The following is a 56,606-nucleotide window of genomic DNA, read 5'->3' as shown; positions in this document are numbered from 1 at the left end:
GCACCGACGCCACCCTCCACGCGCCGCCCGCCGACCTCGGCCTCCCCTGCAGCATCCGGACCCGAGCTCGCCCCCACGCCGGCAGCCGACGCCGCACCGACGCCACCCTCCACGCGCGGCCCGCCGGCCTCGGCCTCCCCCGCAGTATCCGGACCCGAGCTCGCCCCCACGCCGGCGACCGAGGCCGCACCGACGCCATCCTCCACGCACAGCCCGCCGACCTCGGCCTCCTCCCCGGTATCCGCCCCGATGACGACGCGTTCCGGCTCCCGGCCCAGTTCGCGGCAGACTCGGGTCGCCGTGGCCGGGTGGTCTCCGGTCAGGACGCGTACCGTCACGCCCTGGGCGATCAGTCCGCGCAGGGTCTCGGCGGCCTCCGGGGCGAGGGTGTCGCGGAAGGTGATCAGGCCGCGGAAGGTGAGGCCGCGTTCGTCGGCGGGGGTGTAGGGGCGGGTGCGCGCGGGGCGCCGGGCGGTGGCGACGGCGAGCAGGCGCAGGCCGATGTCCGCCTCGCGCCGGACGAGCGCGTCCAGGCGGTCCCGCTCCCCGTCCGCCAGGGAGCACCGGTCCAGGACGTCCTCCACCGCGCCCTTGACGACCAGCATGTGAGTGCCGGGGCGCGGACCGCGCACCACGGCGGTGGCCAGTCGCCGTACGGGGTCGTAGGGGACGGCGTCCACCGCGTCGTACGCCTCCGGGTCGTACGCGCCCAGGGGCTCGGCCGCCTCCAGAAGCGCCTCGTCGAGCGAGTCCGGCTCGGGGAGTTCGGCGAGTTGGAGGGTCCACCAGGCGTTGACGGCGGCCCAGTGCAGGGCGGTGGGGTCGTCGTGGCCGTCCGGGCCGAGGGAGCGGTCGACGACCGGGCGGTCCTGGGTGAGGGTGCCCGTCTTGTCCACGCAGAGGACGTCGATCGCGCCGAGGTCGTGCAGGGCGGGCAGCCGTTTGACGATCACGCCGTGGGTACGGGCGAGCAGCGCCGCGCCCCGGGCCAGACACGTGGTGACGATCACCGGGAGCATCTCGGGCGTGAGGCCGACGGCCACCGCGACCGCGAAGGGCAGGGTCTCCAGGCCCCGGCCGCGCAGAGCGGCGTTCGCCATCAGCACGAGCGGCGGGGTGAGCAGCATGAAGCGGATCAGCACCCACGAGATGCCGTGCACGGACCGGTCGAACGCGCTCGCCTCCCGCCGCCCGGGCCCGTCGAGGGCGGCGGCGACCCGGGTGCGTGCCCCGGTGGCGAGGACCACGGCGGTGGCGCTGCCGGAGGCGACGTCGCTGCCCTGGAAACAGAGGTGGGACTCGGCGCCGGGGTCCGGTGTCTGCGCGGCCGACTTCGCGACCGGCGCCGACTCGCCCGTCAGCGCGGCCTGGTGCACGGTGAGGCCGCGGGCGCGCAGCAGTCGTACGTCCGCCGGGACGAGGTCCCCGGGGCCGAGCCGGATCACATCGCCCGGCACGAGGTCGGCGACCGGCAGTTCGCGGGGGCGGGGCGGCTCCCCGTCGGACGGGCGGCGCAGCACGGTGGCCGTGCCCGCGACCAGCTGACGCAGTGCGGCCAGGGACCGGTCGGCGCGGTGCTCGCCGCTCGCCCGGAGCGCGACGCTGAGCGCGACGAGCGCGAGGATCACGGCGGCGGTGCCCCAGGAGGCGACGAGCGCGGACACCAGGCCGAGGACGAGCAGTACGGCGGTGAAGGGGTCCCGGGTGCCGCGCAGCAGCAGCCGGGGCCAGGAGGCGGGGCGGGCCGCGGGCGGCGTGTTGTCGCCGGTGTCGGCGAGCCGGGCGGCGGCCTCGGCGTCGGTCAGCCCGCGCGGCCCGCTCTCCAGACGACGCAGCACCTGCAGGGCGGTACCGTCGGCGCCGACGGCGCCTTCGGCGGGTGCGGGTGCGGGTGCCTCAGAGGCCACGGAGACGGGCGACCGGATGCACGGCCCCGGCGACGCTGTCGGCGCCGACAGCACGGTCGGATCGGTCGGCGCGGTCGGATCGGTCGGCTCGATCGGCGAGGCGGTCCATGGCCAGGCGGACGACGTCGACGACGTCCGGGGCGTCCACGAAGTAGACCTGGCGGCGGCCCTCGCGGCGGGAGCGGACGAGGCCGGCCAGCTTCAGCTTGGTCAGGTGCTGGCTGACGGCCGGCAGCGCGCCGCCGACCCGCTCGGCGAGCCCGGTCACATCGCTCTCGCCGTGGGCCAGTGCCCACACGATGTGCAGCCGGGCCGGGGAGGCGAGCAGCCCGAAGGTCTCGGCCGCGTGCGCGAGCACCTCGGCGCCGGGATCCTCGTACGCCACGGTGGTCGACCTCCTCGGCTGGGCGTGAACCGGTTCAGTGTAGGGGGCGGTCGGTTACGGGCCCGTACGCCTGTTCAACTGTCCTACGGGAGTGGGAGGTTGGACGCATGAGCCCTGAAGAGATCGGCACCGGGACGGCGCACTCCGCGCGGATCTACGACTACATCATCGGCGGCGAGGACCACTTCCCGGCGGACCGCGAGGCGGGCGACGCCATGGTCCGGGAGTGGCCCGCGCTCCCCGTGCACATGCGGGCCAACCGCGACTTCATGAACCGCGCGGTCGGCCATCTGGCCCGGGAGGCGGGCATCCGCCAGTTCCTCGACATCGGCAGCGGCATCCCCACCTCCCCCAACCTCCACGAGATCGTCCAGGCCGAGGCCCCGGACGCGCGGGTGGTGTACGTCGACCACGACCCGCTCGTCCTCACCCTCTCCCGCAACCTGCTGGGCGGCACGGACAAGGGGCGCACCGCCTACCTCGAGGCCGACATGCGCGACCCGGCGGGGATCCTGGCCTCACCGGAGTTCCGCGCGACGCTGGACCCGGGGCAGCCCGTCGCCCTCACCGTGATCGCGATCGTGCACTTCCTGCTCGACGAGCACGACGCCGTCGGGATCGTGCGCCGACTGCTCGACCCGCTGCCCTCGGGCAGTTACCTCGCGATGTCCGTCGGCACCGCGGACTTCGCGCCCGACGAGGTGGGCCGGGTGGCCCGGGAGTACGCGGCCCGCGGCATGCCGATGCGGCTGCGCACCCGCGCGGAGGCCGCCGCGTTCTTCACCGGGCTCAACCTCGTCGACCCCGGCATCGTCCAGGTGCACCGCTGGCGCCCCGACGGCACGGGCACCGAGGTGCTGCGCGACGAGGACATCGCGATGTACGGGGCGGTGGCACGCAAACCCTGAGCCCGCCACGGCCCGGCGCACTGCGTGACCCGGTGCACTCCGCAATTTTGACGATCATTCAATCCACCTGCGGCTATGCTCCCTTTCGCCCCCTCCGGTCCCGTCCCACATCACGATGCGGCAGCAGCACCTCACCCCAAGTGGTTGTTTACTTGACTACCAGCGGTCACACACGGTTGGCTCCGAGCCAGCGATAGCGTCTCGCCGGCGCCCACCCCGTCGCTCCGGCGGCGCACGCCCCGTCCTCATGCTCTGCCGCACAGCGAGGTGCAGCCCCCCATGAACAGTCCTCTCCCCTCCTCCCCGCCCCCAAGACCCTCCGGCCCCACCGGAACCGTGCGTCTGACCGTCCTCGCGGTCAGCTGCGCCCTCTTCCTCGCCGGCTGCTCCGGCGACGGCTCGTCCGGCTCGGACGGGGCGCGCGGCTCCGGCGACCGGATGAAGGTCGCGCTGGTCACCCACGGCGCCAAGGGCGACGCCTTCTGGGAGCTGGTGCGCAAGGGCGCGGAGGCGGCGGCCGCCAAGGACAACGTCGATCTGAGCTATACGAGCGACGCCGACGGGGCCGGACAGGCCGCTCTGGTGCGGGACGCGGTCCGCGACAAGGTGGACGGCATCGCGGTGACGCTGGCCAAGCCGCAGGCGATGAGGAGCCCGGTGGCCGCGGCGAAGGCGGCCGGGATACCCGTGGTCGGTCTCAACTCCGGTATAGACGCCTGGCAGTCGACGGGACTGCTGGAGTACTTCGGCCAGGACGAGAGCGTCGCGGGCCGCGCGGTCGGCGCCAAGCTCGACGGCCTCGGCGCGAAGCACGCCCTGTGCGTCATCCACGAGCGCGGCAACATCTCGCTGGAGGCCCGCTGCGCCGGGGTGAAGAAGACGTTCACCGGAGAGACCGAGATGCTCTACGTCGACGGGACCGACATGGACGCGATGTCCGCCGCCGTGGAGGCACACCTCCAGCAGGATCCCGGCATCGACGAAGTGATCGCCAACGGGGCGCAGTTCGCGCTCGCCTCGGTCGACGCGGCGAAGAAGGCGGGCAGCAAGGCGAAGGTCGCCACCTTCGACCTCAACAAGGACCTGGTCGGAGCGGTCCGCGACGGCAGTGTCCAGTTCGCGGTGGACCAACAGCCGTATCTCCAGGGTTATCTGGCCGTGGACGCGCTCTGGCTGTACCGGACGAACGGCAACATCAGCGGAGGCGGTGTGTCCCCCGTCCTGACGGGGCCGGCCTTCGTCACGAAGAGCAATGTCTCCGACGTGGCGCGGTTCGCCGCCGACGGAACGCGCTGACCCGGCGGTTCCCGCCGGTCCCCCGACCCCCTTCCCCGCATCCCGCTCCCCGCTGATCACCCTAGGACGACCATGTCTCCACGGACAGGTGCCCGGCGCCGGCGTCTCGGCTCCATACGTCTCTCCCTGATCCTCCTGGCGCTGGTGCCCAGTGTCACCCTCGCCGCCATGTGGGGTGTGACGACGATCCAGATGTTCTCGGAGGGACTGCGGCTGCGCACGCAGACCGAACTGAGCCGCTCCACCGGCGCGATGGGCACCGAGGCGACCCTCGCGCTGCAGCAGGAGCGCAGTCTGTCGGCCGTGTGGCTGGCCTCGGGGGGCGGCAGCGCCCGGGCCGCCCTGGACGCGCAGCGCGGGAGGACGGACACGGCGGTCGCCAAGCTGGTCTCCCGGGCCGACGACATCCAGCAGGCGCCCGAGCGGGTCAAGGACCAGTTGTACTCGGTCGTCGCCTCGGTGAGCAGCCTGGAGTACTACCGTGGCCAAGTGGACCGTCCCACCGGCATCACCGCCGCGCAGGCCCTGGACCAGTACACCTCGATCATCGACGTGCAGATCCACGCCTTCCAGGAGCTGTCGCAGGTCGACGACGGCGACCTCACCTCGCAGGCCGGCCCGCTCGTCGCCCTGGAGCACGCGGCGGAACTGGTCTCGGAGGAGGACCTCCGGCTGACCCTGGCCGGGCCCCAGGGGCGGATGGACCAGAAGACGTGGTCGCAGTTCGCCCAGCTGGTGAACACCCGGCGCTGGCTGGTGGAGGACCAGATCGTCCCCTCCCTCACCGGTGCCGCGAAGACCGAGACCGAGAAGATCCTCACCAGCTACCAGTGGCAGATCCTGCAGTCCATCGAGGACAAGGTGCTCGCGGCCGGGGCCGACCGGGACAAGAAGGGCCTGGTCGTCCTGCCGGATGTGCAGAAGCAGTGGCGGGCCGCGCTCATCGAGGTCTCCGAGCAGTACTCGGCGCTCATCCAGCGGCAGACCACGACACTGCTCCAGCACAGCGCGGACAACGCGCGCGGACTGCTCATCAAGGCCGCCTCGCTGAGCGCCGGCGGTCTCGTCGCGCTGCTGCTGTGCGTCGGCATGTCCTGGCGGATCACCCGGTCGCTGTCCCGGCGGCTGCGCGGCCTGCGGATGGCGACGCTCAGCCTGGCACAGGAACGGCTCCCGGACGTGGTGGCGCGGCTGGACCGGGGAGAGACTGTCGACGTGGACTCGGCGACCCCGCCGCTGGACTACGGCGGCGACGAACTCGGCCAGGTGGCCAAGGCGTTCAACACGGCGCAGCGCACCGCCGTGCACACCGCGGTCGAACTCGCCGACACCCGGCGGGGGTTCCAGAAGGTCATCCTCGGCATCGCCCGGCAGAGCCAGAACCTGGTCAACCTGCAGCTCAGCAAGCTCGACGCGCTGGAGCGCACCCACCAGGACCCGGAGGTCCTCAAGGGGCTGTACGAACTCGACTCCACGGCCAGCCAGTTGCGCCGGTACGAGGAGAACCTCGTCATCATCAGCGGGGGCCGGCCCGGGCGCAGCTGGTCGGAGCCGGTGGCGCTGATCGACATCCTGCGCAGCGCGGTCGGTGAGGTCGCCCAGTACCAGCGGGTGGAGGTGCACACCGAGGAGGACCTCTACATCGCCCCGCCCGCGGTGGCCGACGTGATCCATCTACTGGCCGAGCTGATCGACAACGCGACCTCGTACTCGCCGGCGCCGAGTCCGGTCGGGGTGCGGGCGGCGATGGTGGCCAGGGGGCTGGCGATCGAGGTCGAGGACCGCGGTCTCGGGCTGTCCGAGGAGGACTACGACTCCTTCAACGCGCAGTTGGCGGTGGCCCCGCAGTTCGACGTGGTGGCGCTCGCCGACGACCTGCGGCTCGGCATGTTCGTGATCGCCCGGCTGGCCACCCGGCACGGCATCGCCGTGACCCTGCGCCCCTCGCCGTACGGCGGTGTCACGGCGATCGTCCTGGTCCCGCACGACATCGTGGTCCGCGAGATCACCGAGCCGCTCCCCCCGGCCGCGCCGGAGGCGGTCGACACGATACGCAGGCTGTCGGAGGCGCTGCGGGAACTGCCGGACGAGGAGCAGCCGGCGCAGTCCACGCCGGCCCGGGAGCCGTCGACCCCGGAACCGGCCGACGCCATGCCCGAGCACTCCGATACGACGCCGAAGCCAACCGCCACGACGAGCGCAGGTCCCGGCCCGAGCGGGGACCCGGCCGACACGACGGGCGCACAGCCCGGCACGACCCCGGAACCGGCCGGTGCGGCAGGGGCCTCGGCCGGGCCCGAGCCCGAGCACGGCAGGGCCCAGGGCAAGCGGGCCGTGCCGCTGCCGAGGCGTGACAAGGCCGCCGCGATCCAGGAGGCCTCCGCACCACCCGGCGGCCCGAGGAACACGACCCGCACCTCACCGTCCCCCGCTCCGGCCTCCCCGGCCCCGGCAAACGCCTCGCCGTCCCCGGCGCCAACCTCCGGGGCTCCGGCCTCCCCCGCCTCACCGTCCCCCGCAAGCACCTCGGCGTCCCCAGCCGCCGCCTCACCCTCCCCGGCGCCCGCCTCCGAGGCTCCGGCCTCACCGGCCCCCGCAAGCACCTCGACGTCCCCAGCAGCCGCCTCACCCTCCCCGGCGCCAAACTCCGTGACTCCGGCCTCCCCCGCCACACCGTCCCCCGCAAGCACCTCGGCGTCCCCAGCAGCCCCCTCGCCCTCCCCGGCGCCCGCCTCCGGGACCCCGGCCCCCGCCTCGGCCTCCCCAGCCCCCGCCTCGGCGGCTGCCTCTCCAGTCGGCCCCGAGACCGGCCAGGGTCGGCTCTCACCCGCAAGCGCCTCGGCCTCCCCGGCCGGTGCCGTTGGCGGTGCGCGGGTGGGTGGGCTCAGGCCGTTGCCACGGCGGGTTCCGCAGACGAGTCTTGCCGCCGAGTTGCGGGAGGAGGCGCCGCCCTGTGAGGAGGACGGGTTCCCCGAGGACTTCACGGCGGAGCGCGCGGCCTCTTCCCTCGCCGGTTTCCAGCGCGGCACGCTCCAGGCACGCGACCACGCCGACGCCGACCCCGAGGTGCCGCCGCCCGGTCCGGCTGAGCCGGCGGTCACCGCCGCAGGCGCCCCCCAGACCCCGACCCCGCCCGCCGACCGCTCATGAAGGACACCGCGATGACACACTCCATCCCCGCCACGAACACCCAGCTCGACCAGTTGCTCACCGGCCTCGTGGACCGGGTGGCCGATGTGAACCAGGCCGTCGTGCTCTCCGAGGACGGGCTGGTGGTCAGCAAGTCCACCGGGTTCCTGCGGGAGGACGCCGAGCGGCTGGCGGCCACCGCCTCGGGCCTGATGAGCCTGAGCAAGGGCGTCAGCATGGACTTCCGCGGCGGCCCGGTGCGGCAGGCGCTCATCGAGATGGCCAACAGCTATCTGATCCTCACCTCGGCGGGCCCCGGCGCCCATCTCGTGGTGCTGGCCGGCTCGCACGCGGACGTCGGCGTGGTCGCGTACCAGATGAACATGCTGGTGAAGAAGATCGGCGAGCACCTGAGCGCGGCACCGCGGACCGGTATCGGTCCCGCCGTCCGCGGCAACGGCGGGTGAGGTGAGCCAAGGCGACGAAGCGGGCCGACTCGTCAGGCCGTTCACCCTCACCGGTGGCCGGACCCGGCCCAGCCGAGCCGACTTCACCCTCATCACGACGGTGACGGCGGTGGACCCGCCGCCCGAGCGGGCCGCGCGGCCGCAGCCGGAACACCTCCGGATCCTGCGGCTGAGCGCCCGTCCGGTGGCCGTGGCGGAGCTCGCGGCCCATCTCGACCTGCCGGTGAGCGTGGTCGTCATCATGCTCTGCGATCTGCTGGAGGAGGGCCTGATCACGGCCCGGCCGCCCCGTTCCGTCTCCGGCGCCGCGGATCTGGACCTGCTGCAGAAAGTGAGGGACGGCCTTGGCCGGATCTGAGCCCACCGCGGGCGCGGTCGCGGCACCCGACACGGTGAAGATCCTCATCGCCGGCGGCTTCGGCGTCGGCAAGACCACCATGGTCGGGTCGGTCAGCGAGATCGCTCCGCTGCGTACGGAGGAGCCGCTGACCGTCGCCGGTCTGGAGGTCGACGATCTGAAGGGCATCGAGGAGAAACGGTCCACCACCGTGGCCCTCGACTTCGGGCGGATCACCATCGGGGACGACCTGGTGCTGTATCTCTTCGGCACCCCGGGTCAGCAGCGGTTCTGGTTCATGTGGAACGACCTGGCCGTCGGCGCGCTGGGCGCGGTGGTGCTGGTCGATGTGCGCAGGCCGGAGTCGAGTTTCGCGGCGATCGACTTCTTCGAGCGCCGGCACATCCCCTTCGTGGTCGCGGTGAACGGCTTCCACGGGGAGCACCCGTATCCGGCGGAGGAGATCAGGGAGTCCCTGGCGCTGCCGGAGGGCGTCCCGGTGCTGCTGTGCGACGCGCGGGAGCGGGAGTCGTGCCGGGATGTGCTGATCGCCCTGATCGACCGGGTGATCGCCGATGTCACCCTGGGGTCGGGCCCGGCCCGCTGACCTACCCGCCCACCTACCCGCCGACCGGTCCGCCGGCCGGTGCTTCGGTCTCCCGGCGGGCGATCGCGGCCCGCAGCAGGTCGGCGGTCTCCGGGTGCGGGCCGTGCTGCGCCCAGCGCAGGGGCGTCCAGCCGGTGCCGTGGTCCTCGCGGAGCGTGGGGTCGGCGCCATGGGCGAGCAGGACACGGACGGTGTCGGTGTGGCCCCAACAGGCCGCGGCACACAGGGGGGTTCCCTCGGCCCCCGGCCCCGCGCTCTCCGCGTCGGGCGGCGCACCGGCCGCCAGCAGGCTGCGGGCGATGCCGGCCGAGCCCTGAACACATGCCGCGTACAGGGGAGTCGTCCCATCGGGGTCGGGTGCCGCGGGGTCGGCTCCGGACTTCAGCAGCCGGTCGACGCGCGCGCCCTCGTCGCACAGGACCGCCCCGGCGAGGGACTTCGTGAGTTTCTTGCGCCGTCTTCTGTTCACGGCCGCCGAGGGTAGCCCGGCACGGGCCGCGCGATCACGGGTTTTCTCACGGGCGGCTCACAGCAGGACGGCGGAAACCCGCCAAGCCTGTCTCGATGATTGACCTGTTCCTCTCCCGCCCCTACGTTCTGACCGGCTCACCGAACCTCGTTCGATATACCGACCCTGAGGCTGTCAGACCTCAAGGGCGTCCGCACCCCCGTGGAGAGCACATGACCCCCAATCCCTCCCGCCGCCTCTTCCTCGGCGCGGCGGCCTCCGTGCCCCTCGCCCTCACGCTCGGCACCCCGGCGGCCCACGCGGCCGACTCGGCGTACGTGATGTGCTACTTCACCGAGTCGACGAACCTCGGTGACGGCACCGACTACGGCCTGCACCTGGCCGTCAGCACGGACGGGCTGCGCTGGACGCCGCTGAACCAGAACAACCCGGTGGTCACGCCGACCGAGGGTTCGCTCGGACTGCGCGACCCGTTCATCCTGAAGAAGCAGGACGGCACCTTCGTGGTGCTCGCCACCGACCTCAAGGGCACCGACTGGAGTTACGTCAGCCAGTACGTGCACGTGTGGAACTCCACGGACCTGCGCACCTTCACCGGCTACCACCGGCTGAAGCTGCACGACATGAACACCCACAGCTGGGCGCCGGAGGCGTTCTGGGACGCGAGCCGGGGGCAGTACGGGCTGATCTACTCCGCGGTCAACAGCAGCGGCCACAACGTGATCATGGTGAACTACACCAGCGACTTCGTCACGGCCTCCGCCCCGCAGGTCTTCTTCGACCCGGGCTACGACGTGATCGACGGTGACATGGCCGTGGGCGTGAACGGCTACAACTACCTCTACTTCAAGAAGAACCAGACGCTGGTCGGCGCGCGGTCCACCACCCTGGACCCGGGCAGCTTCACGGAGTTCTCCACGGGCGCCGCGCACGGCGGCACCGAGGCGCCGACCCTGGTCAAGTCCCTCTCCTCCGGCACCTGGTGGCTCTGGGGCGACACCTACACCCCCAACGGCGTCTTCTACGCCTGGCAGTCCAGCGACCTGTCGGCGGGCAGCTGGACCGCGCTGGACCAGAAGACGTACACCCAGCCGGTCAACTCCAAGCACTGCGGCATCTCGACGATCACCACGGCCCAGTACAACGCCCTGCTGTCCTACTGGGGCGCCCCCGCCTGGAACCGCCTCAAGTCCTACAACTACCCGGCGCGTTACGTCCGGCACTCCAACTACGTCGGCCGCATCGACGAGTACCCGGTCGAGCCGTACAAGGACTCGCTGTGGACGATCGTCCCGGGCCTCGCGGACAGCTCGGGCGTCTCCTTCCGGTCGGTCAACTACCCGACCCGCTATCTGCGGCACTACAACTACGCGCTCCAACTGGACGTCAACGACGGTACGTCGACGTTCGCGGCGGACGCGACCTTCTACCGTACGGCCGGCCTCGCGGACTCGACCTGGTCGTCGTTCCGCTCGTACAACAACCCCACCCGCTACATCCGGCACTCCAACTACGTCCTGCGGATCGACCCGATCTCGACCTCGACCGAGCAGCAGGACGCGACGTTCTACGTGGGCTACTGATCCCTCGGCGGGTCACAACTGCGCCAGCCGCGGCAGCAGTTCGGCCGCCGCGGCCAGGTCTGCGGTCAGGGGGCGGTCGTCCGTGCCGAGGGGCAGGGCGGCCGTCGCCAGGGTGAACGCGGGGACCGGCGGCGGCACCGGACGCATCCGCAACGCCCTTACGGCGGTGACGAGTTCGCAGGCAAGGACGGTGCCGTAGGCCTGCGCCGCCCGGAGGGTCTGCCGGGCGGCCTGGCCGGCGAAGCTGGCGGCCTCCTCCAGCCCGTGCGAGAGGACGGTGTGTCCGGCCGAGGCGGGCGCGGCGCACGAACGCACCTCGGCGAGCGCGGAGTTGGCGGTGTACTCCAGGATCATCGTGCCCGAGCTGCCGGCGGGTCCGGCGGCGAGGAAGCCGGGCAGACCGGTGAGGTCCGGGTCGCCGAGCGCGGACAGCCGGGCCACGGAGAGCTGGGCGGTCTGCAGCAGGGCCAGGTCGGCCGCGTCCAGGGCGAGGCCCAGGGGCGCGGCGAAGAAACCGCCGTGGTGGTGGGCGGTGGTGCCGTCGGCGGCCACGAGGGGGTTCTCGGAGGGGCAGTTGATCTCCACCTCGACGACCGTGCGCAGCCGTCGCGAGGCGTCCAGGGCGCAGCCGTGCACCTGCGGGAAGGCCCGGAACCCGAAGGGGTCCTGGATCCGGCGGCCGGGCAGCCCCTCCCCGTTCTCCCCGATCCCGAGCAGTCGCCGCACCTCCCCGGCGGCCCGGGCCGCACCCTCGTACGGCCTGAGCGCGTGCACGGCGGCCACGTACGCCTCCCCCGAACCGCCCACCGCCGCCAGCGAGAGCGCGGCCACGGCATGCGTGGCCCGCAGCAGCACCTCGAGCCCGTACTGCGCCAACGCGGCCTGCCCCAGCGCGAGCGCGTTGCTGCTGAGCAGCGCAAGCGCATCACCGGGCCGCAGGGCGACGGGGGCGGGGAGGGCAACGGGGGCGGGGAGCGCCTCCGGGGCGGAGACGGTGAGCGGCGCGGCCGGCTCATCCGGGTCGGTCGAGACGCCGGGCTCGACGGGCACGGTGCGCATCGCTGCCGGGGAAGCGGACGCCGCGGCCGATCCGACCGGTGTGCCCGACGGGGACGGCACGACGGCAGCCGCGGGTGCGTCGTCCCCGGGCCGACCGCTCTGCGGGTCCGGACCGAGGTCCCGCCAGGAGGTGTTGGGCCAGCCGACCATACCGGCGTCGGGACCGGCGACACGGCCGGGGCCACGCCAGGCGGCGCCCGCCGAGTCGAACAGGTCGCCGTCCGGGGAGCCGTCCGGCACGGCACTCCAGGTGTCGGCCTCTGGGCGGCCGACGGGGACCGGGTAGCCGGCGGTGGCGGGATGCAGGCCGGCCCCCGGGTGCACGGCTGCACCCGAGTTCAGGGCCTCGCCCTGATGCGGGGCGCCTCCCGAGAGCGGGGCGGCCCCTGGATGCGCGGCGGCACCCGACTTCAAAGCCTCACCCGCATGCGCGGCGGCACCCGAGAGCGGGCCGGCACCCGAATGCGGGGCGGCACCCGGAAGCGGGCCGGCACCCGAATGCGGGGCCGCGCCCGGGATCAGGGCCTCGCCCGAATGCGGGGCCGCGCCCGGGATCAGGGCCTCGCCCGAATGCGGGGCGGTACTCGCAGGCAGGGTGGTGCCCGGGTGCTCCGTGGCTTGCGAGTGCGGGGCGGTGTTCGGGGGTGTGGGGCCTGTCCAGGGGCGTTCGCCGATCAGGGTCAGGCCTGTTTGGGCGAGGGCCGTGAGGTCGCCGGTGCCGATGGCGCCGTACTCGTTGATGGCGGGGTGGACGCCCAGGCGCAGGGCCTCGGTGAGGGCGTCGACGAAGGCGGGCTGGATGCCGGAGCCGCCGGCCAGGAGCTGGTTGGCGCGGACGGCGAGCATCGCCCGGACCTGACGGGCGGGCAGCAGCGCACCGGCGCCGCCCGCGTGGCTGCGCAGCAGCCGCAGCCCGTGGTCGGTCTCGTCGCCCTCGTCGACGGTCACCGAGCGGTGCGCGCCGACGCCGGTGCCCCGGCCGTAGAGCCGGCCCTCGGCGGCGAGGCGCTGGGCGGCCCGCCAGGAACGTACGGCCCGGTCGCGGGCCTCGGGGGCCACCGCGGGCACGGCCTCACCGTCGGCGAGCGCGATGAGCTCGCCGACGGTGAGGCCGGTGCCGGTCAGGACGACCGGCGGGGGGTCGAGAGGCGTCGCCAAGGAAGGAACGTCAGTCGAGGCCCGCGGACTTCAGCCAGGTCTTCGCGACGTCGAGCGGGTCCTTGCTCTCCAGCTGCACCTGCGAGTCCAGGTCCAGCAGGGTCTTGGTGTCCAGCTTGGCGGAGACGGCGTTGAGCGCGTCGACGCCCTCGTCCGAGAGCCCGCTCTTGTAGACCAGGGGCGTCACGTTCGCGAAGCCGAACAGGTTCTCCGGGTCCTGGAGGACGACGAACCCTTCCTTGGTGATGGTCGGGTCGGTGGTGAAGATGTCCGCGGCCTGCACGGTGTTCTTCTTCAGCGCGGCCTGGGTGAGCGGGCCGCCGGCGTCGAGCGCCTTGAACGACTTGAACTTCAGGCCGTACACCGACTCCAGGCCCACCATGCCCTGCTGCCGGGTCTGGAACTCGGGCGAGCCGCCGAGGATCAGGTCGGGTGCGGCGGCCTTGAGGTCGGCGAGGGTGGAGTCGGCGGTGAGCTTGTACTGGGCCGCGGTCTCCTTGTTGACCGTGACGGAGTCCTTGTCCTCGGCCGGGGAGGACTCCAGCAGCGTCAGCTTGGAGTCGAGCTTGGCCTTGACGGCGGCGTTCACGGTCGCGAGGGACTTCTGCTCGGCCTTCGCGTCGAGGTAGGCGAGCAGCGAGCCGTTGTACTCCGGCAGAACGGTGATGGAGCCGTTCTTGAGCAGGCCGTACGTCGTCTCGCGGCTGCCGATGTTGGGCTTGTAGGACACCTTGATGCCCTTGGCCTTCAGGGCCTCGCCGTAGATGTCGGCGATCAGGATGCTCTCGGCGAAGTTGTTGGAGCCGACGACGACGGTCCCGTTGTCCGCCTTGTCCCCGGCCAGCGGGTCGGACTTGTCGTCGGAGGAGCCGCATCCTGCGAGCAGGGCCGTCGCCGCGGCGAGCGCGACGGCCGCCGCGCCGGTGTTCCTGAGGGACCTGGACCTGCTGCTGTGGGCGTTGGAAGTCACGGTTCCGTTCCGAGCTCTGGGGGGCGATGAGGAACTGACGAGGCATGGAGCCTGGCCTGATCCAATCCACCCCGTTCTTCATCAGTCAAGAGCGGTCCTGTTACCGATTCGGTTCGGTTCGTGGTTAGTTGCGTAGTGTTTGAAAGCTCTTCCTGGAGGTTTAGGGGGCTCTTCGTAATGGATTCTTGACGTAGGGCGACGTGCTCGATCGATCAGAGAAGCGATATCGTCGCCGGAGTCGGCACCGGCCACGGCGGTATGCGGGGGCCACTCGAATACCGTTGCGTTCTCGTTCGTTCACATTCGGCCACCCGCGTGGCCCGGCACGCCCGCAACACCCCTTCGAAGGAGGCCCGGTGTCCACGAAAGAGGTGGACGCGCCCGCCCGGTCAGCGACTTCGGCACCGTCGTCCGTGCGCCGGGGTCTGCGGAACTTCGCCGACCGGTGGCCCTTCCAGCGCAAGCTCAACCTGCTCGTCGGCATCCCGCTCGGCGTCATCGCCCTGATGCTGGCGTACCTCTTCACCGAGCTGGTGCAGGAGTCCAACCAGGCCGAGGACGCCGCCGAGCTGGTGCGGAACAGCACCCAGGTGGCACGGCTCGTCTCGGACCTCCAGAACGAGCACCAGCAGGCGATCCTGCTCTCGGTGCGGCACCAGGCGTCCTTCGACGGCGGCACGCCCTCCACGGCCCCGTACCGCAAGGCCCAGCTCGCCGTGGACGCCCAGGTGCGCAAGGTGGCCGACTCCTTCGGCGACCGGCTGCCGGACAGCGAGGCGCAGGCGCTGCGCGGGATCGAGGGCCTGGCGGGTCTGCGGAGCACGATCGAGCAGGGCTATCTGCCCGCCGACAACATCGACCCGGCGTACTCCGGCGCCTCGGACGCCGTCATCGACGGGCTGGGCCTGGACCGCGACTCCAACCTGGCCAGCACCTTCACCGGCAACCTGCTCGACTCGCTGCTGCGCGCCGACTCCGCCCACGGCGCCTACGAGACCGGGGTGTTCTCCGCGCGCACCGGCGACAGCAACGCGCTCATCGAGTACACCGGCGCGGTCGGCTCGTACGAGCTGTACACCTACCAGGCCGATCGCTTCGGCCGGTTCGCCTCCCAGGCGCAGACCGACGAGCTCGGCGGCATCGAGCACAACTCCGCACAGGCCTCCATCAGCCAGCACTTCGCCGAACTGGCCGTCGACCCGAGCGCCTTGCAGGCCGAGTCCCGGGCGGACATCCGCGAGGCGTTCCGGACGGCCATCGCCTCGTACCCGGACTACAGCGAGCAGGCCGCGACCCGGCTGAAGATCACCACCTCGCTGATCGACCAGATCGCCGACCGCGCCGACGACGCCTCCGTCGACGCCCAGTGGCGGGCCGGTCTGCTGCTCAACCTCGCGCTGATCTGCTTCGCCCTGTGGATCGCGTTCTCCATCCTCGTACGGCGCTCCGTGGTGCGCCCGGTGCTGGCCCTGACCGGTGCCGCGCAGGAGGTCGCCGACGTCGCCGGGCGCGAGCTCGCCCGGGTCGCCGACGACGACGCCGAGGAGAGCGGCTCGCCGCGGCTGCGCGAGCTGCCGGTCACGGCGGACGACGAGATCGGTGAGCTCGCCGAGGCCTTCAACAACGTGCAGACGACAGCGGCGGCGCTGCTGGAGCGCCAGGTGCTCAGCCGGCGCAACGTCGCCGAGATGTTCGGCAACGTCGGCCGCCGTGTCTCCAATCTGACGACCCGCCAGCTCGCCCTGATCGACTGGGTGGAGCGCGGGGAGACCGACCCGGCGCTGCTGGAGCGGCTCTACTCCATCGACCACATCGCGGTGCGTCTGCGCCGCAACGCCGACAGTCTGATGCTGCTGGCCGGCATCCGCGAGACCGTCCTCGACTCCGGGCCGACCGAGCTGACCAACGTGGTGCGCGCCGCGCTCGGCCAGATCGAGGGCTACCAGCGGGTGCAGCTGTACGCCCGCGGCGAGGCCGTCGTGGAGCCCGACATCGTCGGCGACCTCACGCTGATGATCGCCGAACTCCTGGAGAACGCGGTGTCGTTCTCGCCGGAGGGCAGCCCCGTCGAGGTGCGGGTCGGCTCCGACCAGGGCGGCGCGTCGATCACCGTCTCCGACCACGGCCTCGGTATGAGCGCCGAGCGGCTCGCCGAGGAGAACGCCCGGCTGGTGCGCCGTGAGCGGCTCGACCTCGTCCCGACGAAGGTGCTCGGTCTGTTCGTGGTCGGTGCGCTCGCCCGCCGCTGGGACGTCGACGTCACCCTGTCCCGTACCCCGGGCGGTGGTGTGACGGCCGAGGTCCGCATCCCGGCCACGCTGCTGCTGACGCTCAGCGAGGTCGGCGTGCCCACCGCCGCGGCCCAGCCCCTCCCGGCCCCGTCGGCCCCCTCCGCCGGACCCTCCCCGGCCGCCGCGGCCTCCCTCACGGGCGACGAGGCGACCTCGCTCCCCCGCCGGGTCCCGCGCCGCGAACAGCCCTCCTGGGCCGAGCGCGACCCCGAGCCGGCAACGGCGACGGCGGCCAACGGCACGGCCCCGGACACGGCGGCGCACCGCCGTACCGCCGAGGAGCCCGGCACACAAGCCCCGGCACTGCCCCGCCGCACCGGCAAGTCGACCGGCCCGGCGGACACCGCCACCGCCGCCTCGGCCACCGCGTCGAACGGCACCTCGGCGGCCGACGGACGGACGACGACCTGGGCATCCGTGCCCAAGTCCGCGTCTCCGTCCGAGTCCGTGTCCGTGTCCGCGTCCACGTCCGCGTCCGCGTCCACGGACGGACTTACGGCGCCCCGCGTGAACGCGTCGGCGCACGACGGCCGTACGGCGGCCCCGACGACGGCGTCGGCATCGGCATCGGCCGCCGACGGCCGGTCGGCGACCCCGACGACCGGCGCCCCGGCCGCCGCCGCCCCCGCGACGGGCGGCGCCACGACGCCCTCCGCGACCCACACCCGTACCCCCGACCCCGCCGTCACCGCGGCCGTGCCCGCGCCCGCCCGTGGCGAGGAGCGTGCGGCCGCCGCCGAGGGGGCCCGGCCGCTGCGGCGGCGGGTGCGGGGGGCCACCCTGCGGACCACCGTGGACGCCTCCGCCGCAATGGCGCGGCAGGCGGCGCGGCCCGCCGACGCGGACGCCGTGCGCAGCGCGCTGGAGGAGTTCGAGGCGGCCGTGGAACGCGCCCACCGCGACACCGACACGGGGCGGCATCCGCTCCCCGACGCCGACAGCCCGCACGACCGACGGGTCCCGGACGAGCACCGGAACCCCCAGCACCACCAGAACCACCTTCCGGAAGGAGCCGAGCAGTGAGCACGTCGACAGGTGGAACTCCCACCGGAGACACCACGCCGACCGATCTGCGGGCTGCCGCAGCCGACTTCACCTGGCTGCTCAACCGTTTCGCCACTGAGACCGCAGGGGTCGTGGACGCCATCGCGGTGTCCTCCGACGGCCTGCTGATCGCGGTGTCGGAGCTGCGCGAGCACGCCGACTCCGAGCGCCTCGCGGCGATCGTCTCCGGCATCACCAGCCTCGCCGCGGGCGCCTCCGGCAACTACGGTCTGGGCGGCCTGAACAAGGTCATCATCGACCTGGAGGGCGGCCACGTCCTGGTCTCCGCGATCGGCAGCGGCGCCGTCCTCGGCGTGGTCACCGACAAGGAGGCCAAGCTCGGCAACATCGCCTACGAGATGACCGTGTTCGCCAACCGCGCCGGCGCCGCGCTGAGCCCGCAGCTCGTCCTGGAGCTGAAGAACAGCGTCGGCGCCACCCGGACCCGCTGACCGCGGGCCACCGGCAGAGGAAGCGAACACCGATGGCGGACGGCCAGAGCCCGCGCGGCGCCGGCGAGGACCCGCTCGTGCCTCCCGGCCCGGTCGGCCCCGCGCCCGCCGTACGGCCCTTCCTGGTCACCGCGGGAAGGGTCGCGGGCGCGGGCGAGGCCGCGTCCGGCCGGGCGATGCCCGTGGAGACCCAGCTGGTGGCCACCACCGAGGGGATCGACGCGCTCGACCGGCTCTCCTTCGAACAGCACGACATCGTCGCCGCCTGCCGGGTGCCGCAGTCCATCGCGGAGATCGCGGCACGGCTGCGGCTGCACCTGAACGTGGTGCGGGTCCTCGCCGAGGACCTGCGCTCGGTGGGGCAGCTGTCGGTGCACGTGCCCGACTCCGGCGTCACCCATGACGCATCCGTCCTGCGCAGGGTTATCGATGGCCTCCGGGCCATCCCCGACTCCCGGGGGGTACTCCGTGACTCCGACTGAACCGCTCGCCCGGCCGGCCGCCGGCCAGGCCGCCGTACGGCCGCCGCTGCCGGTGAAGCTGGTGATCGCGGGCGGCTTCGGGGTGGGCAAGACCACCGCCGTCGGCTCCATCTCCGAGATCGAGCCGCTCACCACCGAGGCGGCCATCACCGAGGTCGCGGCGGGGGTGGACGACCTCAGCCACACCCCGCGCAAGACCACGACCACCGTGGCGATGGACTTCGGCTGCATCACCATCGACCCGACGCTGAAGCTGTATCTGTTCGGCACGCCCGGCCAGGAACGCTTCGGCTTCATGTGGGACGACATCGTGGAGGGCGCGGTCGGCGGTCTGGTCATCGTCGACACCCGCCGGCTCGACGACTGCTATGCCGCGGTGGACTACTTCGAGCACCGGCAGATCCCGTTCGCGGTGGCCGTCAACGCCTTCGACGGCAAGGTCGAGCACTCGCTCGACGAGGTGCGCTGGGCTCTCGACGTCTCCGAGGGCGTTCCGGTGCTGGTGTTCGACGCCCGTGAGCGCGGCTCGGTGCGGGACGCTCTGCTGGTGGTGCTGGAGCAGGCGCTCGCCCGGAGCGGCGGGTAGGTACAGGTACTGCTGTTGTGGGGAACTGCGGGCCGGTTGTGGCCGGTCGCGCAGTTCCCCGCGCCCCTTCAGGGCGCTTGCCTCAGCGCCCCTTCAACGGCTCAGCCCGCTCGTCGCACGCCCGGCGACACCGCCGCGCGGCCCAGCGCCCAGAAGATGCCCAGCGTGGCGAGGGCCATGGCCGCGACCAGGGCCGCGCCGCCGACGACCTTCTCGTAGTCGTGCTGGTAGAGACCGTCGACGATGTAGCGGCCCAGGCCGCCGAGGCCGACGTACGCGGCGATGGTGGCCGTGGAGACGATCTGGATGGCCGCCGAGCGCAGCCCGCCGAGGATCAGCGGGAGGGCGACCGGGAGTTCCACCTGGAGGAGGATCCGGGTCTCCGACAGACCGATGCCGCGCGCGGCGTCCACCGGGGAGCGGTCGACGGAGCGCACCGCCTCGTACGTGGTGACGAGGATCGGCGGGACGGCGAGGACGACCAGCGGGATCATCACGGGCAGCATGCCGAAGCCGGCGATGATGACGATGAGCACCAGCAGACCGAAGGTGGGCAGGGCCCGCGCGGCGGTGGCGATCAGGGTGAGGGCGTTGCCGCCCTTGCCGTAGTGCCCGGTGACCAGGCCGACGGGCAGTCCGATCAGAGCGGCGAGGCCGAGCGCCTCCAGGGAGTACTGGAGGTGCTCCAGCAGGCGGGTGGGGATGCCGTCGTAGCCCGACCAGTGGGCGCCGTCGGTGAAGAAGGAGCTGATGAAGTTCAGGACGTTCACCGGGCCGCGGCCTCCTTCCGGGTGCGGGTGGCACCCGATCCGCTCGGCATCCAGGGCGTGAGCAGGACCCGTACGCCGACCAGCAGGGCGTCCACCAGGACCGCGAGGGCCGCCGTGGTGAGCACGGAGTTCCAGGCGAGTTCGGGCCGGTTGTAGATCTGCGCGTCGTGCAGCAGGTTGCCGAGCGCGCCCTGGTTGCCGATCAGCATGCCGACGCTGACCAGGCTGATGCTGGACACCGTCGCGACCCGCAGCCCGGCGACGATCGCGGGCGTGGCGATGGGCAACTGGACCTGGATGTACCGGCGTACGGGCCCGAAGCCCATCGCGGTCGCGGCGGCGAGGGTCTCCTGCGGCACCGAGCGGACGCCGTCGACGATCGCCGGGACCAGCACGACCAGGGTGTAGACGGTGAGCGGGATCATCACCGTCAGTTCGGTCTGGCCGGTGTAGTCGATGAGGACGACGAAGAAGGCGAGCGACGGGATGGCGTAGAGCACGGTCGTCACCCACAGCACGGGCGGGTACAACCAGCGCAGCCGCACGCACAGTTGGGCGATCGGGAGGGCCAGCAGCAGGCCGCCGAGGACCGGCAGCAGGGCCTCGCGCAGATGGAGTCCGACGAGGCCGATCCAGTCGTGCTGGAGGTCGCTGGGGATGTCGAAGAAGCGGTTCATCGCAGGGCCTTCGGCTCGCCCGCGCCGGTGGTGCCGCCGGCGCCGTCGCCGGCCTCGTGCGCGCCGCGGATCGCCTCGGCGATGGCGGTCTGGGAGACGACCCCGGTGGCACGGCCCTCGCCGTCCACGGCGACCGCCCAGCCGGTGGGCGAGAGCACGGCGCAGTCGAGGGCGGAGCGCAGCGAGTCCTCTCCGGCGACGAACGGCCGTCCGTACGACAGGAGCCGGCCGGTGTCGATGCTCCCCGCGGTCAGCGCGCCCGGCTCGCTCCAGCCGAGCGGCTTGCCGTCGATGCCGGTGACGAGGAGGTACGGGGCGCCCTGGGCGGCGCGGGCGATCTGCTCGGCGGTGGCGTCGACGGCGACGATCGGCGCGGTGAGCAGATCGAGTCCGGCGGCGGAGAAGAAGGACAGCCGGCGGATGCCGCGGTCGGCGCCGAGGAAGTCCTCGACGAACGCCTCGGCCGGGTTCGACAGCAGTTCGGCGGGCGGCGCGTACTGGGCGAGCCGGCCGCCGGTGCGCAGCACCGCGACCATGGTGCCGAGCTTGACCGCCTCGTCGATGTCATGGGTGACGAAGACGATGGTCTTGCCCAACTCGTCCTGGATCCGCAGGAGTTCGTCCTGGAGTCCCTTGCGGACGACGGGGTCGACGGCGGAGAACGGCTCATCCATCAGCAGCACCGGCGGGTCGGCGGCGAGCGCCCTGGCCACGCCGACGCGCTGCTGCTGGCCGCCGGAGAGCTGGTACGGGTAGCGCTTGGCCAGGGACGCGTCGAGTCCGACGCGCTCCATCAGCTCGCGGGCCCGGGAGCGGGCCCGGTCCTTGCTCCAGCCGAGCAGCCGGGGCACGGTGGCGATGTTGTCGACGATCGTGCGGTGCTGGAAGAGCCCGGCGTTCTGGATGACGTACCCCATGGACCGGCGCAGGGTGTTGACGGGCTGCTGCCGGCTGTCCTTGCCGTCGATCCAGATGGTGCCCTCGCTGGGCTCGACCATCCGGTTGATCATCCGCAGGGTCGTCGTCTTGCCGCATCCGGAAGGGCCGACGAGGACGGTGATCGCGCGGTCCGGTATCTCGAGGGAGAGCCCGTCGACCGCCACCGTGCCGTCCGGGTACCGCTTGGTGACTGAATCTATCCGTATCAAAACGCCGAACACCCTTCGGGTCTGGCCGTTCCCGCCCGCTCTCGACCACCCGAGTTCGGACTGTTGCGGAGAGAGTCTAGACGGGTTGTGTTTCAGACGGTCAGCGGGTGTATGGCGCGCTTCAGTCACCTTTCGATCACCCTTCGATCGCCCCTCCTGTGCCCAGCCTGTGAGTCCCCTGATTCTCACTCTCCCCTCAGAAGGGGCTCAGGGATTGCCCAGAGACGGCCCCCATCGTCAAGGCCATGAACGCAACGAACGCGGGAGGCGTCCGGCGCCGGTCGGTCGAGATCGTGGTGCCGGTGTACAACGAGGCACACGTCCTCGCCGACAGCATCGGCCGTCTCCACGCACACCTCGAAGAGTCCTTCCCGTTCCCGTTCCGCATCACGATCGCGGACAACGCCAGCACGGACGCCACCTGGAGCGTGGCGACCGATCTGACCCTGCGGCTGCCCCATGTCCACGCCCGGCGGCTGGAGGAGAAGGGCCGGGGGCGCGCCCTGAAGCACGTGTGGTCGCGGTCCACGGCGGACGTCGTCGCCTACATGGACGTGGATCTGTCGACCGGCCTGGAGGCCTTCCTCCCCCTGGTCGCGCCGCTGCTGTCCGGCCACAGCGACCTCGCGATCGGCAGCCGGCTGCACCGGCAGTCGGAGGTGGTCCGGGGCGCCAAGCGGGAGTTCGTCTCGCGTTCCTACAACCTCCTGCTCAAGGCCGGTCTCGGCGCCCGCTTCTCGGACGCGCAGTGCGGCTTCAAGGCCGTGCGCGCCGAGGTGTTCCGCGCGCTGGCCCCGCACATCGAGGACACCGCCTGGTTCTTCGACACCGAACTGCTGGTCCTGGCCCAGCGCAACGGGCTGCGCATCCACGAGGTGCCGGTCGACTGGACCGACGACCCCGACAGCCGCGTCGACATCGTCCGCACGGCCGTCGACGACCTCAAGGGCATGGGCCGGATGCTCCGCTCCACCCTCACCGGCCGCACCCGCGTCCCCGTCCCCCGCCGCACGAGCACCCCGCAGGTGCCGGCCGCGCGGATGCCTTCCTCCCCCTCCGCTCTGTCCACCGGGGCGAACAGCCACCTGGAGTACGCGTCATGACGACCCTCGCCCCGCCGCCCGCCCCCGTCCGGGAGGACGGATCCCGTCACCGGGCCGCACCGCCCGCCAGAAGCGACCTCGTCCGGCAGCTGTTCACCGGCGCCCCCGACGACCCGCGCTGGGCCCGCCCGGCCCTGTGGGCGATCCTCGTCCTCGCGACGGCCCTGTACGCCTGGAACCTGTCCTCCATCAGCGGCAACACCTTCTACAACGCGGCCGTCTACTCCGGCACCAAGAGCTGGAAGGCGTTCTTCTTCGGCGCCCTGGACGCCGGCAGCTTCATCACGGTCGACAAACCCCCCTTCGCCCTGTGGGTGATGGGCCTGTCCGCCCGCGTCTTCGGCTACGGCACCTGGCAGTTGATGCTGCCGATGGTCGCGGTCGGCGTCGGGTCGGTCGCCCTCCTGTACCGCCTGGTGAAGCGTGACTTCGGCCCGGTCGCGGCGACCATCGCCGCAGTCACCCTCGCCCTCACCCCCATCACGGTCGCCATCACCCGCGACACCAACCCCGACCCGATCCTCGTCTTCCTGATGCTGCTGGGCGCGGCGGCCCTGCTGAAGGCCGTGCGGACCGGCCGGATGATGCCGCTGGTGTGGTCCGGCGTCGCGATCGGCTTCGCGTTCAACACCAAGATGATGCAGGCGTACGTCGTCCTGCCCGCGTTCTTCCTGGTCTACCTGTGGGCCGCCCGGGGCAGCCTCGGCCGCAGGATCCGCAACCTGGCCGCCGGCACGGTCGCGCTGGTCGTCTCCAGCGCCTGGTGGATGGTGGTCGTCGACCTGATCCCCGCCTCCTCCCGCCCCTACATCGGCGGCTCCACCGACAACACGGTCTGGGACCTGGTCATCGGCTACAACGGCTTCGGCCGGATCTTCGGGGCGAGTTCGTCGGTGGGCTCGCAGGGCAACGGCGCCGGCTTCGGCGGCGAGGCCGGTCCGTACCGGCTGTTCAACGAGATCATGGGCGGCCAGATCTCCTGGCTGATCCCCTTCGCGGCGATCGCCCTGGTGGCCGGTCTGGTCCTGCGCGGCCGGGCCCCCCGCACCGACGCCCAGCGTGCGGCCCTCCTCCTCTGGGGCGGCTGGTTCGGCCTCCACTACCTGACCTTCGCCCTCGCCGAGGGCACCTTCCACCCGTACTACGTCACCGCCATGGCGCCCGGGATCGCCGCTCTGGCCGGTGCGGGCGGGGTCATGCTGTACAAGGCCTTCCGTGAGGACTCGGCGGCCAAGTGGGGCTGGGTGCTCCCGGCCGCGATCGCGGCGAGCACGGTCTGGGCGGTCGTCCTGCTCCAGCGGGTCTCCGGCTCCGGCACGCTGTACACGGTCGCGGAGATCGCGGTGGCCGCCCTGGGCACCCTGTCCGTCCTCGGCCTGCTGGCCGGCCGGTTCACCAAGCGGCACCGGCTGATGGGCGTCGCGGCCCTCGCGGCGGTCGTGGCCCTGCTCGCCGGTCCGGCGGCCTACTCGGTCTCGGCGGCGACCTCCAGCACCAACGGCACCAACCCGACGGCCGGGCCCAGCACCGGGGGCGGCATGGGCGGCGGTGGCGGCATGGGCGGCGGCCAGCGGCCGAGCGGCAACGGCGGACCGGGCGGTTCGAGCAACTCGACGAGCGGTTCGAGCGGCTCCAGCTCCAGCAGCGCCAACAGCTCCAGCGGTCAGTCGATGGGCCAGCCCCCGTCGGGCAGTGGCTCCTCCGCCGCCGAGTCCGGCACGGAATCCGCCGAGTCCGGCACGGACGGCACCGGCGACGGCGGCGGTGGCGGTGGCGGCATGGGCGGCGGCACCCAGGTCAGCTCGGCGATGATCAGCTACCTGAAGAAGAACCAGGACGGCGCCACCTGGCTGGTCGCGGTCGCCACCGACCAGACGGCCTCCTCGATCATCCTGGAGTCCGGTCAGCCGGTCATCTCGATGGGCGGCTGGTCCGGCAGCGACAACGCGATGACCCTCGCCAAGCTCAAGTCCCTGGTGAAGTCCGGCAAGCTGCACTACATCGTCGTCAGCGACAGCGGCCAGGGCTCGTCGAACTCCGAGATCTCGACCTGGGTCAAGAAGAACGGCACGGCGGTCTCCGACTACAGCGGTCTGTACCGCCTGGACGCCTCCGACGTCGGCTGACCCCTCCCGCACGACAGGGGGCGGGCCCCGGAATCCTTTCCGGGGCCCGCCCCCTGTCGTTCAGGGATCAGTCGCCTCCCCCACCGCCCCCACCACAACCACCGCCACCACCACAGGACGAACCGCCCCCGCAGGACGAGCCGTCGCTGCAGCCGCCGCCCCCGCCGCCGTCTCCCCAGCCGCCCCTGCGCCGACGGCGCGACGACCCGGTCCCGCGCAGGGCCCCGACCACGAACATCACGACGATCCCGAACCCCACGATCACCAGGAACTCCATCTCTGCTGCCCCCCGTTGCCTCTCGCTACGGATCTGTGTGGCAGGGGGATGCCCCGCACCGACCGCACGCCAAGCACGACTTGAGGAAGTCGAGAGCTTCGGTCCGAAGAGCGGCTAGGCGGCGGCCCGCTCCCCCGTGGTCGGGAACCCCGGAGTACGCAGCACACCGCCCCCGGACACCACCGCGAACACCTCGCACCCCGCACGCGCGGCCGCCCACTCCACGCCCTGCGCGCCCAGCGCGAACGCGGCCGTGGCGACGGTGTCCGCGAGGGTGAGGGTCGGGGCGACGACGGTGAGGCTGTCGAGGCCGGTGGCGGGCCGGCCGGTGCGGCCGTCGAGGATGTGGTCGCCGCGCTCGTAGCGGGCGGAGGTGGCGACCGCCGCGTCCGTGAGATCGAAGACGGCGCACAGCTTGTCGGCGAACTCGGGGTGCCGTACGCCGACCCGCCACGGCCCGCCCGAAACGACCACGTCACCCCCGGCGTTGAGGCAGAAGCGGGTGAGGCCGGCGCCGGTCAGCAGGTCCGCCGCCCGCTGCACCGACCAGCCCTTGACCACCGCACAGGGGTCGAGGCCCCGGCCGGGCAGCCGTACGTCGAAGGCGCCGCCGGTGGCGACCCGGTACTCCTCGCACAGGCCGAGCACCTCGGCGAGATCGGCGCTCACCTCGTCGGAGGACAACTCGCCCCGGTCCAGCCGGGACACCTCGCTGCCCTCCTTGAAGGGGCTGAACCGCTCGTCGACCTCCCGCAGCCAGGCGAAGACGGCGTCCGCGGCGCCCTCGGGCACCCGCTCGTCGTCGACGCGCAGGGAGACGGGGAAGCCCATGACGTGCTCGACCCGATGCATGTCAGGCGCCCTTCGCGTCGATCGCGGCCTGGAGGGACTCCTTGTAACCGTCGCTCGTCAGGGTCGCGCCGGAGACCGTGTCGATGTCCGCGCTCTGCGCCTCCAACGTCTCCGAGATCAGCTTCGGCACCGCCGCGGTCGTCTGCGGGTGATTGGGCTGCTTCAGCATCTTCACAGCCGTGATCTTGTCGCCGTCGTAGGTCACCTGGACCTGGACGTCACCCTTCTCGGTGGTCACGGTCGTACCGGTGAAGGTGGTGCCCGAGGCGGAGGTGGAGGGGGTCGTCGACTCCGCCGCGGACGAGGCGGAGGAGGACGAGGCCGCGGTGGACGGCTCGTAGCGCCAGACGGGGATCAGGCCCGCCACGCTCAGGACCAGGACGGGTATGGCTCGCTTCACTGTATGTTCCTCATCCCGCCAGGCTGAAGCGTTCGAAGTGGATCTGCGTCCTGGGCACGTCCAGCTCGCGCAGGGAGCCCAGCACCGCGTTCATCATCGGCGGCGGTCCGCACAGGAAGACGTCCCGCTCGGCGATGTCCGGTACCAGGGCGGCCAGTTCGCGCGGGGCGAGCCGGTCCGGCACCGGCGGTCCGGTGACCAGGTGCAGCTCGGCGCCCTTGGCGACGGCCAGCTCGCGCAGTTCGTCGTAGAGGACGGCGTCGCGTTCGCCGCCGACGCGGTAGACGACGATCGCGTGGCCCTCGATCTCCTCCAGCAGCGCCCGGATGGGCGTGACGCCGACGCCGCCGGCGATGAGGAGGGACTCGGGGCGGGTGCGGTGCAGGGCGGTGAAGGCGCCGTAGGGGCCCTCGGCGAACACGCGCGTGCCGGGCTTGAGATGGCGCAGGCCCGCGGAGCCGTCACCGGCGGCCTTGGCGGTCAGCCGCAGTCGGGTGCCGTCGGGGGCGGCGGAGAGGGAGAAGGGGTTCGCCTGCCACCAGCGGTCCTTCGTCAGGAAGCGCCACAGGAAGAACTGGCCGGCCCGCGCGGGCAGCCGGTCCAGGTCACGGCCGGTGATGTAGACCGACACGACGTTGTCCGACTCGGGGACGACCTTCTCGACGCGCAGCTGGTGCCGCCAGTTGCGCCACAGCGGCAGGACCGCCCGGCCGAGGGCCACCGAGCCGAGGGCGACGCCCCACACCCCGTACCAGTACGCCGTGGCGGCGGAGGACGCGGTGAACGTCGTACCCACCGCGACCTGGTGGGTGAAGGCCAGCACCACGGCGACGTACGTGTACAGGTGGACGAAGTGCCAGGTCTCGTAGGCGAGGCGGCGGCGGGCCCAGCGGGCGGAGACGCCGCCGACGACCAGGATCAGCACCATGGCGACCGTGGCGCGCAGCACGCCCTCGACGGTCTCGGCGAGGTCGACGAGCTGGCTGACCGGGTCCATGGAGGAGGATTCGGCGTAGCCGAGGGTGATGAACACCACATGCCCGACCAGCGTCCAGAGCAGGCCGAAGCCGGTCCAGCGGTGCCAGTTGGTCAGCCGGTCCATGCCGATCCGGCGGTCGAGCCAGGGCAGCCGGGCCACCAGGAGCAGCTGGAACGCCATCAGCAGCGCGCCGTACAGACCGGCGAACCGGCCGATGACGACGAGCGCGTTGGCGGCGAAGCCGGCCTGGACGGCGAAGAGGGTCACGACGGCCGCGTTCGCGGCCAGCACGGCGTACAGGCCGGTGCGGGCCACTACTTTGGGACGTATCGCCGTGGGGGGAACGGGAGGCGACTGGACGGTCGTCACGGACGGAAACTCCTTGATCGGGTCCTCAGAACACAGAGCTTGTCCGTGCTGTGCTGTCGATTTCCTGTCGTACAACTTTCAAGAGTTTATCGATTCGCGCGCGTGCCGGACGCGGGTCTGGCGCCGGGGCGCGGGTGGCGCACTATGAGCGGGTGGAAAAAGTACGCCTCCTCGTCGTGGACGACGACCCGCCGATCGCCGATCTCGTGGCGACGGTCGCCCGCTACGAGGGCTGGGACGCGGTCACCGCGAACTCCGGTGAGGAGGCGCTGCGCCGCGCCGCCGAGTTCCATCCGGACATCGTGGTGCTCGACCTGATGCTGCCCGACCTCGACGGCTTCGGCGTCCTGGACCGGCTGCGGCAGTCGGGGACCATGGTGCCGGTGGTGTTCCTCACGGCCCGGGACGGGGTCGCGGACCGGGTCGCCGGGCTGACCCGGGGCGGGGACGACTACCTGGTGAAACCGTTCGCCGTGGAGGAGCTGATGGCCCGGCTGCGGACCGTGCTGCGGCGCAGCGCCGGGCCCGGCTTCCAGCGCTCGGTGCTGCGGGTCTCGGACCTGACGATGGACGAGGACACCCGCGAGGTCCGCCGCGCCGGGAAGCTGCTGACGCTCACCCCGACCGAGTACGAGGTGCTGCGCTATCTGATGCGCAAGTCGCCCACCGTGCTGACCAAGGCGCAGATCCTCGACCACGTCTGGGAGTACGGCTTCGGCGGCCGCTCCAACGTGGTGGAGCTGGTGGTGAGCCGGCTGCGCCGCAAGCTGGACGTGACGGGCGACGATCCGCTGATCCAGACGGTACGGGGCTTCGGTTACGTCATCCGGCAGGCGGCGGCCGAGTGAGCCGAGCGATCGGCAGGCTGCGGCGGACGTACCGCGGGATGCGGCTCGGCACCCGGCTGGCGCTGGGGCTCGGCGCGCTGGCCCTGGTGGTCTTCGCCGTCGTCGGCACGGCCCTGACCACCTATATGCGGGACTATCTGTCGGCCCAGCTCAACGAGCAGCTCGCGATCGCCCAGGTCGCCCAGACCAAGAGCATCGTCGACTCCGGCGGCCTGACCGGGAAGAAGTACTGGGGCTGGTACTACGCCGTGTACGACGTGCGCGACGGCACGCCCGTGCTGCGCAAGCCGGAGGACCCCGGCGACGTGCCCGAGGACGTCGCCGACCTCACCACGCTGGCCCGGGCGCGGGCCGTCGCCGACCACGAGGTGGTGGGCACCGAGCACCTGCGGGGCGACGGCGTGTACCGGCTGCGCGCCTGCGAGGTGGAGCCGGGGGTGATCCTGGTCAGCGGGGCGCCGATGGAGGACATCGACAACACCGTCCAGCACCTGATCACCATCCAGGTCGTCACGTTCGTGCTCGCGCTGGGGGCCCTGGTGGTGTTCGGACGGGCCATGCTGCGGCGCGGGCTGCAGCCGCTCAGCGACATGGCGCACACCGCGCACGGCATCGCCTCCCACGACCTGACCGAGTCGGCGTCCCGGCTGCCCCTGCGGGCCGACCGCGCGGGCGGCGGCCCGGAGGTGGAGGAGCTGCGCACCGCGTTCAACACCATGCTGGAGCACATCGACGACTCCCTCGCCGTACGGGCGAAGGCCGAGCAGCGGCTGCGCCGGTTCGTCGCGGACGCCTCGCACGAACTGCGCACCCCGCTGATGTCGGTACGCGGTTACGCGGACCTCTTCCAGTACGCGGCCGCCAACGCCCCCGAGGAGCGCGACAAGCACCTGGCCCGGCTGCGGGCGGAGGCGGCCCGGATGGGCGTCCTCCTCGACGACCTGTTGCTGCTCGCCCGCCTCGACGCGGCGGAGGTGGAGACCCCGCTCAGGATGGAGGACGCCGACCTGGTGGAGCTGGTCGGGCAGGCCGCCGACGCGTTCCGCGCGAGCCACCCCGGCCACCCGCTGACCCTCGCCCCCGGCCCCGCCGCCGTCCCGCTGCGCATGGACCCGCACCGCATCCGCCAGGTCCTGGACAACCTCCTCACCAACGCGGCCGTGCACACCCCGCCCGGCACGCCGGTGACCATCGAGGTCTCCACCTCCCCCGGCACGGCCCGCGTCCGGGTCGCCGACCGGGGCCCGGGCATCCCGCCCGGCGACCGCGACCGGGTCTTCGACCGCTTCTACCGCGTCGACAAGGCCCGCAGCCGCGACCGCGGCGGCAGTGGCCTCGGCCTCTCCGTGGCCCGCTCCCTGGTCCGCGCCCACGGCGGCACGCTGGAGCTCGCCGAGCCCCCGGAGCCCACCGCGTTCCTGCTGTCGCTGCCCCTGGGACGCCCCTGAACCCCGGCGCCGACGGGATGACCCGTACCCGGTCAGGGCAGAACTCCCCCAACCGCACCGCACCCCGGTCGCCCCTCCGCCCGCACCTCGTCGGCTCCCGGACACCGCGCCGTCACACCGGAGGGGAAACTTCTCCCCCGTCCCCTCCCCACCCCAGGGCCTGTACGGCGCCACCGCGGCGCCGCGGAAGGACGACGTGCGCCGTGACCCTGCTGCCGCTCCCCACCCCCGCCACCACACCCCAGCTCCCCGCCACCACGCCCCAACTCCCCGCCCTCCTCGCGACCGCTCCCCCGTGCCCCGCCGCCACCACGCCCCCGACGGCGATCGCGGTCCCCCGCCGCTTCCGCCCCTCCGCCCGCCACGCCGTGAGTCTGCTGCCCGTGCTGTATCTGGGCGTGTGGGCGGCCGTCGACTGGCACGCCGTACGCGACGGCACCGCCCGGCTGGCCGGTGCCGACCCGTGGTGGCTGCTGGCGGGCCTGGTCTTCACCTACCTCGGCGCGGTCGCCGCCGCCTGTGTCCGCCAGGGCGCGGTCGTCGACCGGCTGCCGCCGGGCCCGCTGGTGGCCTCCCAGATCGCCGCGGGCGCCGCGAACCACGTCCTGCCCGCGAGCATCGGCGCCCACGCGGTGACCGTCCGCTTCCTCCAGCGCCAGGGCGTGCCGCTCCCCCGGGCCACCGCCTCCATCGCCCTGTACTCCCTGGTCAGAGCGGTGGCGAAGACCCCGGTGGTGCTCGCCTTCCTGCTGCTCGCCCCGACCGCCGTCCGCCCGGCCGCGCTCGTCCCGGACGGCCGGACCCTGCTGGGCGCGGTGGCCGGACTGCTGCTGGTCCCGGCCGGGGCCGCGGTGGTCCTGGCCCTGGTGCGGGCGGTGCGCGGCCCGGTCATGGAATTCGTCCGCACGGCGCTGACGGACGCGCGCAGCCTGCACACCCGTCCGAGCCGCTTCCTGCCCCTGTGGGGCGGGGCCGCCGCCGCCCCGCTGATCCAGGCGAGCGTGGTCGCCTCGGTGGGCAAGGCGCTCGACCTTCCCCTGTCCTGGCCCCAGTTGCTGTTCGCGTTCCTCGCCGCGAGCACCGCGGCGGGCGCCGTCCCGGCCCCGGGCGGGATCGGCCCGGTGGACGCGGCCCTGATCCTCACCCTGGCCGGCTACGGCACCCCCCTCGCCCTGGCCACCGCCACCGTCATCGGCTACCGCACGCTCACGGTCTGGCTGCCGCTGCTGCCGGGGATGCTGGTGCTGTCGGCGATGGTGCAGCGGAAGATGCTGTGACCGGCGTCAGCCCGCGTCCGGTGCCAGGCGCAGCGAGATGCTGTTGATGCAGTAACGCTGGTCGGTGGGCGTGGCATAGCCCTCACCCTCGAACACGTGCCCGAGGTGGGAGCCGCAGCGGGCGCAGCGCACCTCGGTGCGGAGCATTCCGTGCGAGCGGTCCTCGATCAGCTCGACCGCGTCGGTGTCCTTCGGGTCGAAGAAGGACGGCCAGCCGCAGTGCGAGTCGAACTTGGTGCCGGAGGTGAACAGTTCGGCGCCGCAGGCCCGACAGGAGTAGACGCCCTCGGTCTTGGTGTCGGTGTACTCACCGGTGAACGCGGGCTCCGTCGCGGCCTGGCGCAGCACGGTGTACTCGGCCGGCGTCAGCTCCGCCCGCCACTGCTCGTCCGGCTTCTCGACGTCGTACGACACGATTCTCAGCCCCTCAACTCGACAGACGGTCCAGAATGCGCGGGCCCAGGTCGGTCACGTCGCCCGCGCCCATGGTGAGAACGAGATCACCGGGCTTCGCCATTCCCGCGATCACGGAGGGCACCTCGTCCTTGTCGTGCACGGCCGTCACGTCCGCGCCGGCCACCCGGGCGGCGTCGATGATCAGCGCGCTCGTCACGCCGGGGACCGGGTCCTCACGGGCCGGGTAGATGTCGAGGACGACGGAGGCGTCGGCCAGCGCCAGGGACTGGCCCATCTCGGTGCCGAGCTCCTGCGTCCGGGAGAACAGGTGCGGCTGGAAGACGACCAGGATGCGGGCGTCCCCGGCCGCGGCGCGCATCGCCTCCAGGTCGGCGGTCATCTCGGTGGGGTGGTGGGCGTAGGAGTCGATGACCTGGACGCCGGCCGCCTCGCCCTTGAGCTGGAGGCGCCGCTTCACGCCGGTGTACGCGGCGATGGCGGGGGCCAGTTCGGCCGCCGGGACGCCCAGCGCGGTCCCGGCGGTCAGCGCGGCGACGGCGTTGAGCGCGTAGTGCCGGCCGGGGACGGACACCGTGAAGGTGAGCTCCTGCCCGTCCAGCACCACCGTCACCAGGCTCTTCAGCCCCTGCGGTACGACCGACAGCACCCGTACGTCGGCGTCCTCGGCCTCTCCGTACGTCACCACCCGCACGCCCTCGACCCGCCGGGTCAGCTCGCGGGCGCCCGCCTGGTCGGCGGAGATCACCAGGGTGCCGCCGGGCACGATCTTCCCGGCGAAGGTCTCGAAGGACTCGTAGATCTCGTCCATCGACGCGTAGTTGGCGTGGTGGTCCAGCTCCACGTTGAGGACGATCGCGACCTCGGGGGCGTACTTGTGGAAGCTGCGGTCCGATTCGTCCGCCTCGGCGACGAAGATCTCGCCGTCGCCGTGCAGGGCGTTGGAGCCGGGGGCGTCCAGGTCGCCGCCGATCGCGTACGACGGCTCGCGGCCCAGCTCGGAGAGCGAGACCGCGAGCATGGACGTGGTGGTGGTCTTGCCGTGGGTACCGGCGACCGCGATCGGGCGCAGCCCCTCCATCAGCGCGGCGAGCGCGTCGGAGCGGTGGACGACCGGGATTCCCAGCTCGGCGGCGCGGGCCAGTTCCGGGTTGTCCTTCCGGATGGCCGAGGACACCACGACACAGCTCGCGTCGTCGGCGAGGTGCTCCGCCGCGTGCCCGATGTGCACGGTGGCCCCGAGCGCCCGCAGTGCCGCCGCGGTCCCGGACTCCTTGGCGTCGCTGCCCGCCACCTTCGCCCCACGCTGGGCGAGGATCTTCGCGATCCCCGACATCCCGGCGCCGCCGATGCCGATGAAGTGCGGTCGGTCCATGGCGGGAGGAAGGCCGGCTGCCATGCGTGATCTCCAGGGGTGCGTACGACGGTGAATCCGCCCCAGCCTATTGGGTCGCGCCCACTGCACCCCCCTGGGGGCGCGGGGCGGTATCGAAATGCGGCTCCGCCGCGTGGGCGCGACCAGCCCCCACGGCGCCGCACCCGAACGACTACACCTTGCTGTGCGAGAACAACTTCAGCACGGGAACACCCACCTTGTGCCGAGCCCGCGAAGCCCAGTCCCGATGGAAGAACTCCTCCACATAGTGCGGATCGGTCAGCACGATCACCTCGTCCGCCTCCACCTCCTCCACCAGGGACTTCAGCGCGTCCAACGGGTGGTCCTCGACCAACCGCCCCTCCGCCGCGCTGCCGGAGGCGTGCAGCGCCTGCAGGGACACCTCCAGTGCCCTCTCCCCGAACCCCTTCGCGTCGTCCCCCTCCGGCGTCTCCCGCTCCCGCGCCGCCTCGTCGAGTTCGCCGAGGGCGACGTCGTCGATGGCCCGCAGCAGGCGGTCCGCCTGGTCGCCGCGCGGCTGGAGCAGGACGTGGAAGGCGACCGCCTCGTCCCCGTGCAGGGTGGTGACGAACTCCACGTCGGCTGAGGTCAGGGCTTTCTCGATCATCAGAACGCTTGTGAACACCGGGCGCCGCCCCTTCTGCGGAAACCATCCTGCCCCGTGATCCCACGGGGACTGCGAGTTTTAGTGTGCCCGCCGGAAGCTAAGCGGAACGGTTCATTCCGCCGTTTTCGGGACCACCGGTACCACTGAACGATTTCAGGACCGCCGATAGCGGCCGAACAGGAAACCCCCCTCCTCCAGGAGGGACACCAGTGCGAACCGCTGCGGCACCGGGATCGAGGGTCCGCCCGCGATGCGCTGCGCGTCCCCCGCGGTGAGCATCGGGGAGACGGTCAGACAGAGCTCGTCCAGCACCCCGGCCGCGACGAACTGCCCCAGCATCCGGGGCCCGCCCTCGGTCAGCAGCCGGGTGTGCCCCAGCTCGGCGAGGGCGGCGACGGCCCGCGCGGGGTCGACGCCCATCCCGTCGCCGGCGATCACCACGCGCGCCCCCGCCTTCTCGGCCGCGGCCACCCTGTCGGGGGCGGCCGCGGCGCCGGTCAGCACCAGGGTCGGCACCAGCGGCGAGGTGAACAACGGCAGCGAGAGGTCCAGGTCCAGGCTGGCGGTGACCACGGCGATCGCGGGTGCGGGGCCCTGGCCCGCCGCCTCCCGGCGGCCGGTGAACTCCGCCCGCGCGCGGGCCGGCCGGTACCCCTCCTGCCGTACCGTTTCCGCACCCACGACCACCACGTCCGCGAGCCCCCGCAGCGTGCCGAAGATCCGCATGTCGGTGGCGGTGGAGATGGGCTGGGAGCGTCCGTCGTGCTGGGCGGCGCCGTCGAGCGTGGAGACCATGTTGGCCCGCAGCCAGGGCCGTGGCTCGCCGGGCGCGGGATCGGGGTAGGCGTAGGCCTCGGCGAGCTCGTCGAGGCTCCACTCCCGGTCCTCGGGTGTCGGAGCGGGCGGCGGGGCGGGCGTCGGGGCGGGTGTCTGGTCGGTCACAGGGAACAGCCGTCGCATGCCTCGCAGTCTGGCACGCGGATTAGCATGGGGAACCGTGTCGTCCTCCACCCCTTCCGCCCCTGTCGACGAGATAGCCGACGCGGCCCCGCTGTCCCTGTGCGCCCTCGAGCCGTACGTCCCCGCGGACCGGCTGGTCGCCGAGATGGTGCCGCCGCCCCGCTTCGACTCGGTGCGCTTCAGCACCTACCTCCCGGACCCGAACCAGCCCAGCCAGACCGAGGCCGTGAAGGTCCTGGAGGGCTTCGCGGGCGGGCTCGGCGGGGCGCACGCCGTGGGCGGCGCGCGGCGCGGGTTCCTCGGCTTCGGCAGGGCGAAGGCGCCCAAGGCGCCCGCCGGTCCGCGCGGGGTCTACCTCGACGGCGGCTACGGCGTCGGCAAGACCCACCTCCTCGCCTCCCTGTGGCACGCCACCCCGGCCGAGCCCGCGCTGAAGGCGTTCGGCACCTTCGTGGAGCTGACCAACCTGGTCGGCGCCCTCGGCTTCCAGCAGACGGTCCGCACGCTCTCCGGGCACCGGCTGCTGTGCATCGACGAGTTCGAGCTGGACGACCCGGGCGACACCGTGCTCGTCTCGTCCCTGCTCGGCAAGCTGGTCGAGGCGGGGGTGGCACTGGCCGCCACCTCCAACACCCTGCCCGGCAAGCTCGGCGAGGGCCGGTTCGCGGCCGTCGACTTCCTGCGCGAGATCCAGGGCCTGTCCGCGCACTTCCTCACCCTGCGCATCGACGGCGAGGACTACCGCCACCGCGGTCTGCCCGAAGCCCCGGCGCCGTACTCCGACGAACAGGTGACGAAGACGGCGTACGCCACGCCGGGCGCCTCGCTCGACGACTTCCCGCATCTGCTCGACCATCTCGCGCGGGTCCACCCCAGCCGTTACGGAGCGCTCACCGATGGCCTGAAGGCGGTGTGTCTGACGGACGTCCAGCCCGTCCCCGACCAGTCGACCGCGCTGCGCCTCGTCGTCCTGGCCGACCGGCTCTACGACCGCGAGGTCCCGGTGCTGGCCTCCGGGCTCCCCTTCGACCGGCTGTTCAGCGAGGAGATGCTGAACGGCGGCTACCGCAAGAAGTACTTCCGGGCGATCTCCCGGCTCACCGCGCTGGCCCGGGACGCGGGGCGGCTTGTCAACGGATAGTTCGCGCCACAGACCCCTCGCTTTTGAGGCGCACTTCTTCTCGAAACGCTCAGTTAACCCTGCAAACAACCTTGCAGGGTTAACGTGTTTCTTGACCAGTCATTGACCAATCATTGGTCCGGACTAGAGATGGGAACCGCCGGGAGGGGGGCACATGTTCCGAGGTACGACGGCCCGGACCGCGTTCGCGCTCCTCGCCGCCGCCCTGCTCGCCCTCGCGTTCTTCGCACCGGCGCCGTCCTTCGCACCCGCGCACACCGTGCGTCAGGCAGAGGCCAAGACCAAGACCGGAATCAAACCTGTCGGCAAGCCTCTGCGCGACGAGTTCGTCACGGTCCGCGACTGCGGCCACGGCGGCCCCGCGGACCCCTTGCGCTCCCGCGACCGGCACCGCGCCACCACCGCCGCCGCCTCGGCCCCCCAGGAGCCCGAGCGCACCCTGCTGGCGCTGGACCCGGCGGCCGCGCACCCACCGGCCCGGCCGGCCGATCCCCATCACCGCGCGTCGAGATCCTCGGCGGGCCACTCCCCGGCGGCGCTCCAGGTCTTCCGCTGCTGAGGGCGACTCCCCTGCTCACCGAGCTGAGCAGAACAGCAGTTCGCAGTTCCCCCACCTGTCCTGTGTTTTGCACATCCGACGCGCCCCCACTGCGCGCCAGGAGGAGTCACCACGTCATGCAGCCCCTCATCGACAACGCCCGTACGTTCGGACAGCGCCCTGAGGAGTTCGCCAAGCTCGCCGAAGGCCAGTCCCCGCAGGTCCTGTTCATCACCTGCTCCGATTCGCGGGTCGTCCCCGCACTGATCACGGGCGCCCGTCCCGGCGAGCTCTTCGAGCTGCGCACCGCGGGCAACATCGTCCCGCCGTACGGCTCCGAGCGTCCCACCGGCGAGGCCGCCACCATCGAGTACGCGGTGGAGGTCCTCGGCGTCCAGGACGTCGTCGTCTGCGGCCACTCCCACTGCGGCGCGGTCGGCGCGCTGGTGCGCGGCGACGACCTGGACGCCGTCCCCGCCGTACGCGACTGGCTCGCGCACGCCGCCGACGAACCGTCCTCCGCCGACCCCGGTGACCCGACGGTAGCCCGAGCGGTCCAGAACCATGTGCTCGCCCAGCTGCTGCGGCTGCGCTCCTACCCCTGTGTGGAGAAGCGGCTCGCGGACGGCCGACTGCGGGTGCGCGGCTGGTACTACGAGGTGCACACCGGCGCGGTGCTGGAACACCACGTGGACACCGACGGCTTCGAAGCCCTGTGAGCGCCGCGATGACCCAGCCGAAGAACACCCGAATAGCCAGGTTCCCCCATCTGCGGCAGGACTTCGCCGCCTCGCTGGTCGTCTTCCTGGTCGCGCTCCCGCTGTGCGTGGGCGTGGCCGTGGCCTCCGGCGTGCCGGCCGAGCTCGGGCTCGTCACCGGCATCGTCGGCGGCATCGTCACCGGTCTGCTGCGCGGCAGCTCGCTCCAGGTCTCCGGACCGGCGGCCGGACTGACCGTGCTGGTCTTCGAGGCGGTGCGGGAGTTCGGCCTGCCCGCCCTCGGAGTGATCGTCCTCGCCACGGGCGCCCTGCAGATCACCATGGGCGCCCTCAAACTGGGCCGCTATTTCCGAGCCATCTCGGTCTCCGTGGTCGAGGGCATGCTCGCCGGGATCGGCCTGGTGCTGATCGCCGGCCAGCTGTACTCGGTGGTCGGCACCAAGGCCCCGGACTCCGGCCCGGAGAAGATCGCCGGGCTGCCCGGGGCGCTCGTGGACGCGTTCGGCAGCACCGGCGCCTCGGCCTCGCTCGCGCTCGGCGCGGGAACCGTCGCCGTCCTCGTGCTGTGGAAGCGGCTGCCGGCCATGGTCCGCACCGTGCCCGGCCCGCTCGCCGCGGTGGGCCTGGCGACCCTCGCCGCCGTGCTGCTCGACCTGCCGGTGGCCACCGTGGAGGTGCACGGCCTGCTCGGCTCGATCCAGCCGCCCCCGCTGTCCGCGTTCGGCGAACTGGCGAGCGTCGGACTGCTCGGCACGATCGTCGCGTTCACCCTCATCGCGTCCGCCGAGTCGCTGTTCAGCGCGGCGGCCGTGGACCGGCTGCACGACGGGCCGCGCACCGAGTACGACAAGGAACTGATCGCCCAGGGCGCGGGCAACGCGCTCTGCGGGCTGCTCGGCGCCCTGCCGATGACCGCGGTGATCGTGCGCAGCGCGGCCAACGTCCAGGCGGGCGCCCGTACGAAGGCCTCGCGGGTGCTGCACGGCGTGTGGCTGCTGCTGTTCGCGGCCCTGCTGCCGGAGGCGCTGGCCTACATCCCGATCCCGGCGCTGGCCGGCATCCTCGTCCACGCCGGCGCCAAGCTGGTGCCGCTCCGCGCGATCGCCTCCCTGTGGCGCGAGCACCGCGGGGAGGCGCTGATCCTGGTCGTCACGGCCGTGTCGATCGTCGCGGTCAGCATGTTCGAGGGCGTCCTCATCGGGCTGGCGCTCGCCGTGGTGAAGACGGCCTGGGAGGCCTCGCATCTGCGGCTGGAGGTCGTCGACAAGGGCGCGGGCCCGATCCAGGCGTACCTCTCGGGCAATGCGACCTTCCTGAAGCTGCCGAAGATCCTGGACAGCCTGGAGGCCCTCCCACAGGACCGTCCGGTCGAGCTGAACCTCTCCGGCCTGCACCATCTCGACCACGCCTGCCGTACGGCCCTGGAGACCTGGGCCCAGCAGCACAGCGCGGCCGGCACGGAACCGGTCAGGGTCACGGAGCCGGTCCGGGCCACGGCGGTCTGAGGGCCGTGGCGACGACGGCCCCGGGGCCGTAGGAACCGTCGTCCGGTCCGTGGCTCGGGGCGTGGCCCCGGGCCGGACGGCGGGCATATCGTTGCATATGCAGACAGAACGGCCCTCTGTCGAGGAGGTCGTCATGCTCGAGGAAGTGCTCGGCGCGGTCCTGGCGGCCGGTGCGGCGGGTCTGGTGTACATGGGGGCGGCCGCGCGGGTCGTGAAGCAGTACGAGCGCGGGGTCGTGCTCCGGCTGGGCCGGCTGCGCGGGGACGTGCGCACGCCGGGGTTCACCACGGTGATCCCGGGCGTGGACCGACTGCGCAAGGTCAACATGCAGATCGTGACCATGCCCATCCCCGCACAGGAGGGCATCACCCGCGACAACGTGACCGTGCGGGTCGACGCGGTGGTCTACTTCCGGGTCGTGGACGCGGCGGCGGCGGTCATCAACGTCGAGGACTACCGTTTCGCGGTCTCCCAGATGGCGCAGACCTCGCTGCGTTCAATCATCGGCAAGAGCGAGCTGGACGATCTGCTGTCGAACCGGGAGAAGCTCAACGAGGGCCTGGAGCTGATGATCGACAGCCCGGCCATCGGCTGGGGCGTGCAGATCGACCGGGTCGAGATCAAGGACGTGTCCCTGCCGGAGTCGATGAAGCGCTCCATGGCCCGCCAGGCCGAGGCCGACCGGGAGCGCCGGGCCCGGATCATCAACGCGGACGCGGAGCTCCAGGCGTCGAAGAAGCTCGCCGAGGCGGCCCAGCAGATGGCCGACACTCCGTCCGCGCTCCAGCTGCGGCTGCTCCAGACGGTGATGGCGGTGGCGGCGGAGAAGAACTCCACGCTGGTGCTGCCCATCCCGGTGGAGCTGCTGCGCTTCCTGGAGAGGGCCCCGTACCCGCCGGGTCAGCAGCCGGAGCCGTCCGCGGGGCCGCCCCCGGAGCCCGAGCCGGGGCGCCGCCCGGCCCCCGAGCCGGGCCTGCCCGTCGAACCTCACCCGGCGCCGCCCCTCGACCCCCTCCCGGACATACCCCCGGACCCCCCGCTCCCTCCCCCCTAGGCGCCGGGGCCGGGTGGGTGACCCCGACGGAGAGGGTCGGTCCGATTGTCATAACTAAAGCCTGAACTCTCGTATGTTCATACGGTGATCATTCCTGTACGCCGTCTGGCCGCCGTCTGTGCCCTCGGCGCCGCGCTCACCGCCTGCGGCACCTCCCCGGCACCCCGGCCCGCCCACCCGGCGGCACCCGCCCCCTCCTCGGCCTCCGCCTCCGCCTCGGCCTCCCCCTCGGCCTCCGCCCCGGCGCCCGTCGAGCCCTCCCGGGCGCCGACCCTGGCGCCCGGGCCGGGCGGGCTCACGCCCGTCTTCAAGCACGGTCCGCGCACGCTCGGCAAGACCGTCGCCCTCACCTTCGACGCCGACATGACCGCCGATCAGGGGCCGCGGGCGGCGGGCGGGGAGCGCTTCGACAACCCGGGACTGATCTCGGCGCTGCGCGGGCTGAAGGTGCCGGCCACCGTGTTCATGACCGGGCGGTGGGCCGAGGAGTACCCGGCCGAGGCCCGCTCCATCGGACGGGACCCGCTGTTCGAGGTCGCCAACCACTCCTACAGCCACTACGCCTTCACCGGCGACTGCTACGGCCTGCCGACCGTCTCCGAGGACCGGATGCGGGCGGACGTGGAGCGGGCGTACACCGCCTTCCGCACGGCGGGCGTGCCGGACGCGATGCCGTACTTCCGGTTCCCCGGCGGCTGCTACGACCAGCGGGCGCTGCGGGCGGTCAGCGGGCTCGGGGTGACCGCGGTGCAGTGGGACGTGGTGAGCGGGGACGCGTTCGCGACGGACGCGGACGCGGTGGTCCAGGAGGTGCTGGACGGGGTGCGGCCGGGGTCGGTGGTCGTCATGCACTGCACCCGCAGCGCCGCGCCCGTGACCGAGCGGGCGGTGCGGGCGATCGTGCCCGAGCTGCGGCGGCGGGGGTACCGGTTCGTGAAGGTGTCGGAGCTCGTCGGAGCGTCCCCGGGGCGGTCCTGACCCGCGTGCGGCTGCGTACGCTGGAGGGATGAGTGAGGACGCCTACTGCTTGATCGACTCGACCAGGCCGCCGAAGGCGGACGGGCCGCCGTACGCCGACTGTGTGCTGTGCCAGGAGCCGACGGAGTACCCGGAGTCGTACAAGGGGATCACGCTGTGCCCCGTCTGTGAGTGGCAGGAGGCACAGCGGACCGCCTGTTCAGGGTGATCTGCGGGAGGTGAGCGCGCAGGCCACCGCGATCGCCGCCGCCGTGACCGGTACGGCCGCCGCCAGCGGGAGCAGCGGGAGGGTGACCGTCGCCGAACGGGAGCCGGTGACCAGGCCCGTGACCGCCGCGTGGGCCGGGGAGCCGCTCGCCACCAGGGCCAGCAGGGCCGCCAGCAGGAGCGCCGGTACGGCCCGGCCGGTCGAGCGCAGCACCGGCCGGACGGTGAGCGCGCCGACGGCCGTGCCGAGCAGGGCGCAGGTCAGGGCGGCGAGGAAGCCGGCCGCGCCGGCCTCCGGGACGGGGATACGGCGCTGGTGGTCCGCGCCGACCGGGTCGCTGATGAACACGACCGCCGCCGTGGCGACCGTACCGAGGAGCGTGGCCGCGCCCAGTGCGGTCAGGACGGCGGCGAGATGCGCCCGTGCGGGCCCGGCCGCCGCCGCCACGACGGTGCGGGCGGCCGGGGGCTCGCCCATGACGCAGATCCGCACCAGCCAGGCGGCGGTGGGCAGCAGCACGGCGGCCGCCCAGCCGAGCGAGTCCAGCAGCGGCTGGCCGCTCTGCACCCCGATACCCAGGAAGACGACATACAGCAGGAACGGCGGCAGCCAGCGCTGGGAGCGCAGGAGCAGGGCGGTCTGGTAACGCAGCAGGGCGGTCATCGCGGGCCTTCGGGGTCGGACGGGCGCACGCTCACCACGTGGTACGGCGGGCGGGCGGTCAGCAGGGCGCGCAGCACGACGTCGGACTGGGAGGCGGGGACGGTGAGGCGGTGGGCGCGGTCGGCCGTCTCCTCGGTGGTCGTGGCGAGGCGGGCCGCTTCCGGCGGGAGCGGTGCGGGGCCCCGTACCTCGATCGTCGTGTACGGGCCGTCAGGGGTGGCGGTCGGTCCTTCGCCTTCAGCGGTACGGCGGTGGAGGGTGCCGTCGCGGACCGTGTACACGGTGTCCGTCGTACCGGAGAGGCGACGGGGGTCGTGGTCGACGAAGACGACGGCGGCGCCCGCGGCCGTGCGTTCGGCGACCGCCCTCTCCAGTTCGGCGCGCGCCTCCGTGTCCAGGCCGGTCCACGCCTCGTCCAGGATCAGCAACTCCGGTTCGGCGAGGAGGGCTTGGGCCACGGCGACCTTCTGGCTGCTGCCCTTGGACAGCTGGGACATCGGGGTGTGGGCGTGGGCGCCGGCGCCGAAGCGGTCGAGCCAGTCGCCGGCCGCGCGGGTGGCCTCCGGGCGGGGCAGACCGTGGACGGCGCCGAGGTGGGTGAGGTAGTCGACGGCGGTGAAGGGGAGGGCCGAGGGGAAGCGTTCGGGGACGTAGGCCGTGCGGGGGCGGCCACTCACGCGGCCCTCTGTCGGGGCGTCGATGCGGGCGAGGAGGCGGAGGAGGGTGGATTTGCCGGTGCCGTTGGGGCCTTCTATGCGGGTGAGGGTGGCGGGCGCCAGGTCCATGTTCACGTTGCGTAGAACCCAGGGGCCGCGTATGCCGTAGCGGCGGCCTACGTCGGTCAGGCGCAGATCGCGTTCCATGAGGGGCATCTTCTCGTACGGCGGGTGCGGGTTGTCGGTGGCTGGTCGCGCAGTTCCCCGCGCCCCTGGGTGGGTCCAGTAGCCTGCGCCTGTGAGTGAGAGTCCCTTTCAGACCGAGCCCAACCCCCGTGACCAGGCTCCGCAGTACGTCCTTCCCCTTGTCGTGCGGGTGGAGAAGAGCGCACCGCCCGCTCGTACCGACGCGCTGGAGACCGCCGCTCGGGCCGTGCTGGTCGTGCTCAGCGACGAGAGGTCGCTGGACGACGGCGCGTGGGCGCAGGCCGTGCGGGACTGGCAGGACGCGCGGATCCGCAAGGTCGTGCGGCGGGCCCGGGGGGCCGAGTGGCGGCGGGCCGAGGCGTTGGACGGGGTCACCGTCAGTGGGAAGGCGGCCGAGGTGCGGGTGTTTCCGCCGGTGCCGCTGGACGGGTGGCCGAAGGACCTGGCCCGGCTCCAGGTCTCCGGGACGGATCTCGACGACCCGGAGCCGCCGGCCGCGGCCGACCCCGCGGTCCCCGTCATCTGGCTGAACCCGGAGCTCGACATGTCCGCCGGCAAGGCGATGGCGCAGGCCGGGCACGGTGCCCAGCTCGCCTGGTGGGAGCTGTCGGAGGAGGAGCGGAGCGCCTGGCGCGCGTCCGGGTTCGCGCTGGCGGTGCGGACCGCCGAACCGGGGCGGTGGCGGGAGCTGACCGCGAGCGGACTGCCGTTGGTGCGGGACGCCGGGTTCACCGAGATCGCGCCGGGCAGCTGCACCGTCGTGGCGGATCATCCGGCGCTGCGCTGAACCGGGCCCTCCGCCGGCCGGTCGCGGGCGAACCTCAAATGTAGCTCTGAAGGTGGGCGCCGGGTGGTTCGGCGGTCGGCGGCGTGGTCATACCACCGTCACCACCGAGGGGGGACCAAGGAGGCGGTGACCATGGCACGACTGGGAACGGGCATAGGCTGGCGGCCGGAGATCGCGGACGCGGTGGAGCGGATGCCGGGCATCGACTGGGTCGAGGTCGTGGCGGAGAACACCTGTCCCGGACACCTCCCCGCGTCCCTGACGCGGCTGCGCGAGCGCGGGGTCACCGTCGTTCCGCACGGCGTCGGGCTGGGGCTCGGCGGCGCCGAACGGCCGGACGAGGGGCGGCTCGCGGCGCTCGCCGAGCGGGCCGGGATCCTGGGGTCGCCGCTGGTCACCGAGCACATCGCGTTCGTCCGCGCGGGCGGGCCGCTGACCGCGACCCCGCGACTGGAGGCCGGACATCTGCTGCCGGTGCCGCGCACCCGGGACTCCCTCGACGTGCTCTGCGAGAACGTCCGCATCGCCCAGGACGCGCTGCCCGTGCCGCTCGCCGTCGAGAACATCGCCGCGCTGATCGCCTGGCCGGGCGAGGAGATGACGGAGGGGCAGTTCCTGTACGAGCTGGCCGACCGGACGGGCGTACGGCTGCTCATCGACGTCGCGAACCTGCACACCAATCACGTCAACCGCGGCGAGGACCCCGGCAAGGCGCTCGACGAACTGCCCCTGGAGGCCATCGCCTACGTCCATGTCGCGGGCGGGTTCGAGCGGGACGGGGTCTGGCACGACAGCCACGCCCACCCCGTGCCGCGTCCGGTCCTCGACATCCTGACCGACCTCGCGTCCCGGGTCTCGCCGCCCGGGGTACTGCTGGAACGGGACGAGAACTTCCCCGAACCCGCCGTACTGGAACTCGAGTTGGAGACGATCCGGGACGCGGTGCGGGACGGGGAGCGGCTCGCGGTCAAGCGGGAGCTGGTACGACTCGGCCGCGACGCACGCGCGGCGGCCGGAGCGGCACGCGCCGGGCGGGGCGGGGTCGCCTCCGCCGTCGCAGTCGCTGCCCCCGTCGCGGTCGCCGTCGCCGGTGCACACGCACCTACGTCCGCACCGGCACACGCACACGCACCGATGTCCGGACCGACACCCGCACCCACACCCACGTTCACACCGGCCCCCACGACGTGGGCCTGCGAAGGGGCCGTTGGGCCCGGGCCCGTCGTGGGGGACGCGGTGCGGCAGCGGCTCGGGGTCGCCCAGGCCGCGTTGCTGTCCGCGCTCGTCGCGGGGACGCCGGTGCCGGAGGGCTTCGACCGGGTGCGGCTCGGGGTGCAGGCGCGGGCGCTCGCGGCGAAGCGGGCCGGGGTGGTGGCCAAGCTGGCGCCGGAGCTGCCGGTCATCCTCGGCGACGGGTACCGGCCGGCGTTCCTCGCGTACGCCCAGGGCCATCCGATGAGCGGCGGCTACCGGCAGGACGCCCTGGACTTCGTCGAGCGGGTGCTGCTCGACGGACCGCCGCTGCAGGGGCGGGCCCGGCGGGAGCTGCGTACCTGGTGGCTGGACCGGTCGGGGCCGGCGCCGCGGACGGGGTCGCGGCTGGCGCGGGCGGCGCGGGTGGGCCGGGCGCTGGTCCGGCGTCAGCCTGGACGTTCACGTCTCCTTCACCCCCGTGAAGAGGTCCAAGTTCCCGGGCGGTAATATGCCTGTTCGCACCAGAAGCGCACTGGCGTGCGGTGCCGTGAGCAGGAGGCCCCCATGCGACCGCGACCCCCCGTCAAGGGCAGAGGCATCTTCAGCGGGACCGGGATCATCGTCACGGGCCTGGCCGCGACCTGCGTGGCGTTGTTCGTCCCCGTGGCGTCGTACTCGAACCAGTCGTCGACCGGGGCGGACGTACGGAGCGCCCAGACCGTGCTCACGCAGTACGGGCCGCTGTCCGAGCTCGACCGGGAGTTCGTCACCAAGGTGCGGTTGGCCGGGCTGTGGGAGCTGCCCGCCGGTCAGCTGGCGCAGCAGAGGGGCACGACCGAGGCCGTGCGGACCGCCGGGCAGCACCTGATCGAGGGGCACACGTTCCTGGACGAGCGGGTGCGCGACGTGGCCGCGAAGCTGGGGCTCGGTCTGCCGAACGAGCCCAACGACCAGCAGAAGGCCTGGCTGGCGGAGCTGAACGCGACGCAGGGCGTGGACTTCGACCGGAAGTTCGCCAACATTTTGCGGCTGGCGCACGGCCGGGTGTTCACCGTCGTCGCGCAGGTGCGGGCCGGTACCCAGAACTCGCTGGTGCGGGCGCTGGCCGACGACGCCAACACGACCGTCCTGGACCACATCGAGATCCTGGAGGCCACCGGGTACGTCGACTTCGACGCCCTGGCCCGGGACCTGACGGCGACCGGCACGCCCACCCCCGCGACCACCCCCGGGTTCGTGGTGCCGCTGACGCCGTCGCCGTCCTGAGCCAAGCGGAACGTCACATACCCACAACGCTCGGTCCGGATGATGAACAGGGCATGGCGTTTTCCCGTGTATACAGCATAGAAACAAGGCATGTTCTGGGTCCTTCTCCTGCTGCTGGCCTGGGCGGTCGCGGTGACGGCGTGCACCCGGCTGTGCCTGGCCGCCGTCCGCGCGGCGGCCGTGGACACCGAGGACGCGAGCGTGGGTCGGGAACACGACCTGACGCTCTACGAGGCGGCCTTCCTGTCGGGCGGACCCGGCCGGGTCGCCGATCTGACGATGGTGTCGATGGCCCGGCAACGGCGGCTGCTGCTCGCCCGCACCGGCTGGGCAACCGTCGTGGACCCGCGCGGGCGTGACGAGATGGAGCGGTCGGTGATCGGGGCCATCGGACCCGAGGGGCAGTCCCGGATCGCGCCGGCGCGGGCCGGGGCGGCGTCCGCCGACGCGGTGCGCGGTCTCGCCGACCGCCTGGTCAGCGCCGGTCTCGCGGTGCCCGACGGAGCCCGTACGACGGTGGAGGCCGGGGTGCGGCAGGTGCGGCTGGCGGCCGGGTTCGTGCTGGCGGTGGGCGCGGTCGCGCTGTTGATGCCGGTGCCCTCGGACGGTACGGGCATGCCGCGCGGGCTGGTCGCCCTGTGGTTCGCGCTGCCTCTGGCGCTCACGCTGAGCTGTCTGGCGATAGCGCGGGTCGAGGTGCATCCCTATGCGCGCTGGGCCTCCCCGGCCGGGCAGCGGCTGCTGGGCGCCCTGGCCCGGCGGGCCGGCGGGGCGGGCGGCACCGGGAGCGACGACCGTTCGTATCTGACGTCCGTGGCCGTCCTCGGGATCCGCGCGGTCGACGAGCCCGATCTGCGGGCGGCGTTCGCCCACCGCGAGCCGTAGTAGGGCCTGTCCGGCGGATCATGCCGCAGACGCGGGGTCTGCCGGACAGGCCCTGACGCCCCGGCGCGTTCGCCTCCCCGGGGGCGCACTTGGAGCATTGGCGCCGACACCCGGGGACGGTGCTTGCCTTCCCCCACAGCCGTACGAAACATCCCTTTTGTCGCCGCCGCGCACCGAAGGGACACGCGAATGAGAGCTGGCGCGCTCTACTCGGCCATGGGAGCTCTGCTCCTGACCACCCTCTCCGCCGCCCCCGCCGGCGGCCTTCCCACCACCCCGGGCACCCCCGGCTCCGCGAGTGCCGGTGCCGCACGGGCCGGTGTCGCGCTCGCCGCCGCCCGGGCCGCCGCGCAGGGCATCGCCTTCGGGAAGTGCTCCGACGCCCAGGAGCTGCCCGGCAGCATGGAGTGCGGCACGGTCGGCGTCCCGCTCGACTACGCCCGGCCGAACGGCAAGCAGATCGAACTGACCGTCAGCCGGGTCGGGGCCACCCACCGCGACCCGCACAACAGCAAGCACCGGGTGCCCCGCAAGGGCGCGCTGGTCTTCAACCCCGGCGGCCCGGGCGGCTCCGGGCTGTACTTCCCGCTGGTCGGCCTGCTCCCGGAATGGAAGCGCATCGGCGCGGCGTACGACCTCGTCGGCTACGACCCGCGCGGCGTCGGCCGCTCCGCCCCCCTGTCCTGCCAGGACCCCAAGAACTTCTTCAAGGGGCCCTCCCAGGCGCCGGTCCATCCCTCCGAGTCGTACAAGCGGGAGCGGATCGCCGAGGCGAAGGCGTACGCGCGCGGCTGCGCCGAGCGGTCCGGCGACGGCCTCGCGCACTACAACTCGATCAACAACGCCCGCGACCTGGACGTGCTGCGGGCCGCGCTGGGCGAGAAGCGGCTGACCTTCATGGGCGCGTCGTACGGCACCTACTTCGGGGCGGTGTACGCCACGCTGTTCCCCTCCCACGTACGGCGGATGGTGTTCGACGCGGCGGTCAACCCGGACCCGGAGCGGATCTGGTACCGCAACAACCTCGACCAGTCGATGGCGTTCGAGAGCCGCTGGACGGACTTCCGGGAGTGGGTCGCCAAGCACGACAAGGTGTACCGGCTGGGCGACACGCCCGAGAAGGTGCTGGCCAGCTATGAGCGGGCCCGGGCCCGGCTGGCCGCCGAGCCGGCCGGCGGGAAGGTCGGACCGGCGCAGCTGCAGAGCGCGTTCCTGCAGGCCGGGTACTACGACGACTACTGGCCGCACCGGGCGCAGGCGCTGTCGGACTATCTGAAGGGCGACCCGAAGGAGCTGATCGCGCAGGCCGGACCGGTGACCGAGGCCGCGGCCGAGTCGGAGAACTCCGCCGCCGTCTACACGGCCGTGGAGTGCAACGACGGGCCCTGGCCGACGGACTGGAAGGTGTGGGACCGGGACAACACCCGGCTCGCGCGCGTGGCGCCCTTCGAGACCTGGGACAACGTGTGGGCGAACCTGCCGTGCGCGTACTGGCCGGCGGCCCGGCAGAAGCCGGTGGACGTGCGGACCGCGCCCGGTGAGCTGCCGCCCACGCTGATCCTCGCCGCCGAGCGGGACGCCGCCGCGCCCTATGACGGGGCGTTGGAGATGCACCGCCGTCTGTCGGGGTCGGTGCTGGTGACCGAGCGGGACTCGGGGACGCACGGGATCGCCGGGGGGCCGAACCCCTGCGTCAACGGGCATGTCGAGGCGTATCTGCTGGAGGACCGGGTGCCGGTGCGGCAGGCCGCCTGTACCGGGCATGTGGAGCCGGCGGCGGGTTCTGCGAAGAAGAAGTGAGGTCGTGGGGAACTGCGGGCCGGTTGTGGCCGGTCACGCAGTTCCCCGCGCCCCTTTCGGGGCGCTGCCCTGAGGGCGTTACGCCAGTTCCGCCACCAGGTCCGCCACCGACTTGCGGCGGCCCGTGTAGAACGGGACCTCCTCGCGGACGTGCATCCGGGCCTCCGAGGCGCGCAGGTGGCGCATGAGGTCGACGATGCGGTACAGCTCGTCGGCCTCGAAGGCGAGGATCCACTCGTAGTCGCCGAGGGAGAAGGACGCGACCGTGTTGGCGCGGACGTCCGGGTAGCCGCGGGCCATCTTGCCGTGGTCGGCGAGCATGCGGCGGCGGTCCTCGTCGGGCAGCAGGTACCAGTCGTAGCTGCGGACGAAGGGGTAGACGCTCACGTAGTCACGGGGCGTCTCGTCGGCGAGGAACGCCGGGATGTGGGAGCGGTTGAACTCGGCGGGGCGGTGCAGCGCCATGTTCGACCAGACCGGCTCGAGGGCGCGGCCCAGCCGGGTGCGGCGGAAGAGGTTGTACGCCTCCTGGAGCTGGTCGCTGGTCTCGGCGTGCCACCAGATCATGACGTCGGCGTCGGCGCGCAGGCCGGACACGTCGTACGTGCCGCGGATCGTCACGTCCTTCGCGGCGAGCTGGTCGAACAGCTCCTGGACCTCGTCGGCGTAGCCCGAACGGTCCTCGGGCAGCACGTCCTTCAGCTTGAAGACCGACCACAGCGTGTAGCGGATGACCTCGTTGAGGTCCTTGGCCAGCTTGCCCTTGTTCGGGATCCTGCCGGACTCGGTGGTGGGGGCGTCGTCACTCATGGTTCTCATTCTCCTGCTCCGCCGTGCAGACTTTGCACCGGGTGGGCGGTGAGCTCCTGTACGGCGCTCAGGTCGCCGTGGATCTGGTCGACGGCCGCGTGGGCGCTCGCGATGCACGCGGGGACGCCGACGCCGTCGTACTGCGCGCCGCACACGGCGAGGCCGGGCAGCTTGGCCACGTGCTCGCGGACGCGGGCCACGCGCGCGTGGTGGCCGACCGGGTACTGGGGCAGACCGTCCGTCCAGCGGGTGACCCGGGTCTCCAGGGGCGTGGCGGTCAGGCCGGTGGCCTCGCGCAGGTCGTGCCGGGAGACCTCGACGAGGCCGGCGTCGTCGCGGCCGAGGATCTCCGTCTCGCCGTACCGCCCGACGGAGGTGCGCAGCACGACCACGTCCGGGTCCTCGTCGGCGATCCAGCCCCACTTCTGCGAGGCGAACGTCGACGCCTTGATGGTGCGGCCGTCGACCGGTGGGACGAGGAAGCCGCTGCCCTCGGGCAGGGCGGCCGCGGAGCGGCGGTAGGCGAGGGTGACCAGGGCCATCGAGGCGTACTCGACGGTGCGCAGTTCGGCGGCGGCTTCCGGGGACTCGGCGGCCAGCAGCGCGGCGGCGGCGGGCGCGGGCACGGCGACGACCACGGCGTCGGCGGCCAGGACGCGGTCCCCGGCGACGACCCGCCAGGTCCGGTGCGGCCGCTCCACCGTGGGGGCGTCGGTCCCGGCCGGCACGGTGGCGCGGCGCAGCTCCGTCACCGGCACCCCGGTCAGGATCTCGCCGCCCCGCGCGCGGACCGAGTCCGCGACCGCGAGGGGCAACCGGCCCACTCCGCCCTCGATTCCCATGAAGACGGGGCCGGTCTGCTGGTTGGCGGCGGCCTTCGCCTGGATCTCGCGGACGGCCTCCGTCAGGGACCTGTGGGTCCGGGCGGCCTGGTGGAGCTGCGGGACGGCCGAGCGCATCGAGATGCGGTAGGCGTCGCCCGCGTACACCCCGCCGAGCAGCGGCTCGATCAGGCGGTCGACGACCTCGCGGCCAAGGCGCTCCGCCACGTACTCCCCGACCGCGACGTCCTCGCCGACCTCCGTGCGCGGCAGGTCGGCGTCGCGCTCGATGCGGGCGAGTCCCTCCTCGGACAGCACACCGGACAGGGCCGCCGCGGTGCCGGGGACGCCCATGACATGGCCCTTGGGCATGGGGCGCAGGGCGCCGCGGGTCCAGATCGAGGCCGTGGCGGTGGCGGGCGGCTGAAGCAGGTCCGTCAGTCCGGCCGCGCGCGCGAGGGCGACCGCCTCGGGGCGGCGGGCCAGCAGCGACTCGGCGCCGAGGTCCACGCGGACGCCCGCGATCTCGCCGGGCAGCAGTTTCCCGCCGACCCGCTCGGAGGCCTCCAGGACGGTCACCCGCGCCCCGCGCTCCAGCAGCCGGTCGGCGGCGGCCAGACCGGCGATACCGGCTCCGATGACGACGACGTGCTGCCCCGCACGCGTACCCGTTGCGCTCATGCCCCCCACTCTCTCAGACCCCACCGACACCGCCGCCAGGGCCATGTGGCCCCACCGAGTCCCGACCGTGACCGCTTCGGAACCGATTCCGTCCAACGTCCCGGCCCGTCCGGGCGTCGAAGGAGCGTCAGTCGTCACAGCCCTCGGGGGGTACGTCCACATGAACGCACGACGATCCGTACGGCCCGGCCACGCCCTGGCCGGCGTCCTGCTCGCCGCCGCGCTCGCGCTCACCGGGTGCAGCGGCGCGAGCGACTCGGGAGGCGACAGCGCGAGCCTCGCCGACAAGGCGGCCGCGGGCGAGGCCGACGTCCAGTCGAATGCCAAGGAGGGCGCCGGGGCGCGTGGCTCCCAGGCCTCGCCCGCCCCGAAGATCACCGCGAACCGGATCATCCGCACCGCCTCGCTGACGGTACGGGTCAAGGACGTCCCGAAGGCCCTCGACGAGGCCCGTACGACCACCGAGAACGCGGGCGGTTATGTCGGGAACGAGTCCACGAGCCGGGACGAGGACGGCACCGAGCGCACCCGGGTGGTGCTGCGGGTGCCCGTCGAGCAGTACGACGAGGTCCTCGCCGAGCTCCAGGGCGCGGGCGAACTGCTGGAGCGCACGGCGAAGGCGCAGGACGTCACCGACCAGGTCGTCGACGTCGACAGCCGCATCAAGTCGCAGCGGGCCAGCGTCGCGCGGGTCCGTGACCTCATGGACCGCGCCACGAAACTCGCTGACGTGGTCACGCTGGAGGGTGAACTGAGCAGCCGGGAGGCCGACCTGGAGGCGCTGCTCGCCCAGCAGGCGTCCCTGAAGGACCGCACCAGCCTGGCGACGATCACGCTGAGCCTGTCGGAGAAGCCGGCCGTCAAGCCGGCGAAGGACGACGACCCCGGGTTCCTGGACGCGCTGGCGGGCGGCTGGGACGCGTTCGTGACCCTGCTGCGCTGGATCGCCGTCGTCTTCGGCGCGGTGCTGCCGTTCCTCGTGGTGGCCGTGGTGCTCGTGGTGGCCTGGCTGCGGCTGTCGCGCCCGCGCCGGCGGACCAGGGGCACCCTGCCCGAGGCGGGCACCGCGACCGGCGTGGACACGGCGACCGGAACCGGCCCGGCGGGCGGCCCCGAGCGGGACTGAAGTGCGCCTCCCCCGTAGCGTGTTCGTATGAGCATGCCTGGGCGGGAACGACTGGTCGTGATCGGCGGGGACGCCGCGGGCATGTCCGCGGCGTCCCGGGCCCGCCGTCTCAAGGGCCCGGAGGAACTGGAGATCGTCGCCTTCGAGCGCGGCCACTTCACCTCGTACTCCGCCTGCGGGATCCCGTACTGGGTGGGCGGCGACGTCACCGACCGGGACGACCTGATCGCCCGCACCCCCGAGGAGCACCGCGCGCGCGGGATCGACCTGCGGCTGCGCACCGAGGTCACGGAGATCGACGTGCCCGGGCGGCGGGTACGCGCGCGTGACGTCGATTCCGGGGCCGGGTCGGCGTACTGGACGTCGTACGACAAGCTCGTGATCGCGACCGGGGCGCGCCCGGTACGGCCGGACATGCCGGGCGTGGACGCCCCCGGTGTGCACGGCGTGCAGACGCTGGACGACGGCCAGGCGCTGCTGGACACGCTGGCCCGCGCGCGGGGGAAGCGGGCCGTGGTGGTCGGCGCGGGTTACATCGGCGTCGAGATGGCCGAGGCGCTCATCAACCGCGGCTACGAGGTGACCGTCGTCAACCGCGGCAGCGAGCCGATGTCCACCCTGGACCCGGACATGGGCCGGCTGGTCCACCGGGCGATGGAGGGCCTCGGCATCACCATGGTCAACGACGCCGAGGTCACCGGACTGCCGACCGGCGAGGACGGCCGGGTGCGGGCGGTGGTCACGAAGGACGCCGAGTACCCGGCGGACGTGGTCGTCCTCGGTATCGGCGTCCGCCCCGAGACCACCCTCGCCAGGGCCGCCGGCCTGCCCCTGGGCACCCACGGCGGACTGCTCACCGACCTGGCGATGCGGGTGCGCGGACCCCTTGCCGACGGGGTCATCTGGGCGGGCGGCGACTGCGTGGAGGTCCTCGACCTGGTCTCCGGGCAGGAGCGCCACATCGCCCTCGGCACCCACGCCAACAAGCACGGCCAGGTCATCGGCACCAACGCGGGCGGCGGCTACGCCACCTTCCCCGGTGTCGTCGGCACCGCCGTCAGCAAGGTCTGCGACCTGGAGATCGCCCGCACGGGCCTGCGCGAGAAGGACGCGCGCAGGGCGGGTCTCCAGTACGAGACGGTCACCGTCGAGTCGACCAGCCGCGCCGGCTACTACCCCGGCGCCTCCCCCATGACGGTCAAGATGCTCGCGGAACGCCGCACCGGCCGCCTCCTGGGCGTCCAGATCGTCGGCAGGGAGGGCGCGGCCAAGCGGGTCGACATCGCGGCGGTGGCCCTGACGGCGGGCATGACGGTGGACCAGATGACAGCCCTGGACCTGGGCTACGCCCCACCGTTCAGCCCGGTCTGGGACCCGGTCCTGGTGGCGGCGCGGAAAGCGGCAACTGTCCTACGAGGGACAGGCCGGCCAACCTAGGGGCGCGGGGAACTGCGCGACCAGCCCCCGCACACCCGGACCCGAAAACGCTCCCTGCGCCTACGCCGTACCGAGCCGCGGCAACGCGGAAACCGGCGCCGCCGCAGCCATCTGCTCCGCCGGCTTCGCATGCGCGGCGGCCGCGGCCCGCGACCGCAGCCGGTGCGACACGGCCTCGTCCAACGTCACCGGCCGCTGCATCTGCGAGGCAAGCCGCCCGGCCTCCTGGCCGAGCCGGGCCACGTCCTCCCAGGGCAGCCGGATGACCAGGGCGATCTCCGCCTCACCGTCGGGCGTGGCGTGCATCGCGGGGGTAACTCGGTCGTTCATCGCCTGTTCCTCACGTCGTCCCCACGGTCCGCCTTCCCCGGGCCGCGGGCAGTTGCCGGTTCATACGCGGCCACTGCGGGGCGCGTTCACCGATTCGACGAACGGATCGGGGGCAGTACTTCCTTGTGGTCATCCCCGTCCATGACGTGAACCCGGTGCGCCGCACGCCCGTGGTGACGTACGCGCTGATCGCGGCGAACGTGCTGGTCTTCTGGTTCATGCCGGGTCTGTCGGGCTCCGTGGCCGGCGACAGCGCGCTGGCGCAGACCTGCCATCTGCACGCCTTCCTGGAGCACTACGCCGCCGTACCGCGCGAGTTGATCCACGATCAGCTCCCGCAGCTCGTGCCGACGGGCGGCGTCCGCGGCGGCGGCTGTGCGCTGGGCCCGCCGGACTACGTCAAGTCGCCGGTGCTGAGCGTGTTCACGGCGATGTTCCTGCACGGCGGCTGGCTGCATCTGCTGGGCAACATGCTGTTCCTGCTGATCTTCGGGAACAACATCGAGGACCGCATGGGCCACCTCCGCTTCGCGCTGTTCTACGTCGCCTGCGGCTATGCGGCGTCGTACGGCTTCGCGCTGCTGAACGCCGACTCCACCGACCCGCTGATCGGGGCCTCCGGGGCGATCGCGGGGGTGCTCGGGGCGTATCTGGTGCTATATCCGAGGGCCAGGGTGTGGGTGCTCGTCCCGTTCCTGGTCTTCCTGCCGCTGCGGCTGCCGGCCTGGCTGGTGCTGGGCTTCTGGTTCGGCCTCCAGGCGGTGTACTCCTCCGGCGAGGGCGTCTCCGACGCGGGCACGGTGGCGTACGCCGCGCATGTCGTCGGCTTCCTCATGGGCATGCTGCTGGCCTGGCCGCTGAAACCGGGCACCCCACCGCCCCCGGAGCCGCGCGGACTGCTGTTCGGCCGACGGGCGCGGCCCGGATGGTGAGGTGCGGCGGAGACCGTGGTGACCGTACGGGCGTCGAGGCCCGTGCGCGGCTCAGCGGGCCGTCTGCGTGTGGACGTACTCCACGAGACGGGTGAGGGCGTCCGGGTCGATGGACGGCATCACGCCGTGGCCGAGGTTGAAGACATGGCCCTCCAGGCCGGCGGCCGCGTCGAGGACCTCCCGGGTCTTGGCCTCGACGGCCTCGGTGCCGGCGAACAGGACGGTCGGGTCGAGGTTGCCCTGGAGCGCCTTGCCGGGGCCGACCCGGCGGGCGGCCTCGTCGAGCGGGACGCGCCAGTCGACGCCGACGACGTCCGCGCCGGCCTCGCCCATGAGCTTGAGCAGCTCACCGGTGCCGACGCCGAAGTGGATGCGCGGGACGCCGTAGGACTCGACGGCGCGGAAGACCTTCGCGGAGGCGGGCAGCACCGAGCGGCGGTAGTCGGCGGGGGCGAGGGCCCCGGCCCAGGAGTCGAAGAGCTGGACGGCGCTCGCGCCCGCCTCGATCTGGACCTTCAGGAACGCGGCCGTGATCTCGGCGAGGCGGTCGAGCAGGTCGGCCCAGAGCTCCGGGTCGCCGTACATCATCGCCTTGGCGTTCTCGTACGTGCGCGACGGGCCGCCCTCGACGAGGTAGCTCGCGAGGGTGAACGGCGCGCCCGCGAAGCCGATCAGCGGGGTGGCGCCGAGCTCGGCGGTGAGCAGGCCGATGGCCTCGGTGACGTAGGAGACGTCCTCGGGGGTGAGGTCACGGAGCTGGGCGAGGTCGGCGCGGGTGCGGATCGGGTTCTCGACGACCGGGCCGACGCCGGGCTTGATGTCGAGGTCGATGCCGATGGCCTTGAGCGGGACGACGATGTCGCTGTAGTAGATCGCCGCGTCCACGTCGTGCCGGCGCACGGGCTGGAGGGTGATCTCGGTGACCAGCTCGGGCCGTGTGCACGACTCCAGCATGGGGACGCCCTCGCGGACCTTGCGGTACTCCGGCAGCGAGCGCCCGGCCTGCCGCATGAACCACACGGGGGTGTGCGGCACGGGTTCCCGCCTGCACGCCTTCAGGAAGGGGCTGTCGTACGTCGCTGTCGGCTGCCGGCCCGCGGGGCTCTCGTTCGCGCTCACGACGGCAAGTCTCGCACGGCGCCAAAGCCGCCGGTGCCGCCCCCCGCTGCCCTCGCCGTGCCTCCGAGACACCCGTTCGGCCCTTGCGGGCGGGGGGGCGTGTTCGCCCAGCGCGCAGCCGCCCGCGGGTCCCGCGCGGGTGTCTTGCCCTGCGCGAGGCCGTCGTTCCCCTTAATCTTCCCCGCATGGCTGCGGCTCAGGGACGACTGTCGGACGGCGCTGGCGGGATGGACGAGGCGAACGAGGGGGAGCGCGATGGGAGCAGGTCGGCACCGCTGCCGTTCCGGGCCGCCGTCGACGCGCTGAGGGCGGCGCGGCTGCGGCCGCAGATCGAGGTCGACCCGACCCCGGCGCCCAAGAAGCTCGCCCCGTACGCGTACGCCCTGGAGGCGACCGTCGTGGACGGCGAGCAGGATCTGGCCGACGGGCGGCTGGTGCTGCTGCACGACCCGGACGGGCACGACGCCTGGCGCGGGACCTTCCGGCTGGTGACGCTGGTGCGGGCCGAGCTGGAGCCGGAGATGGCGGCCGACCCGCTGCTGCCGGAGGTGTGCTGGTCCTGGCTGACCGGCGCGCTCCAGGCGCGCGGCCTCGCGTACGGCGAGCCGAGCGGGACGGTGACCCGGGCGAGCTCGCACTACTTCGGCGGTCTCGCGGAGCGGCCGGCGAACTCGCAGATCGAGATCCGCGCCTCCTGGACGCCCCGTGAGGGCCTGGGCGGGGTCCCGGACGCGGCGGCGCATCTGGCGTCCTGGTGCGACCTGCTGGCACAGGTCGCGGGGCTGCCGCCGGCCGGCCCGGGCGACGCCTCGGTGGTGACGCTGCCGCAGCGCCGGGGGCCGCAGTCGCGCTAGGGCCTCTCCGCCCGTCAGGTACAGCTGTACGAGTGGGTCGGTCGCCGGACGCCCCTCCGCGCCCTTCCCGTGTGCCGTTCGCGCCGCCGCGCGCCCCCGTGTCGCCGAAGCCCT

Annotated in this window: 52 protein-coding genes and 1 pseudogene (1 of these 53 running past the window's edge); 32 read left to right on the top strand and 21 right to left on the bottom strand. The window is 72.8% G+C overall.

Going from position 1 to position 56,606, the window contains the following annotated elements:
- A protein-coding gene (locus ABZ464_RS45695; protein ID WP_359287864.1) for an HAD-IC family P-type ATPase crosses the window boundary here: on the bottom strand, nt 1-1,907 show its 5' portion. 1,207 nt of this gene lie to the left of the window's left edge; only the first 1,907 of its 3,114 coding nucleotides appear in the window; the start codon lies at nt 1,905-1,907; the stop codon falls past the left edge of the window.
- Entirely contained in the window at nt 1,897-2,292 is a 396-nt protein-coding gene (locus ABZ464_RS45690; RefSeq protein ID WP_359287863.1) for a metalloregulator ArsR/SmtB family transcription factor, read from the bottom strand. The genes ABZ464_RS45695 and ABZ464_RS45690 overlap by 11 nt, the downstream gene beginning before the upstream one ends.
- 107 nt (nt 2,293-2,399) lie before the next feature.
- Here ABZ464_RS45690 and ABZ464_RS45685 point away from each other — a divergent pair, with 107 nt between their 5' ends.
- From ABZ464_RS45685 to ABZ464_RS45660, 6 genes and pseudogenes are all read left to right on the top strand, one after another.
- Nucleotides 2,400-3,200: an SAM-dependent methyltransferase gene (locus ABZ464_RS45685; RefSeq protein ID WP_359287862.1), complete on the top strand. Its 801-nt coding sequence runs from the start codon at nt 2,400-2,402 to the stop codon at nt 3,198-3,200.
- 279 nt (nt 3,201-3,479) lie between these two features.
- Nucleotides 3,480-4,496, top strand: a complete 1,017-nt coding sequence (locus ABZ464_RS45680) for a substrate-binding domain-containing protein (RefSeq protein WP_359287861.1) — start codon at nt 3,480-3,482, stop codon at nt 4,494-4,496.
- Nucleotides 4,497-4,568: 72 nt separating this feature from the next.
- A pseudogene (locus ABZ464_RS45675) lies at nt 4,569-6,791 on the top strand (nitrate- and nitrite sensing domain-containing protein); the annotation flags it as partial.
- A gap of 866 nt (nt 6,792-7,657) precedes the next feature.
- Nucleotides 7,658-8,092 carry a roadblock/LC7 domain-containing protein gene (locus ABZ464_RS45670; protein WP_055638744.1) on the top strand — a complete coding sequence of 145 codons (435 nt, stop codon included), beginning with the start codon at nt 7,658-7,660 and terminating at the stop codon, nt 8,090-8,092.
- A gap of 1 nt (nt 8,093) precedes the next feature.
- Nucleotides 8,094-8,450 (top strand): DUF742 domain-containing protein, encoded by a 357-nt coding sequence (locus tag ABZ464_RS45665; RefSeq protein ID WP_359287860.1) that lies wholly within the window; start codon nt 8,094-8,096, stop codon nt 8,448-8,450.
- Nucleotides 8,437-9,036 (top strand): ATP/GTP-binding protein, encoded by a 600-nt coding sequence (locus tag ABZ464_RS45660; RefSeq protein ID WP_359287859.1) that lies wholly within the window; start codon nt 8,437-8,439, stop codon nt 9,034-9,036. Before ABZ464_RS45665 ends, ABZ464_RS45660 begins: the two co-directional genes overlap by 14 nt.
- A gap of 13 nt (nt 9,037-9,049) precedes the next feature.
- Here ABZ464_RS45660 and ABZ464_RS45655 read toward each other — a convergent pair whose 3' ends face one another.
- On the bottom strand, nt 9,050-9,505 hold the full coding sequence (locus tag ABZ464_RS45655; RefSeq protein WP_359287858.1) for an ankyrin repeat domain-containing protein: 456 nt from the start codon (nt 9,503-9,505) through the stop codon (nt 9,050-9,052).
- A gap of 212 nt (nt 9,506-9,717) precedes the next feature.
- On the opposite strand from ABZ464_RS45655, the gene ABZ464_RS45650 reads away from it, so the two are divergent.
- On the top strand, nt 9,718-11,088 hold the full coding sequence (locus tag ABZ464_RS45650) for a glycoside hydrolase family 43 protein (protein WP_359287857.1): 1,371 nt from the start codon (nt 9,718-9,720) through the stop codon (nt 11,086-11,088).
- Nucleotides 11,089-11,100: 12 nt separating this feature from the next.
- On the opposite strand, the gene ABZ464_RS45645 is transcribed toward ABZ464_RS45650, so the two are convergent.
- Together ABZ464_RS45645 and ABZ464_RS45640 are read right to left on the bottom strand one after the other, a co-directional pair.
- Nucleotides 11,101-13,305 carry an aromatic amino acid lyase gene (locus ABZ464_RS45645; protein ID WP_359287856.1) on the bottom strand — a complete coding sequence of 735 codons (2,205 nt, stop codon included), beginning with the start codon at nt 13,303-13,305 and terminating at the stop codon, nt 11,101-11,103.
- A 10-nt stretch (nt 13,306-13,315) separates the two neighbouring features.
- Entirely contained in the window at nt 13,316-14,275 is a 960-nt protein-coding gene (locus tag ABZ464_RS45640; RefSeq protein WP_359287855.1) for an ABC transporter substrate-binding protein, read from the bottom strand.
- Nucleotides 14,276-14,631: 356 nt separating this feature from the next.
- On the opposite strand from ABZ464_RS45640, the gene ABZ464_RS45635 reads away from it, so the two are divergent.
- From ABZ464_RS45635 to ABZ464_RS45620, 4 genes are read left to right on the top strand one after another with little or no spacing between them, the layout of a single operon-like run.
- Entirely contained in the window at nt 14,632-17,589 is a 2,958-nt protein-coding gene (locus ABZ464_RS45635) for a sensor histidine kinase (protein ID WP_359287854.1), read from the top strand.
- The gene (locus tag ABZ464_RS45630; RefSeq protein WP_059202334.1) at nt 17,586-18,062 is read left to right on the top strand and encodes a roadblock/LC7 domain-containing protein; all 477 of its coding nucleotides are present in this window, start codon (nt 17,586-17,588) and stop codon (nt 18,060-18,062) included. Before ABZ464_RS45635 ends, ABZ464_RS45630 begins: the two co-directional genes overlap by 4 nt.
- 32 nt (nt 18,063-18,094) lie before the next feature.
- On the top strand, nt 18,095-18,544 hold the full coding sequence (locus tag ABZ464_RS45625) for a DUF742 domain-containing protein (RefSeq protein ID WP_359287853.1): 450 nt from the start codon (nt 18,095-18,097) through the stop codon (nt 18,542-18,544).
- Nucleotides 18,531-19,130 (top strand): ATP/GTP-binding protein, encoded by a 600-nt coding sequence (locus ABZ464_RS45620; protein WP_059202332.1) that lies wholly within the window; start codon nt 18,531-18,533, stop codon nt 19,128-19,130. The genes ABZ464_RS45625 and ABZ464_RS45620 overlap by 14 nt, the downstream gene beginning before the upstream one ends.
- A gap of 101 nt (nt 19,131-19,231) precedes the next feature.
- On the opposite strand, the gene ABZ464_RS45615 is transcribed toward ABZ464_RS45620, so the two are convergent.
- The 3 genes from ABZ464_RS45615 to ABZ464_RS45605 are packed head-to-tail and all read right to left on the bottom strand — an operon-like array spanning nt 19,232 to nt 21,725.
- On the bottom strand, nt 19,232-19,900 hold the full coding sequence (locus ABZ464_RS45615; protein ID WP_359287852.1) for an ABC transporter permease: 669 nt from the start codon (nt 19,898-19,900) through the stop codon (nt 19,232-19,234).
- A complete protein-coding gene (locus ABZ464_RS45610; protein WP_359287851.1) occupies nt 19,897-20,577 on the bottom strand; it encodes an ABC transporter permease subunit in 681 nt (226 codons plus the stop codon). Before ABZ464_RS45610 ends, ABZ464_RS45615 begins: the two co-directional genes overlap by 4 nt.
- Entirely contained in the window at nt 20,574-21,725 is a 1,152-nt protein-coding gene (locus ABZ464_RS45605) for an ABC transporter ATP-binding protein (protein WP_359287850.1), read from the bottom strand. Before ABZ464_RS45605 ends, ABZ464_RS45610 begins: the two co-directional genes overlap by 4 nt.
- A gap of 245 nt (nt 21,726-21,970) precedes the next feature.
- Here ABZ464_RS45605 and ABZ464_RS45600 point away from each other — a divergent pair, with 245 nt between their 5' ends.
- Together ABZ464_RS45600 and ABZ464_RS45595 are read left to right on the top strand one after the other, a co-directional pair.
- Nucleotides 21,971-22,828 (top strand): dolichyl-phosphate beta-glucosyltransferase, encoded by an 858-nt coding sequence (locus ABZ464_RS45600; RefSeq protein WP_359287849.1) that lies wholly within the window; start codon nt 21,971-21,973, stop codon nt 22,826-22,828.
- On the top strand, nt 22,825-24,954 hold the full coding sequence (locus ABZ464_RS45595; RefSeq protein WP_359287848.1) for a glycosyltransferase family 39 protein: 2,130 nt from the start codon (nt 22,825-22,827) through the stop codon (nt 24,952-24,954). Before ABZ464_RS45600 ends, ABZ464_RS45595 begins: the two co-directional genes overlap by 4 nt.
- A gap of 391 nt (nt 24,955-25,345) precedes the next feature.
- Here ABZ464_RS45595 and ABZ464_RS45590 read toward each other — a convergent pair whose 3' ends face one another.
- Genes ABZ464_RS45590 through ABZ464_RS45580 form a run of 3 tightly spaced genes read right to left on the bottom strand, consistent with a single transcriptional unit; the run spans nt 25,346 to nt 27,831 of the window.
- The gene (locus tag ABZ464_RS45590) at nt 25,346-26,083 is read right to left on the bottom strand and encodes an FAD:protein FMN transferase (protein WP_359287847.1); all 738 of its coding nucleotides are present in this window, start codon (nt 26,081-26,083) and stop codon (nt 25,346-25,348) included.
- A gap of 1 nt (nt 26,084) precedes the next feature.
- The gene (locus tag ABZ464_RS45585) at nt 26,085-26,483 is read right to left on the bottom strand and encodes an FMN-binding protein (RefSeq protein ID WP_359287846.1); all 399 of its coding nucleotides are present in this window, start codon (nt 26,481-26,483) and stop codon (nt 26,085-26,087) included.
- Nucleotides 26,484-26,493: 10 nt separating this feature from the next.
- Nucleotides 26,494-27,831 (bottom strand): ferredoxin reductase family protein, encoded by a 1,338-nt coding sequence (locus ABZ464_RS45580; RefSeq protein ID WP_359287845.1) that lies wholly within the window; start codon nt 27,829-27,831, stop codon nt 26,494-26,496.
- A gap of 152 nt (nt 27,832-27,983) precedes the next feature.
- Here ABZ464_RS45580 and ABZ464_RS45575 point away from each other — a divergent pair, with 152 nt between their 5' ends.
- The 3 genes from ABZ464_RS45575 (at nt 27,984) to ABZ464_RS45565 (ending at nt 31,404) form a co-directional block, all read left to right on the top strand.
- On the top strand, nt 27,984-28,679 hold the full coding sequence (locus ABZ464_RS45575; protein ID WP_359287844.1) for a response regulator transcription factor: 696 nt from the start codon (nt 27,984-27,986) through the stop codon (nt 28,677-28,679).
- Nucleotides 28,680-28,717: 38 nt separating this feature from the next.
- The gene (locus tag ABZ464_RS45570; RefSeq protein WP_359287874.1) at nt 28,718-30,127 is read left to right on the top strand and encodes a HAMP domain-containing sensor histidine kinase; all 1,410 of its coding nucleotides are present in this window, start codon (nt 28,718-28,720) and stop codon (nt 30,125-30,127) included.
- Between the two features lie 326 nt (nt 30,128-30,453).
- The gene (locus ABZ464_RS45565) at nt 30,454-31,404 is read left to right on the top strand and encodes a lysylphosphatidylglycerol synthase transmembrane domain-containing protein (RefSeq protein ID WP_359287873.1); all 951 of its coding nucleotides are present in this window, start codon (nt 30,454-30,456) and stop codon (nt 31,402-31,404) included.
- A gap of 6 nt (nt 31,405-31,410) precedes the next feature.
- On the opposite strand, the gene msrB is transcribed toward ABZ464_RS45565, so the two are convergent.
- The 4 genes from msrB to ABZ464_RS45545 all read right to left on the bottom strand — a co-directional run bounded on the left by msrB (nt 31,411) and on the right by ABZ464_RS45545 (nt 34,781).
- Entirely contained in the window at nt 31,411-31,818 is a 408-nt protein-coding gene (gene msrB, locus ABZ464_RS45560; RefSeq protein WP_359287843.1) for a peptide-methionine (R)-S-oxide reductase MsrB, read from the bottom strand.
- Nucleotides 31,819-31,831: 13 nt separating this feature from the next.
- Complete coding sequence (murC, locus tag ABZ464_RS45555; protein WP_359287842.1) at nt 31,832-33,217, bottom strand: UDP-N-acetylmuramate--L-alanine ligase; 1,386 nt, start codon at nt 33,215-33,217, stop codon at nt 31,832-31,834.
- Nucleotides 33,218-33,365: 148 nt separating this feature from the next.
- Nucleotides 33,366-33,839 carry an indole-3-glycerol phosphate synthase gene (locus tag ABZ464_RS45550; RefSeq protein ID WP_359287841.1) on the bottom strand — a complete coding sequence of 158 codons (474 nt, stop codon included), beginning with the start codon at nt 33,837-33,839 and terminating at the stop codon, nt 33,366-33,368.
- A 135-nt stretch (nt 33,840-33,974) separates the two neighbouring features.
- Nucleotides 33,975-34,781 carry a pyrimidine reductase family protein gene (locus ABZ464_RS45545; RefSeq protein WP_359287840.1) on the bottom strand — a complete coding sequence of 269 codons (807 nt, stop codon included), beginning with the start codon at nt 34,779-34,781 and terminating at the stop codon, nt 33,975-33,977.
- Between the two features lie 37 nt (nt 34,782-34,818).
- Here ABZ464_RS45545 and zapE point away from each other — a divergent pair, with 37 nt between their 5' ends.
- From zapE to ABZ464_RS45510, 7 genes are all read left to right on the top strand, one after another.
- Entirely contained in the window at nt 34,819-35,922 is a 1,104-nt protein-coding gene (gene zapE, locus ABZ464_RS45540; protein ID WP_359287839.1) for a cell division protein ZapE, read from the top strand.
- 154 nt (nt 35,923-36,076) lie between these two features.
- Nucleotides 36,077-36,481, top strand: coding sequence for a hypothetical protein (locus tag ABZ464_RS45535; protein ID WP_359287838.1), 405 nt, complete (start codon nt 36,077-36,079; stop codon nt 36,479-36,481).
- A gap of 116 nt (nt 36,482-36,597) precedes the next feature.
- The gene (locus tag ABZ464_RS45530) at nt 36,598-37,179 is read left to right on the top strand and encodes a carbonic anhydrase (protein ID WP_359287837.1); all 582 of its coding nucleotides are present in this window, start codon (nt 36,598-36,600) and stop codon (nt 37,177-37,179) included.
- Between the two features lie 8 nt (nt 37,180-37,187).
- On the top strand, nt 37,188-38,684 hold the full coding sequence (locus tag ABZ464_RS45525) for a SulP family inorganic anion transporter (RefSeq protein WP_359287836.1): 1,497 nt from the start codon (nt 37,188-37,190) through the stop codon (nt 38,682-38,684).
- A gap of 133 nt (nt 38,685-38,817) precedes the next feature.
- Complete coding sequence (locus ABZ464_RS45520; RefSeq protein WP_359287835.1) at nt 38,818-39,738, top strand: slipin family protein; 921 nt, start codon at nt 38,818-38,820, stop codon at nt 39,736-39,738.
- Between the two features lie 84 nt (nt 39,739-39,822).
- Nucleotides 39,823-40,716 carry a polysaccharide deacetylase family protein gene (locus tag ABZ464_RS45515; protein ID WP_359287834.1) on the top strand — a complete coding sequence of 298 codons (894 nt, stop codon included), beginning with the start codon at nt 39,823-39,825 and terminating at the stop codon, nt 40,714-40,716.
- 28 nt (nt 40,717-40,744) lie between these two features.
- Nucleotides 40,745-40,924 (top strand): hypothetical protein, encoded by a 180-nt coding sequence (locus tag ABZ464_RS45510; RefSeq protein ID WP_359287833.1) that lies wholly within the window; start codon nt 40,745-40,747, stop codon nt 40,922-40,924.
- Here ABZ464_RS45510 and ABZ464_RS45505 read toward each other — a convergent pair.
- Both ABZ464_RS45505 and ABZ464_RS45500 read right to left on the bottom strand, forming a co-directional pair.
- A complete protein-coding gene (locus ABZ464_RS45505) occupies nt 40,916-41,587 on the bottom strand; it encodes an ABC transporter (RefSeq protein ID WP_359287832.1) in 672 nt (223 codons plus the stop codon). The two genes, ABZ464_RS45510 and ABZ464_RS45505, sit on opposite strands and share 9 nt — an antisense overlap.
- The gene (locus ABZ464_RS45500) at nt 41,584-42,450 is read right to left on the bottom strand and encodes an ABC transporter ATP-binding protein (protein ID WP_359287831.1); all 867 of its coding nucleotides are present in this window, start codon (nt 42,448-42,450) and stop codon (nt 41,584-41,586) included. Before ABZ464_RS45500 ends, ABZ464_RS45505 begins: the two co-directional genes overlap by 4 nt.
- 91 nt (nt 42,451-42,541) lie before the next feature.
- On the opposite strand from ABZ464_RS45500, the gene ABZ464_RS45495 reads away from it, so the two are divergent.
- From ABZ464_RS45495 to ABZ464_RS45475, 5 genes are all read left to right on the top strand, one after another.
- Nucleotides 42,542-43,237: an aminoacyl-tRNA hydrolase gene (locus ABZ464_RS45495; RefSeq protein WP_359287830.1), complete on the top strand. Its 696-nt coding sequence runs from the start codon at nt 42,542-42,544 to the stop codon at nt 43,235-43,237.
- Nucleotides 43,238-43,369: 132 nt separating this feature from the next.
- The gene (locus tag ABZ464_RS45490; RefSeq protein ID WP_359287829.1) at nt 43,370-44,938 is read left to right on the top strand and encodes a DUF692 domain-containing protein; all 1,569 of its coding nucleotides are present in this window, start codon (nt 43,370-43,372) and stop codon (nt 44,936-44,938) included.
- Nucleotides 44,939-44,995: 57 nt separating this feature from the next.
- Entirely contained in the window at nt 44,996-45,697 is a 702-nt protein-coding gene (locus ABZ464_RS45485) for a DUF4142 domain-containing protein (RefSeq protein ID WP_359287828.1), read from the top strand.
- A gap of 90 nt (nt 45,698-45,787) precedes the next feature.
- Nucleotides 45,788-46,582, top strand: coding sequence for a TIGR04222 domain-containing membrane protein (locus ABZ464_RS45480; protein ID WP_359287827.1), 795 nt, complete (start codon nt 45,788-45,790; stop codon nt 46,580-46,582).
- Nucleotides 46,583-46,771: 189 nt separating this feature from the next.
- On the top strand, nt 46,772-48,382 hold the full coding sequence (locus ABZ464_RS45475; protein ID WP_359287826.1) for an alpha/beta hydrolase: 1,611 nt from the start codon (nt 46,772-46,774) through the stop codon (nt 48,380-48,382).
- 78 nt (nt 48,383-48,460) lie between these two features.
- Here the strand turns inward: ABZ464_RS45475 and hemQ are convergent, their stop codons facing one another.
- Nucleotides 48,461-49,192 carry a hydrogen peroxide-dependent heme synthase gene (hemQ, locus tag ABZ464_RS45470; RefSeq protein ID WP_359287825.1) on the bottom strand — a complete coding sequence of 244 codons (732 nt, stop codon included), beginning with the start codon at nt 49,190-49,192 and terminating at the stop codon, nt 48,461-48,463.
- Between the two features lie 5 nt (nt 49,193-49,197).
- A complete protein-coding gene (gene hemG, locus ABZ464_RS45465; protein WP_359287824.1) occupies nt 49,198-50,694 on the bottom strand; it encodes a protoporphyrinogen oxidase in 1,497 nt (498 codons plus the stop codon).
- Nucleotides 50,695-50,854: 160 nt separating this feature from the next.
- Between hemG and ABZ464_RS45460 the strand changes: the two genes are divergently transcribed.
- Together ABZ464_RS45460 and ABZ464_RS45455 are read left to right on the top strand one after the other, a co-directional pair.
- Nucleotides 50,855-51,820, top strand: coding sequence for a DUF4349 domain-containing protein (locus ABZ464_RS45460; RefSeq protein WP_359287823.1), 966 nt, complete (start codon nt 50,855-50,857; stop codon nt 51,818-51,820).
- Nucleotides 51,821-51,847: 27 nt separating this feature from the next.
- Nucleotides 51,848-53,257: an FAD-dependent oxidoreductase gene (locus ABZ464_RS45455; RefSeq protein ID WP_359287822.1), complete on the top strand. Its 1,410-nt coding sequence runs from the start codon at nt 51,848-51,850 to the stop codon at nt 53,255-53,257.
- A 60-nt stretch (nt 53,258-53,317) separates the two neighbouring features.
- Here ABZ464_RS45455 and ABZ464_RS45450 read toward each other — a convergent pair whose 3' ends face one another.
- The gene (locus ABZ464_RS45450; protein WP_359287821.1) at nt 53,318-53,587 is read right to left on the bottom strand and encodes a hypothetical protein; all 270 of its coding nucleotides are present in this window, start codon (nt 53,585-53,587) and stop codon (nt 53,318-53,320) included.
- 125 nt (nt 53,588-53,712) lie between these two features.
- On the opposite strand from ABZ464_RS45450, the gene ABZ464_RS45445 reads away from it, so the two are divergent.
- Nucleotides 53,713-54,519: a rhomboid family intramembrane serine protease gene (locus ABZ464_RS45445; protein WP_359287820.1), complete on the top strand. Its 807-nt coding sequence runs from the start codon at nt 53,713-53,715 to the stop codon at nt 54,517-54,519.
- A 51-nt stretch (nt 54,520-54,570) separates the two neighbouring features.
- Here ABZ464_RS45445 and hemE read toward each other — a convergent pair whose 3' ends face one another.
- Nucleotides 54,571-55,638: a uroporphyrinogen decarboxylase gene (gene hemE, locus ABZ464_RS45440; RefSeq protein WP_359287819.1), complete on the bottom strand. Its 1,068-nt coding sequence runs from the start codon at nt 55,636-55,638 to the stop codon at nt 54,571-54,573.
- 185 nt (nt 55,639-55,823) lie between these two features.
- On the opposite strand from hemE, the gene ABZ464_RS45435 reads away from it, so the two are divergent.
- Nucleotides 55,824-56,492 carry a DUF3000 domain-containing protein gene (locus ABZ464_RS45435; protein ID WP_359287818.1) on the top strand — a complete coding sequence of 223 codons (669 nt, stop codon included), beginning with the start codon at nt 55,824-55,826 and terminating at the stop codon, nt 56,490-56,492.
- Nucleotides 56,493-56,606: the final 114 nt, after the last annotated feature.

The sequence above is a fragment of the Streptomyces sp. NPDC005820 genome, from assembly GCF_040630255.1.
GTDB lineage: Bacteria > Actinomycetota > Actinomycetes > Streptomycetales > Streptomycetaceae > Streptomyces.
This window is presented reverse-complemented; position numbering and strand designations above follow the sequence as displayed.

Excerpts from the sequence above, each read along its gene's own strand:
- ABZ464_RS45685 (WP_359287862.1), top strand. The coding sequence starts at position 2,400 with ATGAGCCCTGAAGAGATCGGCACCGGGACGGCGCACTCCGCGCGGATC.
- ABZ464_RS45680 (WP_359287861.1), top strand. The coding sequence starts at position 3,480 with ATGAACAGTCCTCTCCCCTCCTCCCCGCCCCCAAGACCCTCCGGCCCC.
- ABZ464_RS45670 (WP_055638744.1), top strand. The coding sequence starts at position 7,658 with ATGACACACTCCATCCCCGCCACGAACACCCAGCTCGACCAGTTGCTC.
- ABZ464_RS45650 (WP_359287857.1), top strand. The coding sequence starts at position 9,718 with ATGACCCCCAATCCCTCCCGCCGCCTCTTCCTCGGCGCGGCGGCCTCC.
- ABZ464_RS45625 (WP_359287853.1), top strand. The coding sequence starts at position 18,095 with ATGGCGGACGGCCAGAGCCCGCGCGGCGCCGGCGAGGACCCGCTCGTG.
- ABZ464_RS45610 (WP_359287851.1), bottom strand. The coding sequence starts at position 20,577 with ATGAACCGCTTCTTCGACATCCCCAGCGACCTCCAGCACGACTGGATC.
- ABZ464_RS45600 (WP_359287849.1), top strand. The coding sequence starts at position 21,971 with ATGAACGCAACGAACGCGGGAGGCGTCCGGCGCCGGTCGGTCGAGATC.
- ABZ464_RS45595 (WP_359287848.1), top strand. The coding sequence starts at position 22,825 with ATGACGACCCTCGCCCCGCCGCCCGCCCCCGTCCGGGAGGACGGATCC.
- ABZ464_RS45590 (WP_359287847.1), bottom strand. The coding sequence starts at position 26,083 with ATGCATCGGGTCGAGCACGTCATGGGCTTCCCCGTCTCCCTGCGCGTC.
- ABZ464_RS45570 (WP_359287874.1), top strand. The coding sequence starts at position 28,718 with ATGCGGCTCGGCACCCGGCTGGCGCTGGGGCTCGGCGCGCTGGCCCTG.
- murC (WP_359287842.1), bottom strand. The coding sequence starts at position 33,217 with ATGGCAGCCGGCCTTCCTCCCGCCATGGACCGACCGCACTTCATCGGC.
- ABZ464_RS45545 (WP_359287840.1), bottom strand. The coding sequence starts at position 34,781 with ATGCGACGGCTGTTCCCTGTGACCGACCAGACACCCGCCCCGACGCCC.
- ABZ464_RS45535 (WP_359287838.1), top strand. The coding sequence starts at position 36,077 with ATGTTCCGAGGTACGACGGCCCGGACCGCGTTCGCGCTCCTCGCCGCC.
- ABZ464_RS45530 (WP_359287837.1), top strand. The coding sequence starts at position 36,598 with ATGCAGCCCCTCATCGACAACGCCCGTACGTTCGGACAGCGCCCTGAG.
- ABZ464_RS45525 (WP_359287836.1), top strand. The coding sequence starts at position 37,188 with ATGACCCAGCCGAAGAACACCCGAATAGCCAGGTTCCCCCATCTGCGG.
- ABZ464_RS45520 (WP_359287835.1), top strand. The coding sequence starts at position 38,818 with ATGCTCGAGGAAGTGCTCGGCGCGGTCCTGGCGGCCGGTGCGGCGGGT.
- ABZ464_RS45510 (WP_359287833.1), top strand. The coding sequence starts at position 40,745 with ATGAGTGAGGACGCCTACTGCTTGATCGACTCGACCAGGCCGCCGAAG.
- ABZ464_RS45505 (WP_359287832.1), bottom strand. The coding sequence starts at position 41,587 with ATGACCGCCCTGCTGCGTTACCAGACCGCCCTGCTCCTGCGCTCCCAG.
- ABZ464_RS45500 (WP_359287831.1), bottom strand. The coding sequence starts at position 42,450 with ATGGAACGCGATCTGCGCCTGACCGACGTAGGCCGCCGCTACGGCATA.
- ABZ464_RS45490 (WP_359287829.1), top strand. The coding sequence starts at position 43,370 with ATGGCACGACTGGGAACGGGCATAGGCTGGCGGCCGGAGATCGCGGAC.
- ABZ464_RS45485 (WP_359287828.1), top strand. The coding sequence starts at position 44,996 with ATGCGACCGCGACCCCCCGTCAAGGGCAGAGGCATCTTCAGCGGGACC.
- ABZ464_RS45480 (WP_359287827.1), top strand. The coding sequence starts at position 45,788 with ATGTTCTGGGTCCTTCTCCTGCTGCTGGCCTGGGCGGTCGCGGTGACG.
- ABZ464_RS45475 (WP_359287826.1), top strand. The coding sequence starts at position 46,772 with ATGAGAGCTGGCGCGCTCTACTCGGCCATGGGAGCTCTGCTCCTGACC.
- hemQ (WP_359287825.1), bottom strand. The coding sequence starts at position 49,192 with ATGAGTGACGACGCCCCCACCACCGAGTCCGGCAGGATCCCGAACAAG.
- hemG (WP_359287824.1), bottom strand. The coding sequence starts at position 50,694 with ATGAGCGCAACGGGTACGCGTGCGGGGCAGCACGTCGTCGTCATCGGA.
- ABZ464_RS45460 (WP_359287823.1), top strand. The coding sequence starts at position 50,855 with ATGAACGCACGACGATCCGTACGGCCCGGCCACGCCCTGGCCGGCGTC.
- ABZ464_RS45455 (WP_359287822.1), top strand. The coding sequence starts at position 51,848 with ATGAGCATGCCTGGGCGGGAACGACTGGTCGTGATCGGCGGGGACGCC.
- ABZ464_RS45450 (WP_359287821.1), bottom strand. The coding sequence starts at position 53,587 with ATGAACGACCGAGTTACCCCCGCGATGCACGCCACGCCCGACGGTGAG.
- ABZ464_RS45435 (WP_359287818.1), top strand. The coding sequence starts at position 55,824 with ATGGCTGCGGCTCAGGGACGACTGTCGGACGGCGCTGGCGGGATGGAC.